The sequence below is a fragment of the uncultured Sulfitobacter sp. genome (assembly GCF_947502895.1).
Classification (GTDB): Bacteria; Pseudomonadota; Alphaproteobacteria; order Rhodobacterales; family Rhodobacteraceae; genus Sulfitobacter.
In genome coordinates this window covers 172,413-227,877 of sequence record NZ_CANNBM010000001.1, presented here as the reverse complement: position 1 = coordinate 227,877, position 55,465 = coordinate 172,413, and the positions used below count along the sequence as shown (strand labels likewise).

Annotated in this window: 58 protein-coding genes (2 of these 58 only partly in view); 33 read left to right on the top strand and 25 right to left on the bottom strand. The window is 57.1% G+C overall.

Going from position 1 to position 55,465, the window contains the following annotated elements:
• Together betA and Q0903_RS01075 are read left to right on the top strand one after the other, a co-directional pair.
• Nucleotides 1-155: the 3' portion of a choline dehydrogenase gene (gene betA / locus Q0903_RS01080; RefSeq protein ID WP_299412069.1), read on the top strand. 1,504 nt of this gene lie to the left of the window's left edge; only the last 155 of its 1,659 coding nucleotides appear in the window; the start codon falls outside the window, past its left edge; its stop codon occupies nt 153-155.
• 105 nt (nt 156-260) lie between these two features.
• A complete protein-coding gene (locus Q0903_RS01075) occupies nt 261-971 on the top strand; it encodes a thermonuclease family protein (protein ID WP_299412066.1) in 711 nt (236 codons plus the stop codon).
• Here the strand turns inward: Q0903_RS01075 and Q0903_RS01070 are convergent.
• Both Q0903_RS01070 and Q0903_RS01065 read right to left on the bottom strand, forming a co-directional pair.
• Entirely contained in the window at nt 968-2,368 is a 1,401-nt protein-coding gene (locus Q0903_RS01070; protein WP_299412063.1) for a helix-turn-helix transcriptional regulator, read from the bottom strand. The two genes, Q0903_RS01075 and Q0903_RS01070, sit on opposite strands and share 4 nt — an antisense overlap.
• 68 nt (nt 2,369-2,436) lie before the next feature.
• Entirely contained in the window at nt 2,437-3,669 is a 1,233-nt protein-coding gene (locus Q0903_RS01065) for a multidrug effflux MFS transporter (protein WP_299412061.1), read from the bottom strand.
• A gap of 207 nt (nt 3,670-3,876) precedes the next feature.
• Here Q0903_RS01065 and Q0903_RS01060 point away from each other — a divergent pair, with 207 nt between their 5' ends.
• From Q0903_RS01060 to Q0903_RS01030, 7 genes are all read left to right on the top strand, one after another.
• Nucleotides 3,877-5,409, top strand: a complete 1,533-nt coding sequence (locus tag Q0903_RS01060; protein ID WP_299412058.1) for an acyl-CoA carboxylase subunit beta — start codon at nt 3,877-3,879, stop codon at nt 5,407-5,409.
• A gap of 7 nt (nt 5,410-5,416) precedes the next feature.
• Nucleotides 5,417-5,812 (top strand): cupin domain-containing protein, encoded by a 396-nt coding sequence (locus Q0903_RS01055; protein WP_299024222.1) that lies wholly within the window; start codon nt 5,417-5,419, stop codon nt 5,810-5,812.
• On the top strand, nt 5,809-6,186 hold the full coding sequence (locus Q0903_RS01050; protein WP_299412055.1) for a DUF6497 family protein: 378 nt from the start codon (nt 5,809-5,811) through the stop codon (nt 6,184-6,186). The genes Q0903_RS01055 and Q0903_RS01050 overlap by 4 nt, the downstream gene beginning before the upstream one ends.
• A 214-nt stretch (nt 6,187-6,400) precedes the next feature.
• On the top strand, nt 6,401-6,547 hold the full coding sequence (locus Q0903_RS01045) for a hypothetical protein (RefSeq protein WP_299024218.1): 147 nt from the start codon (nt 6,401-6,403) through the stop codon (nt 6,545-6,547).
• Between the two features lie 84 nt (nt 6,548-6,631).
• Nucleotides 6,632-6,979, top strand: a complete 348-nt coding sequence (locus Q0903_RS01040; protein ID WP_299414444.1) for a hypothetical protein — start codon at nt 6,632-6,634, stop codon at nt 6,977-6,979.
• 304 nt (nt 6,980-7,283) lie between these two features.
• Nucleotides 7,284-7,490, top strand: a complete 207-nt coding sequence (locus Q0903_RS01035; protein WP_299024216.1) for a hypothetical protein — start codon at nt 7,284-7,286, stop codon at nt 7,488-7,490.
• A 116-nt stretch (nt 7,491-7,606) separates the two neighbouring features.
• The gene (locus tag Q0903_RS01030) at nt 7,607-9,652 is read left to right on the top strand and encodes an acetyl/propionyl/methylcrotonyl-CoA carboxylase subunit alpha (RefSeq protein ID WP_299412052.1); all 2,046 of its coding nucleotides are present in this window, start codon (nt 7,607-7,609) and stop codon (nt 9,650-9,652) included.
• Nucleotides 9,653-9,701: 49 nt separating this feature from the next.
• Here the strand turns inward: Q0903_RS01030 and Q0903_RS01025 are convergent, their stop codons facing one another.
• Nucleotides 9,702-10,154, bottom strand: coding sequence for a DUF4174 domain-containing protein (locus Q0903_RS01025; RefSeq protein ID WP_299412050.1), 453 nt, complete (start codon nt 10,152-10,154; stop codon nt 9,702-9,704).
• Between the two features lie 99 nt (nt 10,155-10,253).
• Here Q0903_RS01025 and Q0903_RS01020 point away from each other — a divergent pair, with 99 nt between their 5' ends.
• Genes Q0903_RS01020 through Q0903_RS00990 form a run of 7 tightly spaced genes read left to right on the top strand, consistent with a single transcriptional unit; the run spans nt 10,254 to nt 16,601 of the window.
• Nucleotides 10,254-11,291: a hypothetical protein gene (locus Q0903_RS01020; RefSeq protein WP_299412047.1), complete on the top strand. Its 1,038-nt coding sequence runs from the start codon at nt 10,254-10,256 to the stop codon at nt 11,289-11,291.
• On the top strand, nt 11,239-13,383 hold the full coding sequence (gene scpA / locus Q0903_RS01015; protein ID WP_299412043.1) for a methylmalonyl-CoA mutase: 2,145 nt from the start codon (nt 11,239-11,241) through the stop codon (nt 13,381-13,383). Before Q0903_RS01020 ends, scpA begins: the two co-directional genes overlap by 53 nt.
• A complete protein-coding gene (locus Q0903_RS01010) occupies nt 13,380-13,997 on the top strand; it encodes a VOC family protein (protein WP_299412040.1) in 618 nt (205 codons plus the stop codon). The genes scpA and Q0903_RS01010 overlap by 4 nt, the downstream gene beginning before the upstream one ends.
• Nucleotides 13,991-14,473 (top strand): GNAT family N-acetyltransferase, encoded by a 483-nt coding sequence (locus Q0903_RS01005; RefSeq protein WP_299412039.1) that lies wholly within the window; start codon nt 13,991-13,993, stop codon nt 14,471-14,473. The genes Q0903_RS01010 and Q0903_RS01005 overlap by 7 nt, the downstream gene beginning before the upstream one ends.
• A 31-nt stretch (nt 14,474-14,504) precedes the next feature.
• Nucleotides 14,505-15,185 carry a molecular chaperone DjiA gene (locus Q0903_RS01000; protein ID WP_299024202.1) on the top strand — a complete coding sequence of 227 codons (681 nt, stop codon included), beginning with the start codon at nt 14,505-14,507 and terminating at the stop codon, nt 15,183-15,185.
• Nucleotides 15,185-16,210, top strand: a complete 1,026-nt coding sequence (locus tag Q0903_RS00995) for an endonuclease/exonuclease/phosphatase family protein (protein ID WP_299412036.1) — start codon at nt 15,185-15,187, stop codon at nt 16,208-16,210. The genes Q0903_RS01000 and Q0903_RS00995 overlap by 1 nt, the downstream gene beginning before the upstream one ends.
• A 37-nt stretch (nt 16,211-16,247) precedes the next feature.
• Entirely contained in the window at nt 16,248-16,601 is a 354-nt protein-coding gene (locus Q0903_RS00990) for a hypothetical protein (protein ID WP_299412033.1), read from the top strand.
• On the opposite strand, the gene Q0903_RS00985 is transcribed toward Q0903_RS00990, so the two are convergent.
• The 4 genes from Q0903_RS00985 to Q0903_RS00970 all read right to left on the bottom strand — a co-directional run bounded on the left by Q0903_RS00985 (nt 16,598) and on the right by Q0903_RS00970 (nt 22,340).
• On the bottom strand, nt 16,598-18,172 hold the full coding sequence (locus Q0903_RS00985) for a Ppx/GppA family phosphatase (RefSeq protein ID WP_299412031.1): 1,575 nt from the start codon (nt 18,170-18,172) through the stop codon (nt 16,598-16,600). The genes Q0903_RS00990 and Q0903_RS00985 overlap by 4 nt on opposite strands.
• Before the next feature lie 168 nt (nt 18,173-18,340).
• Entirely contained in the window at nt 18,341-20,515 is a 2,175-nt protein-coding gene (locus Q0903_RS00980; protein WP_299412028.1) for an RNA degradosome polyphosphate kinase, read from the bottom strand.
• Between the two features lie 51 nt (nt 20,516-20,566).
• The gene (locus tag Q0903_RS00975; protein ID WP_299412026.1) at nt 20,567-21,250 is read right to left on the bottom strand and encodes a DnaA/Hda family protein; all 684 of its coding nucleotides are present in this window, start codon (nt 21,248-21,250) and stop codon (nt 20,567-20,569) included.
• Between the two features lies 1 nt (nt 21,251).
• Nucleotides 21,252-22,340: an AI-2E family transporter gene (locus tag Q0903_RS00970; protein WP_299412023.1), complete on the bottom strand. Its 1,089-nt coding sequence runs from the start codon at nt 22,338-22,340 to the stop codon at nt 21,252-21,254.
• Between the two features lie 178 nt (nt 22,341-22,518).
• Here Q0903_RS00970 and Q0903_RS00965 point away from each other — a divergent pair, with 178 nt between their 5' ends.
• The 9 genes from Q0903_RS00965 to Q0903_RS00925 all read left to right on the top strand — a co-directional run bounded on the left by Q0903_RS00965 (nt 22,519) and on the right by Q0903_RS00925 (nt 32,122).
• Complete coding sequence (locus Q0903_RS00965; RefSeq protein WP_299412021.1) at nt 22,519-23,316, top strand: LuxR family transcriptional regulator; 798 nt, start codon at nt 22,519-22,521, stop codon at nt 23,314-23,316.
• 263 nt (nt 23,317-23,579) lie between these two features.
• Nucleotides 23,580-24,824, top strand: coding sequence for a peptidase T (gene pepT, locus Q0903_RS00960; RefSeq protein WP_299412018.1), 1,245 nt, complete (start codon nt 23,580-23,582; stop codon nt 24,822-24,824).
• A 113-nt stretch (nt 24,825-24,937) separates the two neighbouring features.
• The gene (gene proS, locus Q0903_RS00955) at nt 24,938-26,290 is read left to right on the top strand and encodes a proline--tRNA ligase (protein WP_299024185.1); all 1,353 of its coding nucleotides are present in this window, start codon (nt 24,938-24,940) and stop codon (nt 26,288-26,290) included.
• 76 nt (nt 26,291-26,366) lie between these two features.
• Nucleotides 26,367-27,533 carry a PQQ-dependent sugar dehydrogenase gene (locus Q0903_RS00950; protein WP_299412014.1) on the top strand — a complete coding sequence of 389 codons (1,167 nt, stop codon included), beginning with the start codon at nt 26,367-26,369 and terminating at the stop codon, nt 27,531-27,533.
• A gap of 38 nt (nt 27,534-27,571) precedes the next feature.
• Complete coding sequence (locus Q0903_RS00945; protein ID WP_299412012.1) at nt 27,572-28,525, top strand: serine hydrolase domain-containing protein; 954 nt, start codon at nt 27,572-27,574, stop codon at nt 28,523-28,525.
• Nucleotides 28,522-29,019 carry a DUF2937 family protein gene (locus tag Q0903_RS00940; protein WP_299412009.1) on the top strand — a complete coding sequence of 166 codons (498 nt, stop codon included), beginning with the start codon at nt 28,522-28,524 and terminating at the stop codon, nt 29,017-29,019. The genes Q0903_RS00945 and Q0903_RS00940 overlap by 4 nt, the downstream gene beginning before the upstream one ends.
• Nucleotides 29,020-29,095: 76 nt before the next feature.
• Entirely contained in the window at nt 29,096-30,382 is a 1,287-nt protein-coding gene (locus Q0903_RS00935) for a lipoprotein-releasing ABC transporter permease subunit (protein ID WP_299412006.1), read from the top strand.
• On the top strand, nt 30,375-31,055 hold the full coding sequence (locus Q0903_RS00930; protein WP_299024175.1) for an ABC transporter ATP-binding protein: 681 nt from the start codon (nt 30,375-30,377) through the stop codon (nt 31,053-31,055). Before Q0903_RS00935 ends, Q0903_RS00930 begins: the two co-directional genes overlap by 8 nt.
• Nucleotides 31,056-31,141: 86 nt before the next feature.
• Entirely contained in the window at nt 31,142-32,122 is a 981-nt protein-coding gene (locus Q0903_RS00925; RefSeq protein ID WP_299024173.1) for an Ldh family oxidoreductase, read from the top strand.
• A gap of 56 nt (nt 32,123-32,178) precedes the next feature.
• On the opposite strand, the gene Q0903_RS00920 is transcribed toward Q0903_RS00925, so the two are convergent.
• Genes Q0903_RS00920 through parE form a run of 4 tightly spaced genes read right to left on the bottom strand, consistent with a single transcriptional unit; the run spans nt 32,179 to nt 36,270 of the window.
• Nucleotides 32,179-32,613: a DMT family transporter gene (locus tag Q0903_RS00920; RefSeq protein WP_299412002.1), complete on the bottom strand. Its 435-nt coding sequence runs from the start codon at nt 32,611-32,613 to the stop codon at nt 32,179-32,181.
• A gap of 8 nt (nt 32,614-32,621) precedes the next feature.
• Complete coding sequence (locus Q0903_RS00915; protein WP_299412000.1) at nt 32,622-33,308, bottom strand: hypothetical protein; 687 nt, start codon at nt 33,306-33,308, stop codon at nt 32,622-32,624.
• A 32-nt stretch (nt 33,309-33,340) separates the two neighbouring features.
• Nucleotides 33,341-34,294 (bottom strand): DUF3578 domain-containing protein, encoded by a 954-nt coding sequence (locus tag Q0903_RS00910; RefSeq protein WP_299411998.1) that lies wholly within the window; start codon nt 34,292-34,294, stop codon nt 33,341-33,343.
• 14 nt (nt 34,295-34,308) lie between these two features.
• Complete coding sequence (parE, locus tag Q0903_RS00905; protein ID WP_299411995.1) at nt 34,309-36,270, bottom strand: DNA topoisomerase IV subunit B; 1,962 nt, start codon at nt 36,268-36,270, stop codon at nt 34,309-34,311.
• A 185-nt stretch (nt 36,271-36,455) separates the two neighbouring features.
• Here parE and Q0903_RS00900 point away from each other — a divergent pair, with 185 nt between their 5' ends.
• Nucleotides 36,456-37,124 carry a dimethylsulfonioproprionate lyase family protein gene (locus Q0903_RS00900; RefSeq protein ID WP_299411992.1) on the top strand — a complete coding sequence of 223 codons (669 nt, stop codon included), beginning with the start codon at nt 36,456-36,458 and terminating at the stop codon, nt 37,122-37,124.
• A gap of 239 nt (nt 37,125-37,363) precedes the next feature.
• Here Q0903_RS00900 and Q0903_RS00895 read toward each other — a convergent pair whose 3' ends face one another.
• The 10 genes from Q0903_RS00895 to Q0903_RS00850 form a co-directional block, all read right to left on the bottom strand.
• Nucleotides 37,364-37,960: a class I SAM-dependent methyltransferase gene (locus Q0903_RS00895; protein WP_299411989.1), complete on the bottom strand. Its 597-nt coding sequence runs from the start codon at nt 37,958-37,960 to the stop codon at nt 37,364-37,366.
• 17 nt (nt 37,961-37,977) lie between these two features.
• Nucleotides 37,978-39,696: a sulfate permease gene (gene sulP, locus Q0903_RS00890; protein ID WP_299411987.1), complete on the bottom strand. Its 1,719-nt coding sequence runs from the start codon at nt 39,694-39,696 to the stop codon at nt 37,978-37,980.
• Between the two features lie 57 nt (nt 39,697-39,753).
• A complete protein-coding gene (locus tag Q0903_RS00885; protein ID WP_299411984.1) occupies nt 39,754-41,427 on the bottom strand; it encodes a bifunctional protein tyrosine phosphatase family protein/NAD(P)/FAD-dependent oxidoreductase in 1,674 nt (557 codons plus the stop codon).
• A gap of 14 nt (nt 41,428-41,441) precedes the next feature.
• Nucleotides 41,442-42,326, bottom strand: coding sequence for an MBL fold metallo-hydrolase (locus tag Q0903_RS00880; protein WP_299411981.1), 885 nt, complete (start codon nt 42,324-42,326; stop codon nt 41,442-41,444).
• Nucleotides 42,327-42,364: 38 nt separating this feature from the next.
• On the bottom strand, nt 42,365-42,943 hold the full coding sequence (locus Q0903_RS00875; RefSeq protein WP_299411978.1) for a hypothetical protein: 579 nt from the start codon (nt 42,941-42,943) through the stop codon (nt 42,365-42,367).
• On the bottom strand, nt 42,940-43,371 hold the full coding sequence (locus tag Q0903_RS00870; RefSeq protein ID WP_299411976.1) for a DUF6691 family protein: 432 nt from the start codon (nt 43,369-43,371) through the stop codon (nt 42,940-42,942). The genes Q0903_RS00875 and Q0903_RS00870 overlap by 4 nt, the downstream gene beginning before the upstream one ends.
• 3 nt (nt 43,372-43,374) lie before the next feature.
• The gene (locus Q0903_RS00865; RefSeq protein ID WP_299411973.1) at nt 43,375-43,809 is read right to left on the bottom strand and encodes a YeeE/YedE thiosulfate transporter family protein; all 435 of its coding nucleotides are present in this window, start codon (nt 43,807-43,809) and stop codon (nt 43,375-43,377) included.
• The gene (locus Q0903_RS00860) at nt 43,809-44,021 is read right to left on the bottom strand and encodes a DUF2892 domain-containing protein (RefSeq protein ID WP_299411971.1); all 213 of its coding nucleotides are present in this window, start codon (nt 44,019-44,021) and stop codon (nt 43,809-43,811) included. The genes Q0903_RS00865 and Q0903_RS00860 overlap by 1 nt, the downstream gene beginning before the upstream one ends.
• Nucleotides 44,022-44,107: 86 nt before the next feature.
• Nucleotides 44,108-44,779, bottom strand: a complete 672-nt coding sequence (locus tag Q0903_RS00855; RefSeq protein ID WP_299411968.1) for a Crp/Fnr family transcriptional regulator — start codon at nt 44,777-44,779, stop codon at nt 44,108-44,110.
• A complete protein-coding gene (locus Q0903_RS00850; protein ID WP_299024144.1) occupies nt 44,776-45,240 on the bottom strand; it encodes an Rrf2 family transcriptional regulator in 465 nt (154 codons plus the stop codon). Before Q0903_RS00850 ends, Q0903_RS00855 begins: the two co-directional genes overlap by 4 nt.
• 105 nt (nt 45,241-45,345) lie before the next feature.
• Between Q0903_RS00850 and Q0903_RS00845 the strand changes: the two genes are divergently transcribed.
• The 5 genes from Q0903_RS00845 to Q0903_RS00825 all read left to right on the top strand — a co-directional run bounded on the left by Q0903_RS00845 (nt 45,346) and on the right by Q0903_RS00825 (nt 49,430).
• Nucleotides 45,346-45,972, top strand: coding sequence for a peroxiredoxin (locus tag Q0903_RS00845; RefSeq protein WP_299024142.1), 627 nt, complete (start codon nt 45,346-45,348; stop codon nt 45,970-45,972).
• A gap of 27 nt (nt 45,973-45,999) precedes the next feature.
• Nucleotides 46,000-47,409 (top strand): cytochrome ubiquinol oxidase subunit I, encoded by a 1,410-nt coding sequence (locus Q0903_RS00840; RefSeq protein WP_299411964.1) that lies wholly within the window; start codon nt 46,000-46,002, stop codon nt 47,407-47,409.
• A 10-nt stretch (nt 47,410-47,419) separates the two neighbouring features.
• Nucleotides 47,420-48,421 (top strand): cytochrome d ubiquinol oxidase subunit II, encoded by a 1,002-nt coding sequence (gene cydB / locus Q0903_RS00835; protein ID WP_299411962.1) that lies wholly within the window; start codon nt 47,420-47,422, stop codon nt 48,419-48,421.
• A complete protein-coding gene (locus Q0903_RS00830; RefSeq protein ID WP_299024136.1) occupies nt 48,421-48,531 on the top strand; it encodes a DUF2474 family protein in 111 nt (36 codons plus the stop codon). Before cydB ends, Q0903_RS00830 begins: the two co-directional genes overlap by 1 nt.
• Nucleotides 48,532-48,821: 290 nt before the next feature.
• Entirely contained in the window at nt 48,822-49,430 is a 609-nt protein-coding gene (locus Q0903_RS00825) for a peroxidase-related enzyme (protein ID WP_299411959.1), read from the top strand.
• Nucleotides 49,431-49,709: 279 nt separating this feature from the next.
• Here the strand turns inward: Q0903_RS00825 and Q0903_RS00820 are convergent, their stop codons facing one another.
• Together Q0903_RS00820 and Q0903_RS00815 are read right to left on the bottom strand one after the other, a co-directional pair.
• Nucleotides 49,710-50,618 carry a DMT family transporter gene (locus tag Q0903_RS00820; RefSeq protein ID WP_299411956.1) on the bottom strand — a complete coding sequence of 303 codons (909 nt, stop codon included), beginning with the start codon at nt 50,616-50,618 and terminating at the stop codon, nt 49,710-49,712.
• A 510-nt stretch (nt 50,619-51,128) separates the two neighbouring features.
• Nucleotides 51,129-52,001 (bottom strand): alpha/beta hydrolase, encoded by an 873-nt coding sequence (locus Q0903_RS00815; protein ID WP_299411953.1) that lies wholly within the window; start codon nt 51,999-52,001, stop codon nt 51,129-51,131.
• A gap of 171 nt (nt 52,002-52,172) precedes the next feature.
• On the opposite strand from Q0903_RS00815, the gene Q0903_RS00810 reads away from it, so the two are divergent.
• A complete protein-coding gene (locus tag Q0903_RS00810) occupies nt 52,173-53,552 on the top strand; it encodes an MATE family efflux transporter (protein WP_299411950.1) in 1,380 nt (459 codons plus the stop codon).
• Here the strand turns inward: Q0903_RS00810 and Q0903_RS00805 are convergent.
• Together Q0903_RS00805 and Q0903_RS00800 are read right to left on the bottom strand one after the other, a co-directional pair.
• Nucleotides 53,549-53,950, bottom strand: a complete 402-nt coding sequence (locus Q0903_RS00805; RefSeq protein WP_299411948.1) for a hypothetical protein — start codon at nt 53,948-53,950, stop codon at nt 53,549-53,551. The genes Q0903_RS00810 and Q0903_RS00805 overlap by 4 nt on opposite strands.
• 59 nt (nt 53,951-54,009) lie before the next feature.
• Complete coding sequence (locus Q0903_RS00800) at nt 54,010-55,212, bottom strand: pyridoxal phosphate-dependent aminotransferase (protein ID WP_299024124.1); 1,203 nt, start codon at nt 55,210-55,212, stop codon at nt 54,010-54,012.
• A 92-nt stretch (nt 55,213-55,304) separates the two neighbouring features.
• Between Q0903_RS00800 and Q0903_RS00795 the strand changes: the two genes are divergently transcribed.
• Nucleotides 55,305-55,465, top strand: partial view of a helix-turn-helix domain-containing protein gene (locus Q0903_RS00795; RefSeq protein ID WP_299024122.1) — the 5' end (the start) only. It continues 256 nt past the right edge of the window; only the first 161 of its 417 coding nucleotides appear in the window; its start codon is at nt 55,305-55,307; its stop codon lies beyond the right edge, outside the window.

The window sequence follows — 55,465 nt, the reverse complement described above, 5'->3', positions numbered from 1 at the left end:
GTTCGGTTTTTCCGCGGATCACCAACGGCAACCTGAATGGTCCCTCGATTATGGTGGGTGAGAAGATGGCGGATCATGTGTTGGGTAAAGACCCAATGGCGGCATCAAATGATGTGCCTTGGGTGCATCCGGAATGGGAGACGCTACAGCGGTAAAGGTTAACGGCTGAGGGTCAAAATCGACCTGCGTTAACTTTTTGTTAACCTTTCGGATCTTCAGGGATATATTGCGGGGATGAAATCCTCGCACAAGCGGCTGTAATGGCTGCATCCCGATCATATTTCCGCCGCTGGCAAGGCGGGTTGGTCCTCTTTGTGGGCCTTGTCGCGCTGGGCCTGTCGGGCGGCGTCTTGCGCGCCAATCTGAGCGAAGATCAGATCAATGGGCCGATCCGCGTGATTGACGGGGACTCATTTGAAGTGGCAGGTACAAAGATACGGTTGCATGCCATCGATGCGCCCGAGAATGATCAGATGTGTGAGACAGAGCAGGGCACGCAATGGGCCTGTGGTGGGTGGATTACCAAAGTTGTGACCGACCGCTACAGCGGTCAGACCGCCAATTGCACAGCGATTGAGCTGGACAGATACGGCCGTACGGTTGCACGCTGTACCGCCTTGGGCGAGGATGTTGGCGCGTGGTTGGTTCGCGAAGGGCTGGCGTTTGCTTATGTGAAATACGGGCGTGACTATGCCGCGATTGAGCGCGCTGCCGCAAAGGTGGATCGCGGACTGCATGCCGTGCGCCTGCAATCGCCAGAGCAGCACCGCAGAACCCGTGGCAAGGGGCGTATTCCCCCCGATTACGAATGCAGGATCAAAGGGAATATCAGCACCAAGGGAGAGCGGATTTTCCATCAACCGGGTCAGCGGTTCTATGAAGGAACGGGCATTAACGAGGCGCGGGGCGAGCGGTGGTTTTGTTCGGCTGCGGCCGCTCGGGCGGCGGGCTGGCGTGCGTCCAAGCGTTAATCGACGCGGTAGGGCAGAATATCACGGCGGTCGGGGTCGACGACGAGGTTCCGTTCCAGTGGGGGAACCGCCCGCTGATGGCAATTTTTGCGCGCGCAGATCCGGCATGAAATCCCGATAGGTTCAAATGCGCTGTCGCGGCTCAGGTCGAGACCGTCGGCATAGACCAGTTGCGATGCATGGCGCACTTCGCAACCCAGTGCGATGGCAAAACGGCGGGTTGGTGCGCCAAAGCGGCCTGCTGATTTGGATATGTCGCGGGCAATCGAGATGTAGCGCACGCCGTCCGGTGTCTCGGCCAGTTGGCGCAGGAACTGGCCTGGTGTCTCGAACGCGCGGTGCACGTTCCAAAGCGGACAAGCTCCGCCGAAACGGGCAAACTGCAGCCGAGTGGCAGAGTGACGTTTGGTGATCGTTCCGGCCTGATCGACCCTTACAAAGAAAAATGGCAAGCCTTTGGCACCCGGACGCTGAAGGGTGGAAAGGCGGTGCGTGACCTGCTCGATCGACGCGCCAAAATGCTGGGCGAGAACTTCAAGATCGTGGCGGCAAGCCTGCGCGCGCGCCTGAAACGCGCCGTAGGGCAGCAGCGCCGCCCCTGCAAAATAGTTCGCAAGGCCGATTTTGGCGATATCGCGGGCCGCTTCGGAGCTGAAGCGGGCCAAATCCAGTGTGGCTTCGAGCAAGGAGTTTTGCTGGCGCAGCGCGACTTGCAACAACAGCTGGAATGTTTGTGTTTCGGGTTGGGCGCGCGACGAGATATGCAGGACAGCAGGATCGCTCTCTAGCAACCGAAGGGCGTCCATATCAGTAAATTCAACGTTGATGCCTGCATTGGCCAGCGCATCAATGGCAAGGCTACGTATCTGCTGGGGTGCGCTTGCACGGCTGGCGAAATGTTCAGCGGCGCGGTCAACTGCGTCGATATAGTTGTCGCAGTAGTGAAAGAAATCGCGGACCTCTTCCCAAGGGCTGGGGGTGGCGCGCGCATCTTCGCGGCCCAATGCTTCATCCAGTGATGCAAGCCGCTCCTGCGCCTGACGGTAGCTCTGATGCAGCGCAATGAAGGCACGGGCCAGAACGGGCGCATTAGACGCCGTGAGCCTTACGTCAGCTATGGGGGGTATATCACCGGCAAAGACCGGATCGGCGAGGATCTCTTGCATGTCACTCGCCAGCCGCTCGCTGTCGCCCGAGCTGAGTTCTGTCACGTCCATCCCGAATTCGGACGCCAGTGCAAGAACAACCGTTGTAGAGACAGGGCGGTTGTTGTTTTCCATTTGGTTCAGATAGGGCAGGGAAACACCTAATCTTGCCGCAAAGTCCTTTTGGGTATGGCCAATGCGCAACCGCTGCTCGCGCAGTTTTGCCCCTGCATAGAGTTTCTGGGTAGCCATTGAGAATGTCCTTTGCAAACTTCGCTAAGTGCAATGTTAACTTTGCAAAGCGTGGCTCACAAGGGCGCTTACGCGCGGCGGGCCAGCACCCGTTCGCGGCGCATGACCAGCAGAATTGCGAAAAGACCGAAGATTGCGGTGATAAGCATCATCCATAGCAGCGGGTATGCCCCTGTTTCGGGTGTCAGCAGCATCCCGATCCATGCACTAAGTCCGGCACCGCCGCCAATCATAATCGCCCCGCCAAGACCAGATGCCGTTCCCGCCAGATGGGGCCGTACCGAGAGCATCCCCGCGGTGGCATTCGGAATACACAGGCCATTACCTAGCCCAACCAATGTCATCATGCCGAAAAAGCTGAGCGGGCTGCCATAGCCTGCAAGGAAAATCGCAACCGAGATCGTCCCGCCCGTCACATTTGCGATACAGCCCCACAAGATCATTTGGTTCACGCCATAGCGCGTGGCATAGCGGCCCGTGATGAAATTGCCGAGGAAATAGCCCACTGCTGGTGCGCCAAAGAAAAATCCCAGCGTAGCAGGTGACATGCCGAAAACCTCCTGGCCCACGAATGGCGCGCCGCCGAGGTAGGCGAAAAACGCACCTGAACTGAAGCCTGATGCAGCGGCATATCCCCAAAAGCGTGGGCTGCGCAGCAGCTCGGGATATTCGCCAAATTGCGCAGTGAGCGATTTGTCAGACCGTCGTGCCGTTTCGCCCATGTCAGTAAGGGCGAGCAGCCAGACCAGACCGCTCATGACCAGCAGCGCCCAAAAAACCGCCTGCCAGCCGAACCATTCGTCCAGCACGCCGCCGAACGCGGGGCTGATCATCGGCACCACGGCCATGCCCATGGTAACATAACCGATCATAGAGGCCGCCTGATCCTGGCTGTACATATCGCGCACCGCCGCACGGCTGAGCACCATCGACGTAGCGATTGCGGCTTGCATCATGCGGAAGGTTAAAAACACCTCGACGGTGGGGGCAAATATGCAACCCACAGTGGCAATCATAAAAATGAACAAACCCCAAAGCGTGATAGGGCGGCGGCCGTATTTGTCTGACAGCGGGCCGATAAAAACCTGCAAAACGCCTGAAAACCCTAAATAAACTGCAACCGACAGCTGCATCACCGCATAATCGGCTTCAAAGTGGGCGGCCATGGCGGGCAGGCTGGGCAGGAACATGTTCATCGCGCAGGCGGACATGCCAGCCAGCAGGATCAGTGTCACGATATGGGGCGGCGATCTTCGGTCGCCCAACTGAACAGGACGCAGATCTTCTCGTATACCTTGCATTATGAAACAGGTAGTCTGCCCTGAAGCGCTTGTCCAGTTTTGTCAGCAAGGCTGTCCCATTCAGCGGCTTCGCAGGGGCGGATTAGCTAATTCGCAATTTGCAAATGACGTGCTGAAAATTATTTGCAAATTTGCTAAATCATCCTTTGTCTCGGCTCCCCACTCCGCTAGGTAGGTCGGCAAGCAATCCGATGGGAGGATCCGTCCATGAAAGATATCTTGCAACAGCTTGACGACCGACGCGATGATGCGCGTCTTGGTGGCGGGCAAAAACGTATTGATGCGCAGCACGGGCGCGGCAAACTCACCGCGCGTGAGCGTGTGCACTTGCTGCTCGATGAAGGCTCTTTTGAAGAGTTTGATATGTTCGTCACGCACCGTTGCACCGATTTCGGGATGGAAAATCAAAAACCGGCGGGTGACGGCGTTGTCACGGGCTGGGGTACGATTAACGGGCGTCTCGTCTATGTTTTTGCACAGGACTTTACCGTACTGGGTGGCTCCGTTTCAGCCACACACGCCAAGAAGATTTGCAAGATCATGGATATGGCTGTGCAAAACGGCGCGCCGATTATCGGCATCAACGATTCTGGCGGCGCACGTATTCAGGAAGGTGTCGACAGCCTTGCTGGTTACGGCGATGTGTTCCAGCGCAACATCGAGGCATCAGGTGTCGTGCCACAGATCAGTGTCATCATGGGGCCATGTGCCGGTGGTGCTGTGTACTCTCCTGCGATGACCGATTTCATCTTTATGGTCAAAGACAGCTCTTACATGTTTGTGACTGGCCCTGACGTGGTCAAGACGGTCACGAATGAACAGGTCACTGCCGAAGAATTGGGCGGTGCCACCACCCACACACGCAAATCCTCCGTCGCGGATGCAGCGTTCGAAAACGATGTGGAGGCGCTGGCCGAGGTCCGCCGTCTGGTCGATTTCCTGCCAGCTAACAACCGCGAAAAACCACCGGTGCGCCCGTTCTTTGACGAGCCGGACCGCATCGAGTCATCGCTTGATACTTTGGTGCCGGAAAACGCCAATACCCCTTACGACATGAAGGAACTGATCCTCAAGCTGGCGGATGAGGGCGATTTTTACGAGATTCAGGAAGAGTTTGCCAAGAACATCATCACCGGTTTTATCCGCATAGAAGGCCGGACCGTGGGCGTGGTTGCGAACCAGCCGATGGTTCTTGCGGGCGTTCTGGACATCGACAGCGCCCGCAAGGCTGCGCGTTTTGTCCGCTTTTGCGATGCGTTTGAAATTCCGATCCTTACCCTGGTTGACGTGCCGGGCTTTTTGCCAGGTGTGTCACAGGAATATGGCGGCGTAATCAAACACGGGGCCAAGCTGCTTTATGCATATGGCGAGGCGACTGTACCTATGGTCACCGTGATTACGCGCAAGGCCTACGGCGGTGCGTATGTTGTTATGGCGTCCAAGCACCTCAAGGCCGATTTTAACTATGCATGGCCCACGTCCGAAATTGCGGTCATGGGCGCGAAAGGTGCGACCGAGATCATTCACCGTGCCGATCTGAACGATCCCGAAAAGATCGCCCAGCATGCTGCCAACTATGAAGAGCGGTTTGCGAACCCCTTTGTTGCAGCCGAGCGGGGGTTCATCGACGAGGTAATCCAGCCGCGCAGCACCCGCAAACGCATCGCCCGCGCTTTTGCCAGCCTGCGGAATAAAAAGACCCACAAGCCGTGGAAGAAGCACGACAACATTCCCCTGTAGGTGCGGAATGAGCGTTTGGTCCACATCAGGGTTTACCATCAGCCACGCCGATAGCGGCGTGTTTGAAGGCGCTGGCCTGCGTCCGTTCTTCGAGTATCGCCAGCTTGGCGTCTCGGAGGCGACAGCTGGTAAATTCGGTGCGCATGTCATCCGCGCCGTACCAGGAATGGAAAGCCCCGGCACGTGGCACACCCATGATCTGGATTTCCAGATGGTCTATGTGACCCAAGGCTGGGTGGTGTTCGAGTATGAGGGGGAGGGTGAGCATGTTCTGCGCGCAGGCTCTTGCGTTCTCCAGCCTTCGGGCATCCGTCACCGCGAAGTGCGCCATTCCGACGATATGGAGCTGGTTGAAATCGTCTCGCCCGCTGCGTTCGATACCCAACCGGCCGAAGCGCCATGAGGCTGGCTACTTCCCTTGCACTGTTTGCGATGCCATTGGCCGCGGCTGAGGTCCCCTCGGGCCAAGACGTCACGTTGCACGAGGTATTGGTCGATGCGCAAGAGACGACTACCTATCTGCGCTTTCGGTTTTTGACACCACAGATTGCGGCGGGGGCCGCGCAGGTGCCCTACGAGGTCGCGGGGCAGGATATGGCGCATCTTTGCGAGGCACTGGCGCTGCCTTACATGGCGGAATATGCGCTGCAGGGGGACAAGATTGTGATCTCTTTTATGGATCGGATTACTGAATTTGGTCAGCCTGACCCTGATGCGGTGCAGTATTTCGAGTCGTTTCGTCCTGAAAACGGTATCTGTATGTGGGATGAATTTTGATGCATACACAATATCTTGCGGCTCACCCCTCATGTGAACAACTTTTTGCGGCTAATGCGTCACAGAATTTGTCCACAGATTTATCCACATATCCACATCGCCCGAGCTTGGGTAAGATGCCCATGGGCGGCACATCCGTGCTGCCTGCATCTATTGCGGGAAAAATGGCAGGTTTCACAAAACCGTCCCGTACAACAAGTGACAGGAGATACAGATGTCGAAGAGCATCAAACTTTTGGCAACATTCGGCCTTTTGGTCGCCGTTGCTGCCTGTGCGCGCGAGCAGCAGGTCGAAGAATTTGTCGTGGTTGATCCAGAGCCGATCAGCCAAGAGCCCGTTTACACAGGCAAGTACAAGTAATTCACATACAGGGTGGGCGTCCGCGCCCGCCCTGACCCAACCTAAGCCCTTAACCGCGGAGGGCGCTGCATGGCACTAGCCTATATGCTGAAACATCGCGGGTTCCCCGGCCGACTGCCCGGAACCGATTTCCAATTTACCCTACGCCGCGCCAACCCCAAAGGGGCTACGCCGTTGGCTGCGCGCGAACGCCGCTCGGACCGCCGTGCGCCGGACCGCCGTGCGGATGAGGCATTTTTCAAAGCTTTATGGGAAAATTTCGGCACAGAACCGTTCGAGCGGGGCAATCTGGATGCGGGGCGCCTGTCCTGGTTCTTTGGCCGTGAGGTGATCCCTGCGACCGATCCGTTTGACCCTGCCGACTATGAGGCGATGCTGGTTATTGATCTCCGCGCGGCCCGTGCTGCATTTCCTGACATTATAGGCGAGTGATCGGCATGATGTTGCGCAGCTTGCCCCAAATTCAGCGAACCTTGGCCGATATCGGCCTGTGTGCAAAGCGGTGCTTTGCGGCGGCGTCTTTCACTGCCACGGTAAACATGACGGTGCGCTGGGTTCATGAGCTTGCGCGTATCTCGTCTCAAAACCACACCCCTTCCTTTGACGGGCAGCAGGCAAGTCCCTCCGCCGCGCTGCCCGTCCTTTTTGAGCGCTGTGCGGTGCCTGCGATGAGACGGGACCACGCTTGTCCATGTCGCGTCTGTGCACCGGACCAAAATCAAAAAGGAAAACGGGCATGGGGCCATTCAAGATTATTCTCACAATCGCCGTTGTCGGCAGCATTGCCGCCTGTGGCGATACAATCCCCGAGCAAGCGGCCGTTGGCGCGGCTGTCGGGGCAGGGGCGGCTGTTGTCACCAGCGGCGCCGTCCTGCAATCGGCGGCCATCGGCGCGGGTGCCACAGTGCTCGCCTGTCAGAGCAAACTGGTCGACTGTAACTAATATTCGCTTCGGGTGCGTTGCACCCGCTGTTTCAATGCAATCCCCCGCTGGCCGCATCGCCAGCGGGGTGTTTTGCGTTCCACACCACTCTTTCACAATACAAAAGGGCCTAGCACATGTTTAACAAGATCCTGATCGCCAACAGGGGCGAGATTGCCTGCCGTGTCATCAAGACCGCGCGCAAAATGGGCATATCTACTGTTGCGATCTATTCTGACGCAGACAAGCAGGCGCTGCATGTGCAAATGGCAGATGAGGCGATCCACATTGGCCCGCCTCCAGCGAACCAGTCCTACATCGTGATCGACAAGGTGATGGAGGCGGTCAAAGCCTCTGGCGCGCAAGCGGTGCATCCGGGTTATGGCTTTTTGTCCGAGAACTCCAAATTCGCCGAGGCGCTAGATGCTGCCGGCGTGGCGTTTGTCGGCCCCCCTGTTGGTGCGATTGAAAAGATGGGGGATAAAATCACCTCCAAGAAGATCGCCAAAGAGGCGGGCGTTAGCACAGTGCCGGGCTATATGGGCCTGATCGCCGATGCGGATGAGGCGGTGAAGATTTCGAATGAGGTTGGCTATCCGGTCATGCTCAAAGCCTCTGCCGGCGGCGGCGGTAAGGGCATGCGTATCGCGTGGAACGATGAAGAAGCGCGCGAGGGTTTCCAAAGCTCCAAGAACGAGGCAGCCAATTCGTTTGGCGACGACCGTATTTTCATCGAGAAATTCGTGACCCAGCCGCGCCACATCGAAATTCAGGTGCTCTGTGATGCACATGGCAACGGAATTTACCTGAACGAGCGGGAATGTTCGATCCAGCGCCGTAACCAGAAAGTTGTCGAAGAAGCGCCCAGCCCGTTTCTGGACGAAGCCACGCGTAAAGCGATGGGTGAACAGTCAGTCGCACTGGCGCAGGCTGTGGGATACACCAGCGCAGGTACGGTCGAGTTCATTGTGGACGGCGACAAAAACTTTTACTTCCTTGAGATGAACACGCGCCTTCAGGTGGAACACCCTGTAACCGAGCTGATCACGGGTGTTGATCTGGTCGAGCAGATGATCCGTGTCGCCAATGGTGAGCCGCTGAGCATCAAGCAGGAAGATGTACAGATCAATGGTTGGGCCATCGAGAACCGTTTGTATGCAGAAGACCCTTATCGCGGCTTTCTACCTTCGATCGGCCGTCTGACGCGGTACCGTCCGCCATCCGAAATTGCGGCGGGTCCGCTGCTGGACAATGGCAAATGGCAGGATGATGCCCCCGCAGGCGAGACTGCTGTGCGCAATGATACCGGCGTCTATGAAGGCGGCGAGATCAGCATGTATTACGATCCGATGATTGCGAAACTGTGTACATGGGCCCCAACACGCGGCGAAGCGATTGAGCGGATGCGCGTGGCTTTGGACAGCTTCGAGGTTGAAGGCATTGGTCATAACCTGCCGTTCCTGAGTGCTGTTATGGATCACTCGATCTTTGTTGCGGGCGAGATGACGACAGCCTTTATTGAAGAGCAGTATCCCGATGGTTTTGAAGGGGTTGAGCTGCCCGAAAGCGAATTGCGCCGTATTGCAGCTGCGACAGCAGCAATGCACCGTGTGGCCGAAATTCGCCGTGCGCGTGTCTCAGGTCGGATGGATAATCACGAACGTAAAGTGGGTACGCATTGGAATGTGACCGTGCAAGACCACAGCTTTGATGTGACGATAGCGGCGGATCAGGCGGGTGCTTCGGTGACGTTTGAAGGCGGCGACACCCTGCGCGTGTCGGGCGATTGGACACCGGGTGATCACCTTGCGACCATGACCGTCTCTGACGCGCCGTTGATCCTGAAGGTCGGGAAAATCTCGGGCGGTTTCCGTATCCGTACCCGTGGTGCCGATCTGAAGGTGCATGTGCGCACGCCGCTACAGGCGGAAATGGCGCGCAAGATGCCTGTGAAGGTGCCACCAGACACGTCCAAGCTGCTGCTGTGCCCGATGCCGGGTCTGGTGGTGAAACTGGATGTGGCCGTGGGCGACGAAGTGCAGGAGGGTCAGGCCCTATGTACAATCGAGGCCATGAAAATGGAGAACATCCTGCGCGCCGAGCGTAAGGGTGTTGTGACACAGATCAACGCAGATGCTGGAGACAGCCTCGCCGTTGATGATGTCATCATGGAATTCGAGTGACCCTCACACCTGACATAACTTTTTCCGTGGGCGGTATCGCCCACGGTATCTACCCTTCGGGCGCTTCTTTCGCATCGCGGATTTCGCGCTGCCGCATCGGCATCTTGTCGATGCTGCGGGTGATTTCGCGCACGCTCCACGGGAAGGGCTTGCGCAGCTTTACCGCGCCGTCCTTTCCCACCAGTGTCAGCATGAACCCACGGGGCCGCATCCGCAACCTGATGTCGCTGCGCCCGTCGGGGTCGGTATCGACGATCACCACTACATCGCGCGTGCTGAGGCCCTCGGCACCTCGTGCAAGCAGTTCTATCTGTTCGATAAACGCAGGATCATCCTCGGAATCGGCAAAGACGATGACGGGGCGTTTTTTCCATTTAAATTCACTCAAATCCGTTTCACTGGCCTGCCTTACCATTACTGGAAGGTCGGGTGAAAACAGGGTTTGTGCCTGTCCGCTACTGGCGGAAACCGCAATAATAACAGCACCTAACAAAGATTTCATATGCTCTCCCTCTGCCTCATATATAGGGGGGATATCCGCGATTGCGAAGGTGGATCGCGCCATTTTTACCATTAAGTCCGCTGCAAGAGGTTTTGCCGCATGAATGCCGCAGTTTCTCTCACAGGGCTGCCGGCGGCGGCCTCTTTGCGAAAAGGCATTGCTCGGCTTATGGATATCATTCTGCACGTGGGGGCCCATCGGACAGGCTCTACCAGTTTTCAGCACTATGCACGGGGCAACCGCGCGCGCCTTGTGGATGACGGCACAGCTCTTTGGGAGCCGCATATGCTGCGCAATGGGTTGTTTGACGGATTGTTTGCGCCGCCGCGTATGCTCAACGGGCGCAACTTGCAACGCCGCGCGATGGGGCGGCTGCGGATGCATGTGGCCCAAGCCAGACGGGCAGGGGCCGAGCGGCTTCTTGTGACCGAGGAAAATATGATCGGCGCGCCGCGTGCGTGCCTGCGTGCCGCATCTCTTTACCCCGCGATGGGCGAGCGTATGGCCCGCCTTGATGCGGCGTTCGAGGGGGGTATCACACGTGTAGTGATGTCGATCCGCGCACAGGATTTGTGGTGGTCTTCCGTCTCCGCATACGGGGTAGGGCGCGGGCATGCCTTGCCCAATGCGGCCCGTATTGCGGCACTGGCCAGCAGCCCGCGCACGTGGCGTGATGTAATCACCGATCTGGCCTGTGCCTTGCCCAACGCACAGATAAAGATATTGCCGTTTGAACAGTTTGCAGGGCAGGTGGATAAGGTTATGGCCCAAGCCACCGGCCGTCCGGCCCCGCATTATCAGGCGGAATGCTGGCTCAACCGCTCACCCGATGTGGGTATGTTGCGCGACAGGCTGGCGGAAAACGGTATGTCGTCCGACGATCTGCCCGACCATTTGGCACAGGGCGAGGGGCGGTGGAACCCCTTCACGCCCGCGCAAGCGGCCAGTCTACGCGAAGACTATGCCGACGATTTGATGTGGCTCACCGCTGGTGCGGATGGGCTTGCGACACTGACAGAGGATCCCTCCCGCAAAAGAGCAGGCTTCAGCCTGCCAGCAGGAGCGTTAACAAAAGGACAGTCCCATGACCAACAAACCAACCCCCGCATCCAAGGACGATTGGCGCAAACTGGCTGAGGGTGAGCTGCGGGGCCGCCCGCTGGATGATCTGACATGGAAAACACTTGAGGGGATCGATGTCGCTCCCCTCTACACGGCCGAAGATCTGGATGGCGTGGACCATCTGGGCGGCATACCCGGCGAGGGGCCGTATACCCGCGGTGTCAAAGCGACGATGTATGCGGGCCGTCCGTGGACGATCCGCCAATATGCGGGTTTCTCCACAGCCGAGGAAAGCAACGCATTTTATCGCCGCGCATTGGCAGCGGGGCAGCAGGGTGTTTCGGTCGCCTTTGATCTGGCAACCCACCGCGGCTATGATAGCGATCACCCGCGCGTCGAGGGTGATGTGGGCAAAGCGGGCGTTGCGATCGACAGCGTCGAGGATATGAAAATCCTCTTTGATGGTATCCCGCTCGACAAAGTTTCCGTCTCGATGACGATGAATGGCGCGGTGATCCCGATCCTCGCCAACTTCATCGTCGCGGGGGAGGAGCAAGGGCACAGTCGCGCCGTGCTGTCTGGAACCATCCAGAACGACATCCTGAAAGAGTTCATGGTGCGCAACACCTATATCTACCCGCCTGAGCCTTCGATGAAGATCATCGCGGATATCATTGAATACACCGCCAACGAGATGCCGAAGTTTAACTCCATTTCGATCTCGGGCTATCACATGCAAGAAGCAGGTGCGAACCTTGTACAAGAGCTAGCCTTCACTCTCGCCGATGGCCGTGAATATGTGCGCACAGCGATTGCCGCCGGCATGGACGTGGATAAATTCGCGCCGCGTCTGAGCTTTTTCTTCTGTATCGGTATGAATTTTTTCATGGAGGCCGCAAAACTGCGTGCAGCACGTTTGTTGTGGAGCCGCATCATGGCCGAGTTTGAGCCGAAGAACCCGAAATCGAGTATGTTGCGCACCCATTGCCAGACCAGTGGCGTGAGCCTGCAAGAGCAAGACCCCTATAACAACGTGATCCGCACGGCCTATGAGGCGATGTCGGCGGTTCTGGGCGGCACCCAATCGCTGCACACCAACGCGCTGGACGAGGCGATTGCCCTGCCCACCGAAAACTCATCCCGCATCGCGCGTAACACCCAGCTGATCCTGCAAGAAGAGACGGGTGTGACGAATGTGGTCGATCCGCTCGCGGGGTCCTATTACGTTGAAAAGCTGACCCACGACATGGCAGAGGCTGCGTGGAAGCTGATTGAGGAAGTCGAGGAAATGGGCGGCATGACCAAGGCTGTGGCCAGCGGTATGCCCAAGCTGCGGATTGAAGAGGCCGCAGCGCAGCGTCAGGCGGGGATCGATCGTGGCACAGACGTGATCGTGGGGGTGAATAAGTATCGCCGCGACAAGGAAGATGCCATCGACATTATGGATGTGGACAACGTCGCCGTGCGCGACAGCCAGATCGCCCGCCTCAAGACCATTCGTGCCACACGTGACGAGGTGGCGTGCAACGCCGCACTGACCGAGATGTCGCGCCGCGCCCGTGAGGGCGGAAACCTGTTGGAAGCTGCCGTAGAGGCCGCCCGCGCCCGTGCCACCGTAGGAGAAATCAGCATGGCCATGGAAGAAGAGTTCGGACGTCACCGCGCAGAGGTAAAGACCCTCGCAGGGGTTTACGGTGCTGCTTATGAGGGCGACGAAGGCTTTGCCGCGATCCAGAAATCGGTTGAGGACTTTGCCGAAGATGAGGGCCGGCGCCCGCGGATGCTGGTTGTAAAGATGGGGCAAGACGGTCACGACCGTGGCGCAAAAGTGATTGCGACAGCCTTTGCTGATATTGGTTTTGATGTGGATGTTGGCCCGCTTTTCCAGACGCCTGCAGAGGCTGCGCAGGACGCGGTGGACAACGACGTGCATGTGATCGGCATCAGCTCTCAGGCGGCTGGCCACAAGACGCTGGCACCACAATTGGTCAAGGCGCTGAAAGAGGCGGGTGCCGAGGATATTCTGGTAATTTGCGGCGGTGTTATCCCACAGCAGGATTATCAGTTTCTCTATGATGCGGGGGTAAAGGCGATCTTTGGTCCTGGAACAAACATCCCCAACGCGGCGCAGGATATTCTGAAACTCATCCGTGCCGCGCGCGCATGATTACATTTGACCATATAGCGGTGGCGGGTGAAACGCTCGCCGCTGCGACTGCGCATGCGGAAGGTGCATTGGGCGTCCCGCTGCAGCAGGGGGGTGAACATGCAGTGTTTCATACCCACAATACGCTGCTGGGTTTGGAAGACGGGATGTACCTCGAGGCAATAGCGATCAATCCTGATGCGCCTGCGCCCACGCGTCCACGGTGGTTTGATTTGGATAATTTCAGCGGGGTGCCGCGCCTGACGAACTGGATTTGCCGCTGTGATGATCTGGATGCCACGCTGGCGGGGTTGCCTGACGGGTTCGGGCAACCTGTTGATTTACAACGCGGTGATTTGCGCTGGCGCATGGCGGTTCCGGCCAGCGGTGTGCTGCCCTACGACAATTGCGCGCCTGCACTTATCCAGTGGATCGGGGATGCTCATCCTGCGCCGCGTATGGCCCAAAAAGGCTGCCGCATCACAACCCTCACGGTGCAGCACCCCAAAGCCTCGGTACTTGGTGCTTTGCTGGCGCCTCTGCTGGTGGACAGGCGTGTCGAGTTCAAGCCTGGTGATGTCCCCCAGCTGACCGCGCATTTCACAACGCCGGAGGGCACTGCCGTTCTATGCTGATCCGCGCGGCGCAACGAGCTGACTTGCAAGTGATCAAAACGCTATGGAACGGGATGATCTCTGACACGGTGGCGACCTTTACCAGCACACTCAAGAGTGACGCAGACCTGTCCGCGCTTCTCGCTGCCCGCGCTGACCGCTTTCTTGTCGCCGAGGATGCCGGTGGGGTAAGGGGCTTTGTCACTTGGGGACCATTTCGCGCAGGTGATGGATATGTTCACACGGCCGAACATAGTAGTATCACCGATACCGCGCGGAAGGGTACGGGGCGCATGCTTATGACAGCATGTCTAGAGACTGCTGCGAGCCAGAACATTCGTACAATGATCGCAGGGATCGGGCATGAGAATGCCGCTGCTGTTGCGTTTCATACGCGATTGGGGTTTGCAATGGCGGGGCGTTTGCCACAGGTAGGGCGCAAGAACGGGCGCTGGCATGATTTGATTTTAATGCACCGGCCCACCGCCAAGCCCTGACAAACCCTACCTGCCGCGTTAGGATACACCCATGTCGATCTGGACCCGCATATCCGAAGCGTTGTCTGCCCTTGCCACGGGAGAGGGACTATCGGCTGTTTTTGATCGTCTGCGCGCAGCGCCTGAACGCTCGGTTGCCTTTACGATTGCGGTGATCGCGTTGGGGGCCAAGATGGCCAAAGCGGATGGACAAGTCACCCGCGACGAGGTGACGGCCTTTCGTGAGGTGTTCCAGATTGGCGATGATGATGCGCAGGGCGCCGCCCGCGTCTTTAACCTTGCCCGCACTGATGTGGCCGGGTTTGATGATTACGCACGGCGGATAAAAGGCATGTTCGGGGATGATACGCCGATTTTGGGCGATCTGATGGAAGGGTTGTTCCATATCGCCATGGCAGATGGCATTTATCATCCGAACGAAAACGCGTTTCTGGAAAAAGTGGCAGAGATTTTTGCATTGCCTGAGGGGCAGTTCGAAACCCTGCGCGCGCGGTTTGTACCCAACTCTTCGCCTTTGCCACACACAGTTTTGGGCATCGCACCGAATGCGACCAAGGAGGAGGCGCGTGCCGCATGGCGCAAGCTGGTGCGGGCCAATCACCCCGATGCGCTGATGGCTCGTGGCCTGCCTGAAGAAGCAGTTCGCATGGCAGAAAAGCGGATGATTGACATCAACCGGGCTTGGGAGACAATCTCGGGCAAGGCTGCCTGATGCGGATTGCCACCTATAATGTGGAGTGGTTTGCAGGGCTGTTCGATGATCGGGACCGTTTGCGCGATGATGACGGATGGTCGGGCCGCTGGAACGTGACGCGCGCGCAACAGATCGCCGCATTGGGCCATGTGTTTCGCGCGATGGATGCAGATGCCATTATGGTGATCGAGGCCCCTGATGCCGGTCGCAAACACAGCGCCGTCGTGGCGTTAGAGAACTTTGCTGCGCGATTTGATCTGCGCGCACGTGCCGCGGTGATGGGGTTCGTCAATGATACCCAACAGGAAATCGCTTTGCTGTTTGATCCTGATGTTATGATGGCCAGTCACGATCCCCAAGGGCAGGAAACCAGCGCAAAGGGCGCGCGGGGGGCGCCGCGATTTGACGGTATTTTACGAATAGATCTGGATATTGACGCCACTGAAGACAAAGTCGTTTTTTCCAAACCGCCCCTAGAGCTGGCAGTGCAGACGCGCAGCGGGTTTGCGTTTCGCATGATCGGCGCGCATTTGAAATCCAAGGCGCCGCATGGCGCGCGTGATGATGCCCACGCAATGCAGATTGCCATTGCCAACCGCCGCAAACAGTTGGCCCAAGCGGTCTGGTTGCGCGGGCGGATTGACACGCATGTGTCCTTGCAGACGCCATTGATGGTGCTGGGAGATCTGAACGATGGTCCTGGTCTGGATGCGTTCGAGGATTTGTTCGGGCGCTCCTCTGTCGAGATTATTCTGGGCAGCGAAGGCGATCATCCGCTGTATGATCCCCATGCAGCGCGGGCTTTGGGCCAGCGGTTAGGCGCAATGCCCACAACGTCACGGTTTTGGATTAGTCAGGAAAAACGCTTTTTGCAGGCCTTGTTGGACTACATCATGGTATGCCCGACGCTGCGCAACAAAAGCCCCGCTTGGCGTATCTGGCACCCGCTGGATGATCCTGCTTGTTGGGGTGATGCTGGCCTGCGCGAAGCACTCGTGACCGCCTCGGACCATTTTCCGGTTACATTGGATATTGACGTCTGAATTTGGCGAAACGGTGAACCGACCCTATATTAAAACCATGAAACAGATACTCGCCGCCCCGCTCGCCCTTGTTCTTCTTACGGTTCCTGTAAAGGCCGAGGAGCCGCCATCGCTCATGGAGCGTGGTGCGCAGTTGTTTTTCGAAGGGTTGATGCAGGAAATGGCACCTGCGCTGGAGGATTTGACGGCATTGATGGAGGAAGCTGGACCGGCGCTGCAGAGTTTTGTCGCCGAAATGGGGCCAAAGCTGCGCGAGGTGTTGGAGGAGGTCGAGGACTGGAGCGTATATGAAGCGCCTGAAGTCCTTGAGAACGGTGATATCATCATCCGCCGAAAACCTGATGCGCCTGATGTGTCGCCCGAAGAGACAATGCCGCAGATCGAGCTTTAACGCTTTGCGGATTTCACAACTGCTTGGGCGTTCAGAGAGGCGGCAAGCGATGTAAACCGCGCCTCTGCAACCTCGCCGAACAACGGCATCATATCGGCGCTGAGGTGCAGATGCAGCTCTTTCTTCTTGGGATACCAGCGCATCTCGCCCAGCTCGGCCACCTTATCCATCCACAACATCGCGCCAAATCGCATGGCCTTGCCCAGAATTTCAGCCTCTGCGCGGGTTTGTTCATCGACCATGTCAAACAGATCGGAAAACCGCGTGTTTTCGCGTTTGTTGGAATAGCGGTGCATGAGGGCGAGACCCATGAATATACGCTCGGAGTGTTTCAGCCCGCCCAAATTGGCGCGAGTTGCATTGTCAAAACAAACCTCGGCGCGATAGTCGGGGTGCGCGCGCCAGCTGACGTCATGCAGCAGACAGGCAGCCTTTATCAGGCGCTTGCGCGGGGCAGGGGCCGATTTGTAAAGCGGCAGAACGAAGTTATAAAGCATCCGGCCAAAGCCCGGGCTGCGCGCGTCTTTGTCTTCGGCAAAGCGGCAGGCCTCGATAAGAGGGTCGCGGTCGCGCAGGCGCTGGGGCATTTGCTCGTAGAGCATTCCTTCGCGGATGCCGTAGCTGGAAATGGCGATGTCTTTTGGTTTGAACGTCTTTACCAAGCGGCTGAGCACCTCGCAGGCGTAAGGTACGAGTGACGCACGGGCAGAGGACACGCCGGCCTCGGCGCGCAAGGTATCCATATCGGATTTGCGAATGAACTCGACCGTGTCGCGCACCGAGGCACGGGTCATGCGGTATTCGTGCAGAACATGCAGGGGATAGCCACGGCGGATCATGTCGATCCGCGCGATGGCCCGCCATGAGCCGCCCACGAGGAACAAGCGGTCCCTCTGGCTGCCCATTTTGTCGGCAAGGTTTTGCATTGTTTCCTTGATATGGGCGTTGCGCGCCTTGGCCCCGCCTTTGATGTCGCGCAATTTCAGCGGTCCGAGCGAGGAAGTCACGCGTTTGCCGACACGCCCGCCCGAAATTTCTGCCAGTTCCAGCGAGGAGCCGCCGATGTCGCAGACCAGACCATACGCACCGGGCCAGCCGAGAAGCACGCCTTGGGCAGACAGGCGGGCCTCTTCCTCGCCATCGATGACCCAAATTTTGATACCCGTCTCGGCGCGGACTTCTTCGCAGAACGCGCGCCCGTCAGTAGCATCGCGCACAGCAGCTGTGGCAACGGCTGTAAGTTCGGACAGGCCCATGCCTTCGGCGAGTTTCGAGAAACGGCGCATGGCAGAGAGCGCGCGCACGCGCCCTTGTGGCGACAGATGCCCTGTATCGGCCATGCCTGAACCCAACGCACACATAATTTTTTCGTTGTAGAAATACGCAGGGCTGCGCGCGGCCCCGTCAAACACCACCATACGGACAGAGTTCGAGCCTACATCGACCACACCGACCCGCCTGAGCGCCCGTGCGCCCGGATCCTGAAACAACGGCTTACCAAACAGGCCCAGATCGGCGACGCCGGTTTCGGGAACTTGGCTGGTGGTTTTTGCGGGGGAGAGATCAGGCATACGCGCTCCGTCAGGTGGGGCGGAAAGTTGCGGTAAACTGGCCCAAGCCGCTGCGCGCGTCAATCGTTAACGCGCCGTGACCGCGCAGAGAAGGACGGCTTTGCCGTCCTTCTCGACATGATTGGCGCGTGTGGCAGGCGTGAGCCACAGATCTTTGACCACGCTACTCTAGTCTTCGGTATGGGTGAGTTTTGGCACATCAGAAGCACCTGCCGATCCGCGCCCGGAGAGGGAAGGATTCTCCATGAAAAAACGGTGACAGCTGAAAGCGAATTGGCCTTCGGGCAGCGGCGGGCGGGTGAAGCTGCCATCGGGTGCCATAACCCAGCTTTGCGCTATATCGGCCATGTTTGCGGCCATGATCTGGCTGGTTATCTGCGCTTTGACTGTCGCGTTCTCAATCTCGATCAGGGTCTCCACTCGGCGGTTGAGATTGCGGCCCATCCAGTCGGCAGAGGACATGAACACGCGCGCCTTTTTATGGGGCAATCCATAGCCATTCCCAAAGCAAACGATGCGGCTATGTTCCAAAAAACGTCCAACTATGGATTTGACACGAATGTTTTCCGACAGACCTGTGATGCCGGGGCGCAGGGCACAGATGCCGCGGATAATCAGGCTAATCTGCACGCCCGCATTGGAGGCCGCATAGAGCGCGTCGATCACCTCATCGTCTACAAGGCTGTTCATCTTTGCCCAGATCACACCTGTTTTGCCCGCGCGGGCGTGATCGGCCTCGGCGGCGATCATCTCAAGCAATCGCGACTTTAACGTGGTGGGCGAAATAGCCAGATTGTCCAGATGCGCAGGCTGGGCATAACCTGACAGGTAGTTGAAAACTTTGGTGGCATCACGCCCCAATTTTTTGTCGCAGGTGAACAGGGACAAATCAGTGTAGATGCGGGCGGTAATGGGGTGATAGTTGCCCGTTCCATAGTGGGTATACGTGACCAGCTCGTCGCCTTCACGGCGTACCACAGTGCTGATTTTCGCGTGGGTTTTCAGATCGAGAAAGCCATAGACCACGTGAGCGCCTGCACGTTCCAGCCTGCGAGACTGGCGGATGTTGGCGGCCTCGTCAAATCGCGCCTTCAGTTCTACCAGCGCAGTAACAGATTTTCCGTCTTCCGCGGCCTCGCAGAGCGCTTCGACAATCGGGCTGTCACGCGACGTGCGGTAGAGGGTCTGTTTGATTGCCACCACTTTGGGATCGCGCGCGGCTTGCTGCAAGAACCGCACCACCATGTCAAAAGTTTCATAGGGGTGATGCAGCAACATGTCTTTGGTGCGAATGGAGCGAAACATATCGCCATCGTGATCGGTGACACGTTCCGGAATGCGCGGTGTAAATTGCGGCCAAAGCAGGTCGGGGCGATCATCTGTTACGAGCTCTGCCAGATCGTCGATGCCGATCATGCCGTCAATTTCGATGACATCTTGTGGTTTTGCGCCCAACTCGGCCATGATTGTGCCCAGCAGTTTGGGGGGCGCGCCGGCGGAATGGGTCATGCGCACAACTTCGCCGCGACGGCGACGTTTCAGCGCGACTTCAAATTCGCGCACGAGGTCTTCTGCCTCTTCCTCGACCTCAAGATCGCTGTCGCGCAGGACGCGAAATTCAAAATGTGCCTTAAGCCGATAGCCCGGAAACAGGTCGGGAACTTTGAGAACCAGCAAATCTTCGAGCGGCAGGAAGCGTTTGCATCCTTCCTCTGCGGGCAAGCGTACAAAGCGGTTGATCTGGGCAGGGATTGGCAGCAGGGCTTGCAACGGTTTTTTGTCGCGGGTGCGCTCGAGCTGAAGAGCCAAGGCAAAGCCGGTGTTGGGCAGAAACGGAAACGGATGGGCAGGGTCGATCGCAAGCGGCGACAGAACTGCAAATACCTGATTGAGAAACACGTTCTCTAGCGCGTCCCGATCATCTGCGCTGAGATCATCAGGCCCTTCGAGCATGATATTCTGGGCGTCCATCTCGATCAGCAAATTGGCTAGTACGCGTTGCTGGCTAAGCATCAGGGCGCGGGCCTGTTCGTTGATGAGAACCAGTTGTTCGGCAGGTGTGAGGCCGTCTGCGGCAGGTGTGGTATTGCCTGCCTGTGCCAACTCTCGCAGGCCCGCAACGCGCACGGTGTAGAATTCGTCAAGATTGTCGGCAGAAATAGAAAGAAAGCGCAACCGCTCCAGTAAGGGAACGCGCGGGTTTTCCGCTTCTTCCACCACGCGCCAGTTAAAGCCCAGCCAACTAAGCTCGCGGTTTTGGAAACGGCCAGTGCCTGTGATGTCAAGATCACCCAAGCTGACGGGTGCGTCAAAAGGGGCGGTAAGGAAGTCGGCATCGGACATGGGCGTGCTTATCCAGCTAAATGAAACGGTAATAGGGCGGGGATTGCCCCATTATCGCGCGGGGGGCGTATCATTGTCCAGCACAACCGCCGCAAGGGCGCGGGTGATTGGGCGCTTGCGGGCAAGACCTTCACGGTCAAGGGCCGCGACCACGCGGTTTGCAGCAGCAAAAGAGCGGTCCATGCGTTTGAGCAAGAAGGGGATCAGATCGGCGGGGGGGACCAGCTGGCGATCAGCCAGCAGTTTGACGAGCACTGCCGCAAGAAGTGCGTCATCTGGCGCATCAATGGAGGCTTCGAGCGCGCCCTGCAAGCGGCTAACGAGATCGGGCAGGGATAGGCCCCAATGTGCTACAGCGCCTGTACCTGTCAGCAGTAACGAGTGACCTTCGGCCAACACCATATTATGCAAATGGAACAACGCGGTCTGTGCGTCGGGGTTATTCTTGATAACATCTATGTCTTCTACTGCGATGTTGCCTTGGGCCAATGCGGGCACATCATCGCTGTGAAGTTCGCAGGCAGGGATAATTCGTGCCTGTGCGCTTTCGGCCCAAACATGGGTCAGGTGGGTTTTACCTGCCCCCTGAGGTCCGGTGAGCACCATTTTGGCGCTTGTCCAGTTGCGCCAATTCTCGATCATCGCAACGGCCATCGCATTGGAAGGCGCTACCAGAAAATCATCACGTCCGCGCGCGGTACGCACCGGCAGTTCGAACCCCAGCTGCATTGCCATCTCAGGTCTCGTCACTGTCCACATCAGGTATCTCTACCTGCTGAGTACCGCGGTACAGAAGGCTCATCTGGTATTGATCGACGCCAAAGCGCGCAATCACGCCAAGTGCGGCGGCCACTGGCACGGCGACAAGCATACCCACGAACCCGAACAAAGCACCAAATACAGACAGCGCAAGGATCAGCCAGACGGGGTGCAAGCCTACGGAATTGCCGACCAGCTTGGGGGTTAGAACATTGCCTTCGATGACCTGACCGACGGCGAATACACCCGCGACCATCCCGATGCTGACCCAGTCTCCCCAGAACTGGAACAAGGCCAGACCAATCGCCAGTGTTCCGCCAATCAGCGCGCCGAGATACGGAATAAACGTAACAATCCCCGCAACGAAACCAACAACCAGACCGAATTGCAAGCCAACCAGCATAAGCGCAATCGCGTAATATGTACCGAGGATCAAACAAACAGTCCCCATCCCCCTGATGAAGGACGCGAGCGTATTGTCGATCTCTTTGGCCAGATTACGAATGGTCGGGGCATGATCACGCGGCAGCAGGCTATCCACATGGGCAATCATACGGTCCCAATCCAGCAGCATATAGACGGCTACAACAGGCACGATCACAAACAGCATGATAATATTGATGATCCCCGCCGCGGAGCTTAGCGCCGTGTTCAAAAGCTCGCCGCCGCGTTCCTGCACGGCAGTGCCCAGCGATATCAGCGAATTGCGCAACGTCGATCCTTCCTCCAGCAGGGAAGGAAATCTGTCGGTCAGGAAAACAGTGAGACGTTTTGTCAAATCGGGGGCAGTCTCAAACAGGTTGATTGCCTGACTGACAAGCGTTGGAATGACCAAGAGCGCCATGACAACAAACACCATGAGTGCAATCACCGTGATCGCAGCAGTAGACATGGCGCGGCTGAGCCCCATTTCCTCCAAACGGTCAGCGACCGGATCAAGGAAATATGCCACGGCACTGCCTAATACAAACGGCAGCAGAACATCGCCCATGTACCACAAGACGATCAAGAATCCGACGCTTGCGATGCCCCAGTATTTCGCTTGTTCTTTGATCGGCAGTGCCATGTTGCTCTCCTTGCGGGTTGGATGACACATCGCCCATGGGCGGCTATGTTTCAAGAGGAGGGGCGCTTATTTGCGCGATCCGCAATGATCCTTGCTGCTGGTCACGGGGTGTCTTTGCTGGACACTTGCGTCCAATGACCACTACGCTGTGGCCCAGAACCGCTTGGGAGGGCTTGTTATGCAAGAAAATCTGCAATTTCCGGAACCGGATGTGCTGATGAAGCAGACGGCGCGAATCCTGAGGGGCAACTCTTACAGTGAGGTCTGGGCTTTGCTGTTGGAAGGGTTGGCATATTTCGGGATCACAGCAGTTCGCTACGGTCTTACCCGCTCGCGTTACGGAATGTCGCTGGGTGACTTGCAAGACATCTTGTTTCTATCGACCTTGGGCGAGCAGGACTTTACCGACTATATCGAGACAGGGCTTTATCGCCGCTCGCCGCATTACCGCTGGATGGCTGAAAACGACGGTGCGGTGTCTTGGGGTTGGTTTGTGCAAGAGGCCGCAGCAGGAAGGTTGAAAGAAGAAGAGCGTGCGTTTTTGAAAGATATGGAGCGTTCGGGCCAGCCTGCGGGTTACCTGCTCAGCTTTCCGTCGGACACCACACGGTTGAAGGGTGGGCTGGGCATGATGGGGCGGCGGGATTGGTCGCAAGCTGACATGGATGCGCTTTGGGTCCAGCATGGTGATTGCATCGAGACAATGTGCATTGCAGCGCACCTGAATATTGCGCGCATGCCTTTGCCCAGCAAACGCAACCCGCTGCGTCCGCGCCAGCGCGAAATGTTGGAGTGGATCGCGGATGGAAAATCAATGCAGGATGTTGCGGTTCTGACGGGCCTGTCCGTCGCTACGGTCGAAAAGCATCTGCGCGGGGCGCGTGATGTGTTGGATGTGGAGACAACAGCACAGGCAATTGCACGCGCGGCGATGTTGGGGCAGTTGTTTGTCGTATCAGAAGATGCGCCAGCCTAGGCAGCGTGTATCCAGACCCGCCAAACTAAATGGCGTCGCTCAGGATGCGCCAGCGGACAAGACGTGTTTTGCCACGCAATCAAGTCATTGCGCAAAAGGAAGCGTGACACGCGGATGACCTAAAATCTGTCGTAAAATGGTCGCGATCGGATGCCAAGCGTTCAGCGTCGGCAAAATGCCTCTTGGACACTGGACAGTTGCTTGACAGCGCCGCGTGGTGCGGCACCCTATTGCAAGACACATAAATGACCGGAGCATGCCTCATGCGCACCCTATTCGACGCCGAACTCGAAGATCGCCTGACGCGGTACGCCGCGATTGACACCCAATCAGATGAAAACAGTGGCAGCCAGCCATCAACGGCCTGCCAGCTGGATCTGAGCAATATGTTGAGCGACGAGCTGAAAGCGATGGGCGCGTCGGATGTCACGTTGACAGATTACGGAGTTGTGCTGGCAACCATTCCTGCAACGGTGGACGGTCCTGTCATGGGGCTTTGCGCCCATGTTGATACCGCGCCACAGTTCAATGCGACCGGCGTAAAGCCGCGTGTGATCAAAGGGTACAACGGCGGCGATATCACCTTTCCGGATGCGCCCGAGCGCAGGCTGGGGCCTGATATCTCGCCGCATCTTGCAGAATGTGTCGGCCATGACCTGATCACGGCTTCGGGCACGACCCTTTTGGGCGGTGATGACAAGGCAGGCGTTGCCATCATCATGACGGCGGCGCGGCATCTGCTGGCGCATCCTGAAATACCGCATGGTGAAATCCGTATTGCGTTTACGCCTGACGAAGAGATTGGTCGCGGGGTTGATCCGCGTCTGCCCGATGATATGGCCTGCGACTTTGCCTATACCTTCGATGGCTCCAAACCCGGCGAGGTCGAGCATGAGACATTTTCGGCGGATCGGGGGATTGTGACCGTCAAGGGAGTGTCGATCCATCCCGGGTGGGCAAAGGGCAAGCTGGTGAACGCGATGCATCTGGCTGCGCGGATCATCGACACGCTGCCGCAAAAGAACATGACGCCCGAGACCACCAGCGGCACGCAGGGGTTTATCCACGCGACGGATATATCGGGGGGTGCAGCAGAAGTGCGTATCGGTTTCATCTTGCGGGATTTCGAGCGTGAGGGGCTGGCCAAAAAGGGCGAAATCCTGCGTGCTGTCTGTGAGCTGGTGGCCCTCAGCGAGCCGCGCGCGCAGATCACCTGCGAGATCACGCCGCAATATCGCAACATGCGCTATTGGCTGGAAAAAGACATGACGCCCGTAAAGCTGGCCCATGCTGCGGTGCGCGATGTGGGGCTAAAGCCTGTATCAATACCGATCCGCGGCGGCACCGATGGCTCGCGTCTGACGGAAATGGGGTTGCCATGTCCGAACATCTTTACCGGAATGCAGGAGATTCACGGACCGCTGGAATGGATATCGGTACAGGATATGGGCAAGGCGACCGAAGTGGCCCTGCGTCTTGCGCAGCGCGCGGTGGCTGCTGTGGAGTGAGGGGCTAGCCCCTCAAACACCCCAGAGGATTTAAGGCCAAGAGACATGGGCATATTGTATCGTGGTATGGTTTGGACTAGGGACGGTGTAGCCGTTTTCAGGAGTTTACCCCCATGCGTTTGAGCCGATATTTTCTGCCTGTTTTGAAAGAGACACCTGCGGAGGCGCAAATTGTCAGCCACCGCTACATGCTGCGTGCCGGCATGATCAAGCAAAACGCCGCTGGCATATACTCGTGGTTGCCGATGGGTTTTAAGGTGCTGCGCAAGCTGGAAAACATCGTGCATGAAGAGCAGATGCGCGCGGGGCACGTGCCGATGCTGATGCCTACATTGCAACCTGCCGATTTGTGGCGCGAAAGCGGGCGCTATGACGACTACGGCGAGGAAATGCTGCGCATCAAGGACCGTCAGGGCCGCGATATGCTGTACGGTCCCACCAACGAGGAGATGATTACCGACATCTTCCGCTCCCATGTGGGTAGCTACAAAGACCTGCCCCTGACACTTTACCACATCCAGTGGAAGTTCCGCGACGAGATGCGCCCGCGTTTCGGCGTCATGCGCGGGCGCGAGTTTTTCATGAAAGACGGGTATAACTTTGACCTGACCAAAGAAGACGCGCTGCACGCCTATAACCGCCACCTCGTCAGCTATCTGCGCACCTATGAACGGATGGGTCTGCAAGCAATTCCGATGCGTGCGGACAGTGGCCCGATTGGTGGCGATGACACGCATGAATTTCTGGTGTTGGCCGAGACGGGCGAGTCAGAGGTTTTCTATGACAGCGCCGTGACTGATCTGCGGTTTGGCGACCGCGCGATTGACTATGACAGTCATGCCGAGTGCGCAGCCATCATGGAAGAGTTCACTACTAAATACGCCCGCACGGACGAAACGCATGACGCGGCCCTGTTCGAGCAAGTCCCAGAGGAGCGCCGCCGCGTTGCACGCGGTATCGAAGTGGGGCAGATTTTCTACTTTGGGACCAAATATTCGGAAGCAATGGGCGCCACCGTGCAAGGCCCTGACGGCAAGGTTGTGCCTGTGCACATGGGCAGCCACGGCATCGGGGTGAGCCGCCTGCTGGGTGCGATCATCGAGGCCAGCCATGATGACAAGGGCATCATCTGGCCCGAGGGTGTAACGCCCTTCCATTGTGGAATTGTAAACCTCAAGCAGGGCGACGAGGAAGCGGATGCGGCCTGTCAGGCGCTTTATGACAGCCTGACAGCGCTGGGTCTTGAGCCGCTTTATGACGATCGTAACGAGCGAGCGGGCGGTAAGTTTGCGACGATGGACCTGATTGGTCTGCCTTGGCGGATCACTGTGGGTCCGCGCGGGCTCAAGAATGGTGTGGTCGAGTTGACCTCGCGCCGCACGGGCGAGAGCGAGGAGCTGCCGCCCGAACAGGCCGTCGAGCGCATTGCGCAAATCTACCAAGGTCTGACCGTGCGCGGAATCTGACTGATATGATACGGTGCGGGGTGGACCTCGCATCGTTTTGCGCCATCCTTAGTCGTGCGTTGTTGGAGGATGTGCCATGAAGAGATACCTGATTTCAGTCGTAGGCTTTGCCCTGCTGGCAGCAGCGGCATGTGCGCAAGGCGTAGAGCAGGGGAACAAGAATGCGCCCCAGTTCACGCCAGCCTGGCCCATGCAGACCCGCGCACCTGCGCAAGACAGCGGTATTCAGTTGCAAGTCGAAGTGTTGGCTGACGGGCTTGATACGCCTTGGGGCATAGCAGTGCTGCCCGATGGTGGTTATCTGGTGACCGAGCGGTCGGGCGCGTTGCGTCTGGTACGTGATGGTCGTGCGGGGCCACCGATTGCGGGTGTGCCGCAGGTTCTCGCCCAACGTCAGGGTGGCCTGCTGGATGTTGCACTGGCCGAGGACTTCGCAAGCAGTCGCATAATTTTCCTGACATACGCAAAACCGATGGGCGGGCGGCAATCGGCGACTGCAGCGGCCCGCGCTGTGCTGAGTGCGGATGGCACAGAGCTTAGCGAAATGCGGGATGTGTTCGTTCAGAACCCGCCTTCGCCAAATGCGATGCATTTCGGCGCGCGTGTGGTGCCGCAAGGCCGCTATTTGTTCATCACCACGGGTGAGCATTTCTCCAACCGCGAGCGGCAGTTTGCGCAAGACGTGGACAAGACTTATGGCAAGGTCGTGCGGGTCACGCTTGAAGGTGAAGCGGCTGAGGAGAACCCGTTTGGCAATGAAGTCTGGTCGCTGGGACACCGGAATGTGCAGGGTGCTGCCATACGCCCCTCGGATGGCACACTTTGGACGCTAGAGCATGGACCCGCAGGAGGTGACGAGCTGAACCTGATCGAACGGGGAGCAAACTATGGCTGGCCGGTGGTGAGTTACGGTGTGAATTATAGCGGCGCACCCGTGGGCAGTGGCAAGGCGCGTGCTGATAGTTTTACCGAACCGCGCTACTATTGGGATCCTGTTATCGCGCCCGGCGGCTTTGCTTTTTACAGCGGCGATATGTTTGCCGACTGGCAGGGCGATGTGCTGGCTGCATCGCTAAATCCGGGAGGGCTGGTGCGGCTGGTGCTGGAAGGCGACCGTGTGGTGGGCGAAGAGCGATTTCTGGACGGGGAGATCCGCGTGCGCGATGTCGAGATTGACCGCGATGGCGCAATTCTGATCCTTGATAATTCAGACGGGCGTTTGCTGCGTTTGACGCCGAGGTAGCAGTTGCATCGGGTCTTGCACATGGTCAGGCTGCGGGTATGAAAAGCTTGCTCATCGCTGCCCTTTGGGCGCTCTTCGTCGGGGCCGCGACGGCACAGCCTGCGGATACGGCGGTTGGGCTACAGGCTGCATTCGATCGCTGGTCACAGGCACATCAGATACCCACTCCTGGATTGGTTGTGATGCATAAAGGTGCAGTTGTGAGTGCTTCGCGCAATGCGGATACACCCGTCGAGATGGCAAGCCTGAGCAAAGCGATTACAGCCGTTTGCGCGGCATCGCTGATCGACGAGGGCCTCTGGAACGCGCAAACCACCAGTGCAGAGGTGCTGGGTTTCGGGCATGACGGTATTACCGTTGCCGATCTGATTGGCCACCACTCTGGACTGATGCCGGACAGTACCCAAGGCCTGACAGCTATGTGGGTGACGTCGACTGTACCGCGCAAACGGATTGTGACCGAGACCGCGCTGAACCGCAGACGCGACGGGGCAGGGACATATCAATACAACAACGAAAACTATGCAGTTCTGGGTGAAATGATAGAGGTTGCTTTGGGCGTCTCTTACGAGCAGGCCTGCCAGCAGCGCGCGCTTGATCCTGCTGGGGTGCAGGGCGCACGCGCCTCGGATGTAATGGGCGGAATGCTGCCATGGGGCGGCTGGAAGATGAGCGCGCGAGAATATGCACGTTTTCACTATCATTGGTTCGGGCCACAGGGCGCATATGCAAAGGGTGCGCCCGCTGCCTTGCGCGTGGATGTAGGCGGCGGCGCGCAATACGGCCTTGGAATGTTCGAACGCCGCGTGGCGGTTCATCGTAACTTTTGGCATTTTGGCCTGTGGTGTTTGCCTTTCCGGCTGGATGCAGGCGCCTATGCGGTCATCTGGAAAGGGGAATGGAGCGCGGTCGCGGTCTATGATAAGTGCATTGACTGGGACGCGATGCGCGCCCTCGATACGGCATTGGTTGAGGTAGTGTACGACAGATGATTTTGCGCAGCATGGCATTGGCAGGTGGTCTGTTCGGGGCAGCAACAACTTCACAATTTCCTGAGTATTCGCAGCAATATTTGCAGCGATTGGGCGGAGCGGTGGATGCGCTGGGACAGGTTGTGGCAGATTTTGACGCCTCTGCCGCTGCTTCTGATCTGAGCCGCGAAGAAGCATTGGCGCAAATGCAAGGCACAGCATTTCTGGAACGACGCGGGGCTGATATGGCCCGCTCCATCACCCGCCATGCGCGGCTGCAGTCCGATCTGGCTGTGCTGCAGGGGCAGGGGCCGTTCATGCGGGCCTACCATGCCGCCCGTTTTACCGACCCAGAGATCGCACAGGCCGCTTGGCAGGCCTATAAGCCAGCGGTTCCCCTCAGTTTTGCAGGCCTGAGTTTTGCAGGCGTAGGATTTGTGCTGGGGGGCTTGGGTGTGGGGCTGATTGCAGGGTTGGTGCGTGCGCCATTCAGGCGGCGGCGGGAAACAGCATAAGATATGCGCAATGCCGCCTTGACCCTTTGTGCGCAAAGCCTCACCTTGCGCAAAACCTGCTGACGCAAGGACCGAAATGGCCGCCAGAACACCCCCCTTTGCCCCGTTTGAATGGATGATCGCTTGGCGCTATTTGCGTGCCCGCCGCGCCGAGGGCGGGGTGAGCACGATGACGTGGATCAGCCTGATCGGTATCACGCTGGCTGTCTTTGCGTTGATTGCGACACTCGCTGTGCGATCGGGCTTTCGGGCAGAGTTTGTGGACACAATTCTGGGCGCTAACGCCCATGTCACTGTCTATGAGATGGGTGTGGTCCAGCCCAATGGCGCGATTGATCGCAACATCCGCGATTACGACACGCTGGCCGCCGCCATTGGGGCCGTTGATGGTGTGACGCGCGTGGCGCCCATTGTGCGCGGTCAGGTTATGGCGACGTTTCAGGGCAATAATGCGGGGATGGAGGTCTACGGGATCACAGCCGAGAACCTGAACACCATCCCGCGTATTGCCAACCCGCAGACGGCGCAGGGCGACATTGCACAGTTCGGAGACGGGATTGCGATTGGCTCGGGTGTGGCGCGCAGTCTGGGGGCGCAAGTAGGTGATTTGATACGACTGATCTCGCCCGACGGGGTCAAGACCGCCTTTGGCACCAGCCCGCGTGTGAACGCCTATGAGGTGACGTATATCTTTACTGCCGGCCGGTATGACATCGACCGCACGCGGGCCTATCTTCCCTTGGCCGAGGCACAGAGCTACTTCAACTCCGAAGGGGCGGTGAACGAGCTTGAAGTTATGGTTGCCGACCCTGACAGCGTGGACAGGTTGGGGCCTGATATTCTTGCAGCTGCTGGGGATACGGCGCTGATCTGGACATGGCGCGAGGCATCGTCAGGCTTTCTCAGCGCGCTGGATATCGAGGATAATGTGATGTTTGTGATCTTGTCGATTCTGGTGTTGATCGCAGCGATGAACATCGTGTCTGGCCTGATTATGCTGGTAAAGAACAAAGGTCGCGACATTGGTATCCTGCGCACCATGGGTTTGTCAGAGGGATCAATTCTGCGGGTATTTTTTATCTGTGGGGCTTTCACGGGTATTATCGGCACGGCGCTGGGCGTGCTCTTCGGCTGCCTGTTTGCACTCTATGTGGATCAGATATTCGGTATGGTGAACTGGCTGTCGGGGGGCAATGCATGGGACCCGTCAATCAGGGGAATTTATTTCCTGCCCGCCAAGCTGGAATTCGGCGATGTCATGTCTGCTGTTGGCCTGTCGCTTGGCCTGTCATTTGTTGTGACCATTTTTCCGGCGCGCCGTGCGGCCCGTATGAACCCTGTCGAGGCACTGCGCTATGAATGATCCAGTGTTGCGCCTGTCGGGCATTGCCAAAGCATACAACCACGGCAAACCGAATGAGGTGACTGTGCTGCGTGGCATCGACCTTGAGGTCGCAAAAGGCGAAGTTGTTGCATTGGTGGCGCCCTCAGGTGCAGGCAAGTCAACGCTTTTGCATATCGCGGGGCTTCTGGATACGCCTGATGCGGGAACTGTCGCGATTGACGGTGTTGATATGACTGGAAAGCGGGATGCGCAGCGCACGGCTGTGCGCCGCAGTGCGGTTGGCTTTATTTATCAGTTCCACCATCTGCTGCCCGAATTCAGCGCAGTCGAAAACATCACCCTGCCACAGCTTGCCAATGGGGTTGGACAGGCGGCAGCACAAAAACGCGCAATGGGGTTGCTGGATCAGGTGGGCGTTGCCCCGCGCGCAGCACACCGACCCGCGGCCCTGTCGGGGGGAGAGCAGCAGCGCGTTGCCTTTTGCCGCGCGCTTGCAAATGCGCCCAAGCTTTTGTTGGCGGATGAGCCGACTGGTAATCTGGACCCTGATACTTCTGAAACGGTCTTTGCCGCCCTGATGGCACTGGTCCGTAGTACAGGCCTGTCCGCGTTGATCGCCACCCACAACCTTGAACTGGCCGCCCGCATGGATCGCCAGATCAGGCTTGATCAAGGCATGCTCGGCAGCTGACGCGCGAGGTCGCCAATAGGGATGGCTTGACGCGGAATGCTGCTCCTGCTCTGAGAGGGGCAGAAATTTTCAGCGGAGCCTGCCTGATGCCACAGATATCTCTCGACCTTATTGAACAAACCGTCCGGCGGGCGCTGACAGCACATGGGGCCGGTGAGTTTGCAGCAGCCGAAGTGGCCCGCGCAGTGCGCGCAGCCGAAAGCGTTGGCAATAAAATTTGCGGTCTTTACTACGTCGAGAGCTACTGCCAGCAGCTTCGGTCCGGGCGCGTCAACGGGTCAGTGACGCCGCAGGTCAGTACACCGCGCAGCGCCGCTGTAGTGGTGGACGCGGGATTTGGCTTTGCACAGCCGGCATTTTCTCACGGGTTGCCTGTTGCGTTGGATGCGGCGCGTCGGGCGGGGGTGGCGTCGCTTTCGGTGGCCCATGCGCATACATGCACGTCACTGGGGTATTTCACGCAAGCGATTGCAGCGGCGGGCATGATTGGCATCGGCTTTACCAATGCCTCGCCTATTGTGGCCGCACCGGGCGGCAAGACGCGCGCCATAGGAACCAACCCTATCGCCTTTTCAGTGCCTGACGGTCAGGGGGGCATTGCCATGCAATTCGACCAGTCCACCACCACTGTGGCACTTGGAAAAATAACGATGGCCAAAGCTGCGGGCCAATCCATCCCCGAAGGTTGGGCGCTGGACGCGGAGGGCAAGCCCACAACCGATCCTGACGCCGCGATCAAAGGCACGCTGGTTTCTATGGGCGGCTACAAAGGCTGGGGCTTTGGCCTTATGGCCGAAGTTCTTGCGGCAGCTCTTACAGGGTCGGTGCTATCGCGCGACGTCAAACCGCTCAAAGCACCAGAAGGCGCACCGCATGATCTGGGTCAGTATTATCTGCTGATTGACCCCACGGTGAGTTCCGATTTCGCAGATAAAGTGCAGGCATTAGCAGATCATATCGCCCAAGATGAGGGCGCGCGTATGCCGGGGCAAAACAAAATAGCGATGGACCCTGTCGAGGTTGGCGATGAGACGTGGGCGCTGATCGAAACTCTCGCCAACGCCTGAGCGGCGAGCGGTGTTTTCGAAAAAAATCGGCGGGAATTTTGAAAATCCCGCGCGCGTTACGCCTGTTGCGTCAACCATACACCGAGGGCCATTGTCCCGATGCCAGCCGCCCGCGTAAGCGAGACGGGTGACACTTGCGCGCCGAAAAGGCCAAAGTGATCTATCAGGGCCGCTGATAGAAGTTGCCCCAGCAGAACAAAGAACACAGCATTCCCGATGCCGAAATGCGGCGCGATGAAAGTGATGCTCAGCACATAAAACGCGATCAACCCACCCGCCAGAAACAGATGCTTGGGTGCGGTGCCCAACTGGGCGAAGCCTTGCGGACCAGTGATCGTTGCAACCACCAGCGAGGTCGCAAAGGCCACCACAAACAGCACCGTCGCTGCCGCCGCAGGGGAGCCTATGCGTCCGCCCAGCTGGGCGTTGAGGGCGGCCAGAACCGGAATGCCGATCCCTGCCAGCGTCATGATAAGAGCATATTGTGCCATTGGCCCTCTCACGTACAAATCCGCTTGAGGTCTACCCCGTCCCACGGCAGGCCCACGTCATATGCAGGGCTTTGGGGCAGAGGGGCGACGGGCATCACCTGACTGACCAGCGCATGCAGCCGCTTGGTCCGCGCCCCTTGCGGTTGCAGCGCCGTGCAACAGACCATCTCCTCCACGATCGAGCCTTGCTGCTCATACCCGAAATCGAGGAACTTGCGGTCCTTGAGATCAAACAGATAGGGATCATCACTCACCTGATGCTCTCTAGCTGCCTTGAGCGGTGAATACCCCGTCAGCTTGCGGTTTTGCCACTGCCAGACATGGGTCAACTCATGCGCGAGCAACATCGCCGCGACCAGCCCGATGCGGTCGGGGTAGTCGGGCAGGTAGTCATCGAGGTACCAGTCCTTGTCAAACAGCACACGGTTATACAGCGCCACCGCCGCAGGTTTGGAGGTTACAATCTTCTCTTCGGGCGGGCTGGGCGGAAAGATCAACTCCCGACACGTCGTCCGAGGCCGCGGCTTGCGTTTGAACGTGACAGCACGGGTGGGCGCCCCGTCATGCAGGCGGACTTTGCTCACGTCGAGCGCAGGGCCGTGGATGGTGGCGGCAAACGCCCGCTCCGCTTCCGTCAGCGGACGGGACGGGGCGCAGGAGGCGAGGAGGAGGACGAGGAGGAGGGCATAGCGCATATTTGTATTATTTTCTCGAAAATCTAATTCACCTAGCCGTGACTGAACTTTAATTTTTTCTTCAGTAGGTCAATATCGGACATGTCATTTTGTTTGTGTATCATTCGGTGACATGTTGGACAGAGAATTAAGAAATCATCGGGTATTTTGTACCTTCTGCTTTCGCCTTCGGCTAACGTATTAAGAGCCGCCGAATGGTGAACATCCAATGGGGTTCTATCCAACGGACCGTTGAACGAATAGTCACGCACGGGGTCTAAACCGCAGCCTTCGCAAATAGGTTTCCGGCGCTCTAGAACTTTCTTACGTACATTTGAAGCCCGTTCAATTCTGCTCGATAGCGTGCGACGGCGAGTTTCTTCAACGGTGGTTCCACCCACATTTTCAACCATCGCATCAAACGGCGTAGTACCGCCGCGATCAATCAGCACTTCATATGCGCTGAACATCTGTTCGAGATCTTGATTGAACTGTATTGGATTAATTTTTTGGGAATCGTAAGTTCTGCCGAACGAATGGCCAGCGGTATATCCGGCTGGCAATCGTTCAGTAGAGCCGAGATCAATCGGTTGTGTATCGAAGAGCTTTGCGAATTCCGGAATACGATTGCGAATATCGATTGCTCGGCGTTGCAGAACTTCAAGTCCTTTTCTATCACCAAACTCTTGATAAATCGCCGTTGTCCCTTGATTGAGGGATAGCGTCATGCTTCGATTTTGGGCATTAACTAAATAAACAATATAGAAGCCTGACGTTGCACTCGTTGTTATCAACGGATCGAAGAAGCCGAGCCACGGAACCGCAGCCCAATTGCCAGCGCCAACACTTGCCTTCACTTTCAGATCATAAGGAAGAAAGATAAGCCTCTTCTTTGCTTCCATAGCGATGTCATGACGAACGAAGTTTCCAAATTCACTACCAGCGAATTGCTTTGCTCGCTCATAAGCATATTGCTCCGCAAGTTTCGATAACATTTCATGAAGCAAAGTGCGCTACCCCCTCAAACATCCAACTCCTCCACAAACCGTGCGTTCTCTTGGATATACTGGAACCGCAATTCCGGCTTCTTCCCCATCAACCGCTCGACCAGATCGGAGGTTTCGCCCGCCACATCTTCCTGCACGGTCACGCGGATCAGCTTGCGGGTGGCGGGGTCCATCGTGGTCTCTTTGAGGTCCTTCGCGTCCATTTCGCCCAAGCCCTTAAAGCGTTGCAGGTCGATCTTGCCCTTCCCGCCGAGGCCTTTTTCCAGCAGTTCGTCCTTCTCCGCATCATCGGCGACATAGACACGTTTCGCCCCTTGGGTCAGGCGGTAGAGGGGCGGGCAGGCGAGGTATAGGTGGCCGTGGTCGATCATCGGGCGCATCTGGGTGTAGAAGAACGTCATCAGCAGCGCCGCGATATGCGCCCCGTCCACATCCGCGTCGGTCATAATGATGATCTTGTCATAGCGCAGATCGTCGAGGTTGAATTTCGTCCCCATGCCAACGCCCAAGGCCTCGCACAGATCATTGATCTCGGCGTTGGTGTTAAGCTTGCCAGAGGCTGCGCCCAGCACGTTGAGGATTTTGCCCTTAAGCGGCAACAGCGCCTGATTGACCCGATTACGCGCGCCCTTCCCAGAGCCACCCGCCGAGTCGCCCTCCACGATGAACAATTCCGTGCCTTCGCGGGTCTTGGACGTGCAATCCGTCAGCTTGCCGGGAAGGCGCAGCTTTTTGGTGGCGGATTTGCGGGCTGTCTCTTTCTCCTGACGGCGGCGCAGGCGTTCTTCGGCACGTAGGACGAGGAAATCAAGTATCGCACCTGCCGACTTCGTATCTGCGGCCAGCCAGTTGTCAAAGTGGTCGCGCACAGCCCCTTCGGTCATTTTATGGGCAATCTCGGAGGACAATCGGTCCTTGGTCTGGCCCACGAAAGCAGGCTCTGCAATGAAACACGACACCAGCGCACACCCGCCCGACATCAAGTCCTCGCGGGTGATCTGGCTGGCCTTTTTGTTGTTGGCAAGCTCGCCGTAGGCTTTGATGCCTTTGAGGATCGCAGCCCAGAAGCCTGCCACATGGGTGCCGCCTTCGGGGGTGGGGACGGTGTTACAGTAGGACTGGATGAAGCCATCGCGCGCAGGCGTCCAGTTGATGGCCCACTCGACCTTGCCTGCTTCGCCGAATTTCTCGCCGAAATCTACGGTGCCTGCGAATGCGGCCTCGGCGTAGGTGGTGGATTTGCCCAAGGTCTCTGTCAGGTAGTCAGACAGCCCACCAGGAAAATGGAAAGTAGCCTCTTGCGGTGTCTCTCCGTCGCTGATCGCAGATTTCCAGCGGATTTCAACGCCCGAGAACAGATACGCCTTGGACCGGATAGAGGCGAACAGGCGTGCGGGTTTGAACTTGAGCGCGCCAAAGATTTCCGCGTCAGGATGGAAGGTTACGGTGGTGCCGCGGCGGTTGGGGGCCGCGCCGATTTTCTCGACAGGGCCCAACGGAATGCCGCGTGAAAAGCGCTGCTCGTACAGCTCTTTGTTGCGTGCAACCTGCACGACCATGGAATCCGACAGCGCGTTGACAACCGAGGCACCAACACCGTGCAGGCCGCCAGATGTCTGGTAGGCCTTGCCCGAAAATTTGCCGCCTGCGTGCAGCGTACACAAGATTACCTCAAGTGCGGATTTGTCGGGAAATTTGGGGTGTGGATCAATCGGGATGCCGCGCCCGTTGTCGCGCACGGTAAAGGAGTAGTCCTCGTGCAACTCGACCTCGATCCGGTTGGCGTGTCCTGCCACCGCTTCGTCCATCGAGTTATCGAGGACTTCGGCCACCAGATGGTGCAAAGCACGCTCGTCCGTGCCACCGATATACATGCCAGGGCGTTTACGCACGGGCTCCAGTCCCTCAAGGACTTCGATAGATGAGGCATCGTAATCTGTAGGCTCGGGAGTGCTGCCGGAGAGGAGATCGGACATGGGATGCGCCTGCTGCTGTTGCTTTTGATTGGCCTCTATTTTGACAGGCCCGCGCGAGCGGGGCAATCGCTGTAAGGCGGTTATCCCCATCCTATTTTGCAGCTATGGCGGTTTATCGCAGTTTTCCTCTTTCCCAAGGCTCGATGCCGCGCTACCTCGCGGCGAAAGAGAGACGGAGCAACGCTATGGATACGCCCCCAGCCGACCAGACCCTGCGCGATCTGCCCAACTGGCGGTATCTGCTGCAAGAGTATGACGAGCTCTACCGCTATCTGCCTGCAGGCGGCAGTGACCGCATTCGCAGTCACCAGCGTAAAGTGCGCGAAGCGATCAGTCGCCTGCTCAAGAAAAATGCACCGATCCAGTTGCAACCGCGTGCGGAAAAGCCTGTTACAGCCCATCTGCGCCGTGCGCTGGACGAGGGGCGGCAGGGTGTGCTGGCTCCCGTTGTGCGCGCGCTCGATGCGCTTGATAGCCAACTCAGCTGGCAGTACGGCTATGAGAAAGTGCCAAAGGGGCTGGCCAACAGCTATGCCTACGCCGAGCTTGCGGGGCTGAACGGACCAGTGGTGAGTGATGAGATCATTCTGGGCGTGGTGCTTTTTGCGCCTGGTTGCACCTATCCCGCCCATGCGCACAAGGGGATTACGGAAAGCTATGTCTGTCTTTCGGGTGCCGTCTCGGAGAACCATCAGGGCGTTTATGTACCTGGCTCCATGATCTTTAACCCGCCCAACCATCTGCACCGCATCACCGTTGGCGACCGAGAACCTGCATTGCTGGCCTATGCATGGATTGGCGCGCCGCAGGACTTGCACGCGCAGAAGATGGTATTTTCGCGACCTCGTAAGTGAAGTGATGTCAGAAACAGGGAATGTCCGGTTTGCGCCCAACCTGTAAATTGAATCTTCATACTGCGTGCGCTTGCGGCACCGAAAATGCCGCAATCGCACAGAATTCAACACTAGAGCGTAGCGGGAAAGCTGGATATTCATCACGGCTGTAACGGCGGACCGAGCCTCAAGCGCAAAGCATAGGGGCAATCCCACCTTCTTTTCGGACGAACGGTTGAGGAAGGCAGGCAGTCGAGCTGCTAAACTGGTTTGCGCGCAATGAAATCAATCAATGCCGACATCCCAACATGTGCTGATCCAGAGCGTTGTTCGGCGTCATACTGCTCGCAAACCAGAACATCATAGCCGATAAAGTCGCCTTCAAAATCGGCGCTGGTATACATGTTCTGGGCGAGAGGTGGGCCGCCTGTGCCGAATTCCAATTGTTTTGGCGTGTATCCATGGATCATGATCAACCCACCGGGTCGGGTCGTATCGCGCATTCTGCTCCACAGTATGTCGCGTTCAGCGGTGCCGACGAACTGGAAAAAGAGACCTAGCGTGATGTCGAATGCGTTCTTGGGCCAGTCCCAATCAAACAGATCGGACTGAATGAAGCGAGGAGTGACGTTGTTTCCCCGTGCCAGCTTTTCGGCCTTTGCGACCGCAGAAGGTGCAAATTCTACGCCGGTCACGTTCAGACCCTTCTTAGCCAGATGTACGCCGTTACGGCCTTCACCTTCTGCGATTGACAAGACAGACTGGCCCGCCTGAAAAAAGGCGTCGTGCTTTAGCAAGAACGGGACAGGCTCTGTCCCGAAAAGATAGCCCTCTTGAGCAAATCGTTCTTCCCACATGGTGCAATCTCCTCTGACTAATTCGGTGCTTTGACTTTGAGAGAGCTTGCAGCTTCAAATTGAGAAAGAAAGACCTTCCCGGTCATTTCCGAGAGAAAATGCGCCCGCTTCAGTCGGTCCATGACTGGGCCTTTTACTTCTGAAAGATGCAACTGCACGTCCATTTCACGGAGGCGTTCGTTAATTGCCTCGAGGGATTCCAAGGCGCTTAAATCAATCTCGTTGATCGCGGAGCATTGCAAGATCACGTGGCGGATTGCTTTGTCTCCGGCGACCCGCGCCTGGATCTTATCCTCCAGAAACCGCGCATTGGCAAAGTACAGGCTTTCGTCAACGCGCAGGGTGAGGACATGCGCGTCGGTGATGACGTCATGGCGCAGAATGTTGCGGTAGTGTTCGGTTCCCGGCACTTGCCCGACTTCAGCGATATGCGGTTTCGAGGACTTGTATAGGTGCAGCAAGATTGACAGGCCAACGCCTGCAGAGACCCCCGCTTCGACACCAGTTGCGAGGGTGATGAGGATCGTCGCTAAAACAGCGGCGAAGTCCGTTTTGGAATAGCCCCAGCTACGTTTGAGAATCGAAAAATCTACAAGGCTAAGGACTGCTACGATGATCGTGGCAGCTAGGGTGGCTTTGGGCAGGAAGTAGATCAGCGGCGTCAGGGCCAGAGCTGCGATTGCTAGGCCTATAGCTGTGAACGCGCCCGCCGCTGGTGTTTCCGCACCCGCATCGAAGTTTACGACAGAACGGGAAAAACCGCCCGTGACAGGAAAGCCGCCAGTAAGAGATGCGCCAATGTTGGCCGCGCCGAGGCCGATAAGTTCTTGATCAGGATCGATGCGCTGGCGCTTCTTCGCGGCCAGCGTTTGTGCGACAGAGATCGACTCAACAAAGCCGATGATTGAAATGAGGAAGGCTGGCACAAGCAATTGTCCCAACAACTCTGGCGAAAGTGATGGCAGCGTGAGCGGTGGAAGGCTTTGCGGGACGTCTCCGACAATTTTGACGCCCTGTTCAGCAAGGTCGAAGCCCCAAACCGCTAGCGTCGTCGCAACAACAACGAAAACAGGCCCGGTCTTGACCAGCGCACCTGTAAGCCCTGCGCCCAACCCAAGGCGGGTCAGCAGCGGCTTTAGCCCTTTGCGGACCCAAAACAGGAAGCCTGTTGCGAGCACTCCGATCAGGGCAGTGATCCAATTAATCTCAAACAAATGGCTAACGAGCGAGATCACGAGGTCGAGCAAGTTGTGACCATGCGCGTTGATCCCGAGGATATGTTTAAGCTGACTGGCTGCGATGATGATGCCCGATGCCGTGATGAAACCCGCAATGACGGGGTGTGACAGAAAATTCGCGATGAAACCCAGCCGGAATAGCCCCATTGCCAGCAGCATGACGCCAGACAACCCCGCGAGTGACAGCGCTGCAATGGCGTAGCCCATCGTACCCTGTTCGACGATGTTGCTCAGCGCGGCGGCTGTCATCAGCGAGACGACCGCGACAGGACCGACCGCCAATGCACGACTGGTGCCAAACACAGTATAGAGCAGGATCGGAACGATTGACGCGTAAAGCCCTGCCTCTGCCGGAAGCCCAGCAAGCAAGGCATAAGCCAGCGATTGGGGGATCAGCATGATCGTCACGATCAAGGCGGCCATCAGATCGTTTGATAGGGCCGTGCGAGTATAGGTGCGACCCCAGCTCAGGATCGGCAGATATTGGGACAGGGTCATGGACGTCTCGGTAAATGTTGGCCGCCTTGCCCTGTTTTGGGCAAGGCGACGATGAGGTTATTCAGCTGCGATTTTTTCTGGCTTGGCCATCCATTCGCGACCTTTCAACATGCCTTTCCAGTAGATCGGCGGCAGCATCTTTTCCTTGAGGAACCATGCCGCACGCGTTGGTTTGGTGCCATCCACCAGATATTTCGGGAAACTGGGCAGCATGGCGCCGCCATATCCAAACTCGGCCAAGACAATCTTGCCGCGCTCAACCGTCAGCGGGCAGGACCCATAGCCGTTATACTGCGCGACGGGGGCTCCGCCGCGCATGTCAGCGACAATGTTCTCGGCCACGATTGGGGCCTGAATGCGCGCTGCCGCTGCCGTCTTGGCGTTGGGAGCATTCATTACATCACCCAAGGACCAGATATTCTCGTAAGTCTTGTGGCGCAGTGTGGCTTGATCCACATCGACCCAACCAGCAGCGTCTGCGAGCGCAGAGGCACGGATGAAATCTGGTGCTGTTTGTGGTGGGCAGACGTGCATCATGTCGAATGCCATCTCGACCCGCTCGACCTCTGTGTCTGGCTTGGCCACATCGAACCACGCCTTTTTCGCAGGCCCGTCCACAGCGACAAGGTTGTGGAAGAAGTTGAGCTTAGCATCGTATTTTTTGACATATTCCATCAGCGCAGGAACATAGTCCTTCACCCCGAACAGCACGCCGCCAGCATTGTTAAACTGGATATCAATGTTTTTAAGAACGCCTTTGCGGTGCCATGCATCACCAGACAGATACATCGCCTTCTGCGGTGCGCCAGCGCATTTGATCGGCATTGGCGGCTGCGTAAAGATCGCGCGGCCTTCTTTCATGCCCTTCACCAGCTCCCATGTATAAGGCGCCAGATCATAGCGATAGTTCGATGTCACACCGTTCTGGCCCAGTGTATCCACAAGGCCTTCGACCTTGTTCCAATCAAGCTTAAGCCCCGGGCAAACGATCATTCGGTTGTATTTCACAACACGACACCCATCGAGGATCACGGCATTATTCTCAGGCTCGAAGGCCGCAACGGCGGCCTTGATCCAATGCACACCCTGCGGGATCAAGGACCCCATCGTGCGGGATGTTTGCTGCGGCTCGAAAATGCCACCGCCGACCATCGTCCAGCCCGGTTGGTAGTAGTGGATGTCAGCAGGATCGATGATCGCGATTTCAAGGCCCGGCTTGCGCGATTTCAGGCTGGCCGCGGCGGCGATCCCGCCAGCACCGGCACCGACGATCACGATGTCATATTGCGCATCACCCGTATCGGTCGGTGTCTTGCCACCGTTCACAATCCGACGCACGACGCCACCCATGTCATAGCCCGCGGCCTTTGTCGCTGCCAAGATATCAGCGGCACTGCGCGTTTTCGCCTGAGACAGCGACCAAAGCGTGGCGGAGCGTGTGCCTGTGCGACAATAGGCGAGCACTGGCCCGGGCAAGTGGGCAACAGCCGCATCAAAGGCTGTCGCATCTTCATCGGATACTTTGCCAGACACGATAGGCTGATAGGCCGCCTCCATCCCAACTTTCTTTGCGGCCTTTTCAATCTCGGCAAAGGTGGGTTGATCAGCACCTTCGCCGTCAGGGCGATTGCAAATAATTGCGCGAAATCCAGCGTCTTTGATTGTCTGGAGGTCAGATACGGTGATCTGCGGGGTGACTGACAGGTTCGCGGTCAGTGTTTTGATATCCATTTATCCGTTTCTCCTTACAGACCGTTGATCGGCACTTTGAGCATTGGGTTGCCGTCGTCATCTGTTGGGATTTCACCTGCACGCATGTTCACCTGCAAAGACGGAATGATCAGCTTGGGCATCGCCAGCTGTGCGTCTCTTTCGGTGCGGAACTTGATGAAATCTTCGCGGGTTTTGTCACCGCCGACATGGATGTTGCTGGCTTTCTGTTCGGCCACTGTGGTTTCCCACTGGATCGCGCGGCCGTTCGGGCCGTAGTCGTGGCACATGAACAATCGTGTCTCATCCGGTAGCGACAGCACTTTCATGATGCTGTCATACAGCTCGCCCGCTGACCCACCGGGGAAATCGCATCGTGCGGATCCGCCATCAGGCATGAACAGCGTGTCACCTGCGAAGGCTGCATTGCCGATCACATGCACCATGCAGGCGGGCGTGTGGCCGGGCGTGTACATGGCGAAAGCCTGCATGTTCCCGATCTGGTAGGTGTCGCCGTCTTTGAATAGCGCATCAAATTGCGACCCGTCGCGTTGGAATTCCGTGCCTTCGTTAAAGAATTTTCCAAAGGTCTCCTGGACGACCATAATCTTTTCGCCGACACCGATTTTGCCGCCCAGCTTTTGCTGGATATAGGGCGCAGCGCTTAAGTGATCGGCATGGACATGGGTCTCGATGATCCATTCCAGCTTGCCGCCCATCTCATTGATGCGCGCAATCATTGCATCCGCATGATCATAGGTAATGCGGCCAGCGGCGTAATCGATATCCATAACGCTATCAATAATGGCGCAAGCATCGGATGTGGGGTCTTTGACAATATAGCTGATCGTGTTTGTTGCCTCGTCAAAGAAGGCTTCGACCTCGGGCTTAACGCTCATGTCTACGGGATAGTTTGTCATTTGATTTCCTCCAGTATTCGGGATGCGCGGGCTTCAGCTCAATGGCCCGTTCCGCGCTCCATCATCATGTCATGTACGGCGTCCATGCCGCGCTCGGTCATGGCTGTCACTTCGGCGGCATGTGTGTGTAGGGCTGCGACCACTTCCAAGTCATCCGAGGTCTGGACCACGACCAACCCGTCATCGATAATATCGATGCTCGACGTGATGGCGGCACCGCGCAGAAAGAAGATATCAAGCGTCGGGCTTTGGATGATAATCTTAGGATCATCCAACTGGTCGACGCGGTCAATCATGCCAACCGAATGGCTGATCAAGGCTTCCCTCACCGCCACGTCAGAGGATCGGGTGATGGTCTTGATCCCATTGGGCAGGTTTTCCACCTCACGGGTGATTGTCTCGAAGCCTCTGAATAATATCGCGATTTCAGCACTTTCTTGTGCTGTTGCGTTCTCTCCGCGCAGGCCCGGCATGTTGACTTCATCATGCATGTGACCCGCACCGTGGCGATGTCCGCCACCGTGCATGGTTTGCGCGAGCGTCAATGCTCCGGCGCTGGCGATGCCAAGAGCCAGAACAGCGATCACAGCGCGCTTGGGAGAGAACAGGTGTTTCATTGGGCCGCCTTGGCAGATGAGACGGACGACACGAGCCGCCGCACATAAAATCCTGCAACCACCGCAACAAGGAACAGGGCGACTTCCCAGCGGCCTGTGCCAAGCGCTGGAATAGCCGCACCAGGGCAGAACCCTGCGATGCCCCATCCGATGCCGAACAGCGCCGAGCCGCCGACCAGCTTCATGTCGATGTCAGTGCCTGTTGGCACTTGAAAACGCCCGCCAAACAGGGGCGCGTTCCGCTTCCACGCCAGACGGTACCCGAAGAAGGTAATAACAAGCGCGCCGCCCATAACGAAAGCAAGGCTGGGGTCCCACGTGCCAGCGAGGTCAAAGAAATTCAGAACCTTGGCAGGGTCCATCATGCCAGAAATCGCGATACCAGTCCCAAAGACGAGGCCTGTAACGAGTGCAAATATCAGTTTCATGTCTTAGCCTCCAAACACATGGCGGATCAGGAAAACGGTAATCGCGGCGGTCGCCATGAATGTTGGCACAGCGACCAGCGATCGGATTGAAAGTCGCGACAGCCCGCAGACCCCGTGGCCAGACGTACAGCCAGACCCGAGGCTCGCGCCCAGACCCACGATAACACCGCCAACGACAATCATCGCAGGGCTGACAGGGATGGTAAGCGCGGGCATTGAACCCGTGACGGCAAAGAGCAGCACGGGAGCGAGGATCATCCCGATCACAAGCGCCACCCGCCATGACAGCTCTTCGCGGTTTTCAAAGAAAACGAGACCGGACATAATGCCGGTCGCGCCAAAGATGCGGCCAAGACCAAGCATCAGCAGAACGGCTCCAAGGCCGATCAAGGCCCCGCCACCAAGCGATTGAAACGGTGTGAATGCAGTCTCGAACATCACAGCTTGCAGGTCCGAATGCCGAAGATGCGGTAGAGCGGGCAAAATTTCATGGCCGATGTCCCGAGCATCACAAGACCAGCAATAACCGAGATAACCGTCGCAGCTGTTCCATTGAAAATGGCCAGCCCGCTTACAAACGGTGCTGCCAGCAAAACGATACCCAGAAGGGCGCGGAATATGCGGTCAAAAGTTCCTAGATTCGTTGTCATGTCGCTGTCTCCAATAAAAGCTATAAATTGAATAGCTCTTTTATCGACACCGTTCAGTGACAATGTCACCAAACATCCGAATTTTTCTATGCGTTATGATTTGCGAGCGTTTGAAGCTGTTGTCGGTCTTTAAGAGTAACGCTGCCGCGCGCCTGCTCGATCCAGCCACGCCGTTGGAATTCCTGCAATTGGCGAGAGATCACTTCGCGCGCTGTGCCAAGTTCAACAGATAGCTTTTGATGAGTGGTCGAGACACTGTCGGCTCCGCTGGAAAGCTTGATCAGTTTGTCTGCCAGCCGCACATCGACCCGTTGAAAGGCGACCTCGTCAATCATCAAGAACAGATCAGTGAGGCGCTTGGAAAAGGCGGCAAACACGAAATCACGAAACGGCTTAGATCCCGCAACCAGATCGTCAAAAACCTCCCGTGGCACAGCAGCTGCTTTCACGACGGATTCAGCGATGCCTTCCGCTGAATAATCGTCATATGCCAGAAGGCAGGCCGTGGTTAGCACGCAGCTTTGCCCGGCCTCGATCCGGTAAAGTACGATTTGATGTCCCGTTTCGGAAACTTGCTGCACACGCACAGTACCATCTAGCAGGAACAGCATGTTCTCTGGTGACTTGCCGGGGCCGAACACCATTGTGTTCTTGGGAACGCGCACGATTGTACTGCGCTTCGTCAGAAGTTGTTTGGTTGGCAGGTCTAGTCGTGAGAGGCCTGGAAACCGTTCGACCCAGTCGGAGTCCTCGGTCATGTTACAACCTTTTCAGCTCTTGGAATTTCAAGCGGGGCGATACGGTCCATCAGCTGGCCGCGATTGGCGGCGATATCTGCGATTGTCAGATCATCCAAAACGGCCATGAAGGCGGCTGTCGCCTCCTGCATTTTACGCGACAGGATGCAGATGCCCATCAACGGACAAGTGTTTTTCTCTGGGTTGAAGCATTCGACAACGTCGAGCGGTCCTTCCGTGATCCGAACTACTTCCCCTACGATGATCTTTTCGGGAGGGCGGGCGAGCCGAAAGCCGCCGTTACGGCCCCGAACCGTCTCCAGATATCCGGCTTTGCCCAATTCGTGCACGATCTTCATAATGTGGGGCCGCGAGAGATTATGAATTTGCGCCACGTCATCAATGCGCACGAGGTCAGGCGACTTGAGCGCTGCGAGTTGCAACGAGCGCATCGCATAGTTGGTGTAGCTGGTCAATTTCATAGGTGCATCCTGTTGCCGCAGTAAAAGATACATTCAAACTATTGCTTTTGTAAAGAGGCTGCGCTAAATCGCCAAAAGAACTATTCTAAATATAGGAAATAAAAAATGACCCTGAGAATCGGTGATACCGCCCCCGACTTTGCCGCACAGACAACAACAGGCCCGATCAACTTCCATGACTGGATCGGCGACGATTGGGCGTTCTTTTTCAGCCACCCGGCGGATTTCACCCCCGTTTGCACAACCGAAATGGGCCGCACATCGCAACTGTCGGAACAGTTCACAAGGCGTGGCGTGAAACCCATCGGCCTGTCCACCGACACGGTCGAAGAGCACGTCAAATGGATCGATGATGTGAACGACACCCAAAACACAGACTTGCAGTTCCCGATTGTTGCGGATGCAGATCTGACCATCGCCAAGCAGTACGACATGATCCATCCAAGCGAGAGCGAAACAGCCGCTGTGCGTTCGGTCTTTATCATTGATCCGCACAAAAAAATCCGTCTGACAATGACTTATCCGATGAGTGTCGGACGCAATTTTGATGAAATCCTGCGTGTGATTGATGCGCTACAAACTGGGGACAAGCACAAAGTCGCGACGCCCGCTGATTGGGTGCCAGGGCAAGAGGTTATCATACCGCCGTCGGTTTCTGACGCAGATGCCAAGGTCGCCTTCCCGCAAGGTTTCGAGACGCTTCGCCCTTACCTGCGCAAAGTCAAAATCTAACTCCTGCCAACCCGATGGAGCAAGCACATGTTTGATGGTTTCACAGCAGAGACACTGGCCCGGATGCAGTTCGCATTCACCGTGTCGTTCCACATTATCTTTCCTGCATTCTCCATCGGGCTGGCAAGCTATCTTGCCGTCCTGAACGGGCTTTGGCTGCGCACGCATGACGAAACTTACCTGACGCTGTTCACATACTGGAAAAAGATCTTTGCCGTCGCCTTCGGCATGGGGGTCGTGTCGGGCATCGTCATGTCTTACCAGTTCGGCACCAACTGGTCGGTGTTCTCTGACAAAACGGGTCCGGTACTAGGGCCGCTTATGGCTTACGAAGTCCTGTCAGCCTTCTTTCTAGAGGCAGGGTTCCTTGGCATCATGTTGTTTGGCCGCGAACGCGTCGGCGACAAGCTGCATATGTTTGCAACTGCTATGGTGGCGTTTGGCACATTGATGTCGGCCACATGGATCCTGTCGGTGAACTCATGGATGCAGACCCCTGCGGGGTACAGCATTAATGAGTTGGGGCAATTCGTTCCCGAGGACTGGTGGCAGATCGTCTTTAACCCGTCCTTCCCGTATCGCCTCACGCATATGGTGCTGGCCGCGTACCTTACAACCGCCTTGGTCGTTGGTGGCGTTGGCGGCCTACACCTGCTGCGCAACCAACAGGACGCGCCCGCGCGGCGGATGTTCTCGATGGCGATGTGGATGCTGATCGTCGTGGCTCCGTTGCAAATTTTTGCGGGCGACATGCACGGGATCAACACGCTGGAACATCAGCCAGCCAAGGTGATGGCCATGGAAGGGCACTATGACAGTCATCCTCACGGCGCGCCCTTGATCCTGTTCGGCATTCCAAACGCGGAAGAAAAGCGGATCGACTACGCAATTGAAATCCCGAACCTTTCCAGCATGATCCTCAAGCACCATTGGGACGCCCCGCTGGACGGTTTGGACACCATCCCTGATGACGAAGAACCACCTGTCGCTATCGTGTTCTGGAGTTTCCGCGTCATGGTTGGCCTTGGCTTTGCGATGCTGGGGCTTGGCGCTTGGGCTGCTTGGCGGCGCTATCGCGGGCAGCTCTATGATACGCCGTTGCTGCACCGTGCCGCTATTGTGATGGGGCCGATGGGGTTCGTCGCAGTCCTTGCAGGTTGGGTCACCACCGAAGTCGGACGCCAGCCGTTCACTGTTTACGGCGTGTTGCGGACCTCTGACAGTCTGGCACCGGTCGCAGCCCCCGCAGTAGCCGCATCGCTGATCGCTTTCATCGTCGTCTACTTTTTCGTCTTCGGCGCCGGCACCGTCTATCTGCTTCGTATGATGAATAAAGCACCGGCGACCCCGAAACTGGGCCTGCGCGACGGTCCGATCCGCACCTCAGGCATCACCCCGATTGCCCAAACCAACCCGGACGCCATTCCTGGCGAATAGGAGCAAATCAATGTTTGAACTTTCCTTTATCTGGGCAGGCATCATCGCCTTTGCCGTCCTGACCTACGTGATCCTCGACGGATTCGACCTGGGCGTCGGTATCCTGTTCCCGCTTGCTGATGGCGAGCGAGAGAAAGCGACCATGATGAATTCAATCGCGCCCATCTGGGACGGGAATGAGACATGGCTCGTTCTGGGGGGCGGTGGCTTGTTCGCGGTTTTCCCGCTTGCCTACGCCGTCATCATGCCCGCGCTCTACATGCCGATCATCCTGATGCTGCTTGCGCTGATCTTTCGTGGCGTTGCCTTCGAATACCGCTGGCGCACCGAGCATGGAAAACACATCTGGGATGCCGCGTTCTTTGGCGGATCAATCGTCGCAGCTTTCATGCAAGGCATCGCATTGGGTGCATTGGTGCAGGGCGTCGAAGTTGCGGACCGCGCCTATGCAGGTGGCTGGTGGGACTGGCTGAGCGTATTTTCAATTCTGACAGGCTTCGCAGTCGTGGTGGGCTACGCCCTTTTGGGCGCGACATGGATAATCCTCAAAACCGAAAACTCTCTGCAACGCCGCATGCAAAACTATGCGTGGTATCTGGGCGCTGGCACGTTGGTCTTCATCGGTGCGGTGAGCATCCTGACGCCCTTCCAAGACCCCGAATATTTTCAACGCTGGCTAAACCTGCCCGGCAGTATCTTTAGCGTGATCATGCCTGGCGCTGTTCTTGCGGCCGCTTGGGCGCTTTTTACCGGCCTGAACGCTGGCAAGGATGCGCAGCCTTTTCTGGCGGCGCTAAGCATATTTGTTCTGTGTTTCATTGGTATCGGGATCAGCTTTTACCCCAATATCATTCCCCCGAGCCTCACTATTGCCGAGGCCGCAGCTCCAGATGAAAGCCTGCGTTTTGCGCTCGTCGGTACAGTCGTTCTGGTGCCGATGATCCTTGCCTACACTGCATACGCCTATTGGGTATTTCGGGGCAAAATCGATCCCGAAGAGGGGTATCACTGATGACTTATGCAACTTTGCGAAAACTTGGATGGTTCATCGCGATCTGGGTTGCAAGCGTTGCAGCACTTGGCGTTGTTGCATACGCAATCCGTTTGGCAATCCATACCTAATATCCTCAATGCAAACAAATTGCTGTTGGACCCGCACGAACGAAAGAGCAATTTGGATTTGGAATCCAATCCCAGATTTCAATATCTGCTTTGGTTAAATGCGCTTCATCGCGGCAGCAAACGTGCCGCGAAAGCGTGGGGATGCTGCGTCAGCAGACGGCGCGTGAGCAAAAGACCGGAAAGTCCGCAAAGCCGTCTTCTAAACCTATCGCCAGTCTATAATGTACTGTTCTTCTGATGCCTATTTGCGCAACAATTGGTTAAATGTGCACAGTATTGAAAGTACCCTCATGACTTGGATCAAAACCATCCCTTTCGACGCCGCGACCGGCAAGCTCAAAGCGCTCTATGCCCGTGTCACAGGCCCTGACAACAACGTCGATAACATCATGATGGCACATTCCTTGCGCCCGCATACGATGGAGGCGCATATGGCGGTGTACAAGTATGTGCTGCACCATTCGGGAAATACCATTCCGAAGTGGTTTCTGGAGGCGATTGGCGTCTGGGTTTCGCAGCTTAACGGGTGTGACTATTGTGTGGAGCATCACTTCGCCGGGATGAAGCGATTGCTCGGGGATGATGCACGCTCTGACGCATTCCGAGCGGCGATAGAGAGTGGGGATGTTTCTGCCATGCCGTTTGAGGCGCGGCACCACGCGGCAATGCGCTATGCACAGCGGTTGGCGCAGACACCAGCGGACATGGTTCAGATGGATGTAGAGGCATTGCGTATGGCTGGATGGGAGGACGGTGAAATACTTGAGATCAATCAGGTGACATCATATTTCTGTTATGCCAATCGGACTGTTCTGGGCCTTGGCTGCTCTACCGAAGGCGACATCATCGGTCTGAGCCCCAATAACAATGCCGACCCAGAAGACTGGAATCATAGCTAAAGCCAAGAACGCTGGAACGGAGTGCGGTTCCTCCTTGCTTTGAAAATAACGAAGAAGAAAGTGTGCATCGTATAATGCATCGGTCCGCTTTCCCGCTTGCAGGCCCAGCCAATTCCTGACGTTTAGGTTTGCCTCCCCCGCGTTTGGGTAAGGGTTAGTTATGGAACGCCCTTGGCACCATGCGGGGGGGGGCATCAGCTGCTGGCTTCCGCAGCAGGTAATATGATCTGTCTAATTGGTTCGTTCTGAAAATTGCGGTGGGTTTGTCTCACAATCGGGTCAGCGGCGACTGTGGTGCGTATCTGCAGATTGCAGTGAAGCTTGTGATGCGAATACGGCCACCATGATGATTGCGCCGCCAGTAATTGTCGTATTGGCGGGCCATTCTGCCAAGATCAAAACAGCCCAGATTGGTGCCAATGGCGTTTCAAGTGCGCTGACCAAAGCAGCTTGCGCTGAAGGGATCCAGCGCGCGCCTTCGGCCAGCAGGACCGATGCAACGGCAAACACCACACCGAAGACAAGCAAGACGCCGATTTCCGCGACTGCTACCTGCGATGGATCAGACAGCGCGAGCGCGAAGGGTAGTAGAATAACAGACGAGAATGCAGCGGGCAGCTTGGTTGGGGTTTTGGGTCGGGCCCTATAAATGACCATGGCGGCAGACATCATCAAGGTCATCCACAAAGCAAGCATGTCCCCCGCGACATTGCCATCTGCATGTGCGCTCAGCACTGTCACCGCGACACCGATAAATGCAAACCCACTACAGATGACGACCTTTGTTGATGGCGCTTCTTTGATGAACAGCCATGCCAGTATGGCACTAAAGAAAGGTGCTGTGGCCCAGATCAATGCTACGTTTGCGACGCTTGTCAGTTTGAATGCAGGTATAAAGGCGGCTGTCCCCGATGCCATCAGTGCAGTGGCCAACAGTGCGGATGTGCCAAAACGATGCCACTCGTCTTTCATTCCTGCGCGGGCGTATAAAAACATCAACGTGAATACCGTCCCGCTAAGGCCACGCCAAAAGATGACATCCCATGCGTTCGCGTCTACTGATTTTGTAAAGATGCCTGCTGTGCTGAACGCCAATGCAGACAGGCATAACAGAATGACACCATGTTTGCCTTTTCTGACTGTGCTGTAACCTGCGGTGTCTGGCTCGGAGTTGGTATGTTGTTTCATCAGGCTTTCTCGGTGCGCTGGTCTACTGAACTAGCACATCACTGCTGACCACGTGATGTCAGCAGTGATGTGCGTGGTCGCGGTCTAAACCGAAGCACGCCGTATCCAGCCGGTCCAATTGCATGTGCGGAATCAAACCCGCGAGCCAACGCAGGATGCTCACCGTAAAATAGGGTATTGTTAAGCACGCGAGTGAAGACACAACCAATTGGCAAAGCTGCTAAATTCCAGTCACCTGCTGAAATGTCGGGGCTGGGATGTCACGCGTATCGCCTTTGACCGAACTGCATGAATAACTATTTCTATTTGCCCCGTTAGGCAAAGAGATACGCAAATTTGAGCCAAGGGGGATTGGCAAAGGTGTCAGACAGCGCCCATCGTGGGTTGAAAGCTGTGCACCTTGGCTTGGGTGCGCAATACAATGGCCATTAATTGCACGGGATACAGCGGTAAACCAAATTTGCCTCGGCAGCACTGTGCGCCTGCCTTTTCTGATCGCGGTCTCGGTTTTTATCCCAGCCAGTCCAGAACAGCATCAGCAACTTCCCTCGGCTTTTGGTGGTGCAGCCAGTGGTCCACCCCTTCAATCTCTACACGGGTGAGGTCGGGGGCATAGTCCTCAAGCCCTTGTGTTGTTTCAGGCAGCAAAGCGGTATCTGCAGTGCCCCAGACCAGCAGATGCGGACAACGGACTTGCAGGCGTGCAGGGTCAAAGCTCAGCCCTTCAATCGCTTCGCCCGAAGTGCCGATTTTCAGAGGGGATGCACGATACCAGTTGACCATGCCACGCAGTCCCGCTGCGTCACGCCAAGCGGCTTTGTAGCCTGCCAGTGTCTCGCCCTTCAGCCAGTCCATGTCCATATGAGCTGAAAACAGCCCCATAAGTCTGGCAAAATCATCGGCGGCCAGAATGTCCTCTGATCCTTCTCGTCGCAGAAAGTGAATATACTGCGAGGCGTCCGTCTGTGGGCCACCTTTTGCCAATTCGCGCTGGAAGGGGGCGGGGTGTACGCCATTCATTATAATAAGCTTTGATACCAGATCGGGCCGCCCGATGGTCAGCGCATAAGCGACAGAGGCCCCCCAATCATGGCCTAGAACGATCACAGGCTCGTCCCCGATCAACGTGAACAGATCAGAAACAAGCAGAGCCGTTTTGTAGAGAGCAGGGTCGGCAGGCCGCCAGCTTTGGCCATAGCCGCGCTGGTCGGGTGCGATACAGTGATAGCGCGTGGCCAACAACGGGGCCAGATCATTCCATGCTCCAGAGTATTCGGGAAACCCGTGTAGCATCAATATCTTGGGCGCTGCCTTGTTGCCCCAGTGGCGCAGAAAAAACGTCTCCCCGTTCAGTTCGACTGTCTCGGTCCAATGATCTGCCATGTCGGTCCTCTTGCGTATCTGCTGTCCCTTCAAGCCTACGGTGGATCTGCCACGCTGTACAATCGGGCAGATCGAGCGATGACGTAACATCACGATGCCAAGCGTGTCGCGGGACATTTGCCGCTTTTCGACAGCCACGGTTCGGCCTAGACAGAGGTTATGCATCAAACCATGTCCACCCCCGCCCACGTTCGTGCAATTGCGATTCTTGGCCTTCCGTTGATCGGCGGGCATTTGGCGCAGATGGCGATTGGCGTGACCGATACGGTGATGCTGGGCTGGTACGGGGTAGAAGCGCTGGCTGCTGTCACGCTGGCCTCGACCTACTTCTTTGTGCTGTTTATTTTTGGCTCCGGGTATGCGTGGGCCGTGATGCCCATTGTCGCGACGGCACAGGCGGAAGGCGACGAGGTAACGGTCAGGCGCAGCACACGTATGGGTCTTTGGCTCAGCTTCGGGTTTGCTCTGCTTGCTTTGCCTTTGATGCTTTTTGCGGGGCCGATATTGCGGCTGATGGGGCAGGGTGAGGATGTGGTCGTGCGCTCGGCTGAGTATCTGGCCATCGCGGGTTGGGGCATTTTGCCTGCATTGTTTGTCATGGTTCTCAAAAGCTATCTTGCCGCACTGGAGCGGACCCAGATCGTGCTGTGGATCACGGTGCTGGCGGCTGTGGTAAATGCGGTTGTCAATTACGCGCTGATATTCGGAAACTGGGGGGCCCCGGAAATGGGCGTGCGCGGTGCGGCGATTGCATCGCTGTGTACGCAGATCGTGTCGCTGGTCGGGGTGGTAATCTATGTGCGCATCGCACTGTCCGAGCACGACCTGTTCCGCCGCCTCTGGGCTGCGGATTGGGACATGTTGCGAAAAGTATTCTCATTAGGTTGGCCGATTTCGATCACCGCGCTGAGCGAAGTGGGGCTGTTTGCGGCCTCTGCTTTGATGATGGGCTGGCTGGGGACAATACCGCTGGCCGCACACGGGATCGGGCTACAGTTGGTGTCGATCACCTTTATGGTGCATCTAGGGCTGAGCAATGCGGCCACAGTGCGGGCGGGCAATGCATATGGCCGTTCGGATGCCGATCATCTGGCGCGGGGGGCGCGGATTGTGACAGTCATGTCGCTGGTGTTCTCTGTGCTGACTGTTTCTTGTTTCTTTTTGTTTCCAGAGTTCTTTATCAGCATTTTCATCCTTGATGATGATCCGGCCCGCGCGCAAATCTTGCAAATCGGGGTTGGTATTCTGTTTATGGCGGGGCTTTTCCAACTGGTGGATGGCACGCAGGCCATTGCGTTGGGTGTTCTGCGCGGGGTGCAGGATACGCGGCGACCCATGGTATATGCCGCGATCAGCTATTGGGGCATTGGGGTACCGATATCATATTTGTTGGGCTTTACCTTTGGACTGGAAGGTGTGGGCGTTTGGGCAGGACTTGGTATCGGCTTGGGCGTGGCCGCAGTGTTGCTGAATGTCCGTTTTTGGCGCACGGTCTTGCCGAACGTACGCGCAGGGCGCAGCGCATCAACGGGGCAAACCCCTGTCGCTTAGTCTTGCGTTAGCCGCGCTGCTTTTTTGCGCACCAGCGTGCTGCGCAGGTCATGCATCGCCAGCAGCAGCGGGTCCGTCACGGCCTCTAACTGTTCATCCGTTGCGCGGCTTTGGACCCAATGGGTTGTGGTGTTAAGATAGTCGACCGCACGTAAGATGTCGTCAATCTCACGGTGGGCGAGGGTACGCGCGCGTTCGTTCATCCAGTCCTTGATTGCGGTGATATCTGTTTCGGACAGATTGCGGTCGCCATGCGCCTTGATCTCGCCATTGCGCATGTTGAGAACGGCGATCTGGTCCATCTCGATGCGCCGCTGGCGGTTTTCGGTATCAAGTCTAAAGACAAACGCGCCGTTTTCGCGCACGCGAAAATAGTATTCGGGCAGCTTGTCGGCCATGGGTCGGGTCCTTCGTTTTGTCTGTGGAAAGGGCAGCGCACGATGCGCCGCCCTGATGCTCAGCTCAGGCTAGCGCAAAAATCGGTGATCCGTTTGCAGGCTTCTACCAGATTTTCGTCTGACGTCGCATAGCTGACGCGGAAGTTGGGGCTGAGGCCAAAGGCAGCACCAAAGACCACCGCCACACCTGTTTCCTCCAGCAATGCCGTCGCAAAGATTTCGTCATTTTCAATGACAGTGCCTGCTTTGGATGTCTTGCCAATACAGCCGGCAATCGACGGATACACATAGAATGCACCATCAGGTACGGGGCAGCGAATACCCTCGGCTGCATTCAGCATTTCCACCACCAGATTGCGGCGGCGGACAAACATCTCGTTGTTGGGAACAATGTAGTCTTGTGTCCCGTTCAGCGCCTCGACTGCGGCCCATTGGCTGATCGTGCAGGGGTTGGAGGTGGATTGCGACTGGACCTTGCGCATTGCACCAATCAGTTTTTCCGGCCCGGCAGCATAGCCGATGCGCCAACCCGTCATGGAATAAGCCTTCGAGACACCATTCACTGTCAACGTGCGGTCATAAAGGCGTGGCTCCACCTGCGCTGGGGTACAGAACTTGAAATCATCATAGACCAGATGCTCATACATATCATCGGTCATCACCCAGACATGCGGGTGGCGCATCAGCACGTCTGTCAGCTGCTTGAGTTCGTCCCAAGTGTAACCCGCACCAGTCGGGTTGGACGGCGAGTTGAAAATCAACCACTTTGTCTTGTCTGTAATCGCCGCTTCCAGCTGATCAGCCGTCAGTTTGAAACCGGTCTGCAAAGAGGCCTCGGCGATAACAGGGGTGCCGCCAGCCAACAGAACCATATCCGGATAGCTGACCCAATACGGGGCAGGGATCACGACCTCGTCGCCTTCATTGAGAGTGGCCATGAGCGCATTGTAAAGCACCTGTTTGCCACCGCTCGAAACGCTTACTTGGGAGGGCGTATAGTCCAGCCCGTTGTCACGCTTGAACTTTGCGCAAATCGCCTGCTTCAACTCGGCGATACCATCCACGGCCGTGTATTTTGTTTTGCCCGCAGCGATTGCGGCGACGGCCGCGTCTTTGATGTTCTGCGGTGTGTCAAAATCAGGTTCGCCTGCGCCGAGGCCGATTATATCGCGGCCCGCTGCTTTGAGTTCTTGCGCCTTCGTCGTCACCGCGATGGTGGGCGATGGTTTGACGCGGGCAAGTGTACGGGAGAGCAGTTCCATTTCGGCCTCATTACGTTATACAGCGGTCATGTCAGTCATAGGGGGTGGCCCCCCGCGTATGCAAGCGTCTTTGGCGCGATAGGAGAAGACTAATGACCCATTCAGACGATTCCGAAACACCGACCGATTGGTATAGCCCCGATGTGGCTACTTTCGGGGATCGTGTCGCGGCTGCCCGTGATGCAGCGGGGATGACGCAAGCCGTGCTTGCGCGGCGTCTGGGGGTACGGGTGACGACACTGCGCGCGTGGGA

What these genes read in the sequence shown, in the direction of transcription:
- Q0903_RS00815 (WP_299411953.1), bottom strand. Translation starts at nt 52,001, where the DNA reads ATGGCAGATCATTGGACCGAGACAGTCGAACTGAACGGGGAGACGTTT.
- Q0903_RS00980 (WP_299412028.1), bottom strand. Translation starts at nt 20,515, where the DNA reads ATGTCCGATGCCGACTTCCTTACCGCCCCTTTTGACGCACCCGTCAGC.
- Q0903_RS00935 (WP_299412006.1), top strand. Translation starts at nt 29,096, where the DNA reads ATGGCCGCCAGAACACCCCCCTTTGCCCCGTTTGAATGGATGATCGCT.
- Q0903_RS01000 (WP_299024202.1), top strand. Translation starts at nt 14,505, where the DNA reads ATGTCGATCTGGACCCGCATATCCGAAGCGTTGTCTGCCCTTGCCACG.
- Q0903_RS00855 (WP_299411968.1), bottom strand. Translation starts at nt 44,779, where the DNA reads ATGACCGAGGACTCCGACTGGGTCGAACGGTTTCCAGGCCTCTCACGA.
- sulP (WP_299411987.1), bottom strand. Translation starts at nt 39,696, where the DNA reads ATGACCCTGTCCCAATATCTGCCGATCCTGAGCTGGGGTCGCACCTAT.
- Q0903_RS00870 (WP_299411976.1), bottom strand. Translation starts at nt 43,371, where the DNA reads ATGAAACTGATATTTGCACTCGTTACAGGCCTCGTCTTTGGGACTGGT.
- Q0903_RS00915 (WP_299412000.1), bottom strand. Translation starts at nt 33,308, where the DNA reads ATGCGCTATGCCCTCCTCCTCGTCCTCCTCCTCGCCTCCTGCGCCCCG.
- Q0903_RS01045 (WP_299024218.1), top strand. Translation starts at nt 6,401, where the DNA reads ATGTCGAAGAGCATCAAACTTTTGGCAACATTCGGCCTTTTGGTCGCC.
- Q0903_RS00930 (WP_299024175.1), top strand. Translation starts at nt 30,375, where the DNA reads ATGAATGATCCAGTGTTGCGCCTGTCGGGCATTGCCAAAGCATACAAC.
- Q0903_RS00940 (WP_299412009.1), top strand. Translation starts at nt 28,522, where the DNA reads ATGATTTTGCGCAGCATGGCATTGGCAGGTGGTCTGTTCGGGGCAGCA.
- Q0903_RS00810 (WP_299411950.1), top strand. Translation starts at nt 52,173, where the DNA reads ATGTCCACCCCCGCCCACGTTCGTGCAATTGCGATTCTTGGCCTTCCG.
- scpA (WP_299412043.1), top strand. Translation starts at nt 11,239, where the DNA reads ATGACCAACAAACCAACCCCCGCATCCAAGGACGATTGGCGCAAACTG.
- Q0903_RS00800 (WP_299024124.1), bottom strand. Translation starts at nt 55,212, where the DNA reads ATGGAACTGCTCTCCCGTACACTTGCCCGCGTCAAACCATCGCCCACC.
- Q0903_RS00875 (WP_299411978.1), bottom strand. Translation starts at nt 42,943, where the DNA reads ATGAAACACCTGTTCTCTCCCAAGCGCGCTGTGATCGCTGTTCTGGCT.
- Q0903_RS01060 (WP_299412058.1), top strand. Translation starts at nt 3,877, where the DNA reads ATGAAAGATATCTTGCAACAGCTTGACGACCGACGCGATGATGCGCGT.
- cydB (WP_299411962.1), top strand. Translation starts at nt 47,420, where the DNA reads ATGTTTGAACTTTCCTTTATCTGGGCAGGCATCATCGCCTTTGCCGTC.
- Q0903_RS01075 (WP_299412066.1), top strand. Translation starts at nt 261, where the DNA reads ATGGCTGCATCCCGATCATATTTCCGCCGCTGGCAAGGCGGGTTGGTC.
- Q0903_RS01040 (WP_299414444.1), top strand. Translation starts at nt 6,632, where the DNA reads ATGCTGAAACATCGCGGGTTCCCCGGCCGACTGCCCGGAACCGATTTC.
- Q0903_RS00820 (WP_299411956.1), bottom strand. Translation starts at nt 50,618, where the DNA reads ATGAAACAACATACCAACTCCGAGCCAGACACCGCAGGTTACAGCACA.
- Q0903_RS00895 (WP_299411989.1), bottom strand. Translation starts at nt 37,960, where the DNA reads ATGTGGGAAGAACGATTTGCTCAAGAGGGCTATCTTTTCGGGACAGAG.
- Q0903_RS00830 (WP_299024136.1), top strand. Translation starts at nt 48,421, where the DNA reads ATGACTTATGCAACTTTGCGAAAACTTGGATGGTTCATCGCGATCTGG.
- Q0903_RS00950 (WP_299412014.1), top strand. Translation starts at nt 26,367, where the DNA reads ATGAAGAGATACCTGATTTCAGTCGTAGGCTTTGCCCTGCTGGCAGCA.
- Q0903_RS01025 (WP_299412050.1), bottom strand. Translation starts at nt 10,154, where the DNA reads ATGAAATCTTTGTTAGGTGCTGTTATTATTGCGGTTTCCGCCAGTAGC.
- Q0903_RS00975 (WP_299412026.1), bottom strand. Translation starts at nt 21,250, where the DNA reads ATGGCAATGCAGCTGGGGTTCGAACTGCCGGTGCGTACCGCGCGCGGA.
- Q0903_RS00925 (WP_299024173.1), top strand. Translation starts at nt 31,142, where the DNA reads ATGCCACAGATATCTCTCGACCTTATTGAACAAACCGTCCGGCGGGCG.
- Q0903_RS00865 (WP_299411973.1), bottom strand. Translation starts at nt 43,809, where the DNA reads ATGTTCGAGACTGCATTCACACCGTTTCAATCGCTTGGTGGCGGGGCC.
- parE (WP_299411995.1), bottom strand. Translation starts at nt 36,270, where the DNA reads ATGTCCGATCTCCTCTCCGGCAGCACTCCCGAGCCTACAGATTACGAT.
- Q0903_RS00860 (WP_299411971.1), bottom strand. Translation starts at nt 44,021, where the DNA reads ATGACAACGAATCTAGGAACTTTTGACCGCATATTCCGCGCCCTTCTG.
- Q0903_RS00880 (WP_299411981.1), bottom strand. Translation starts at nt 42,326, where the DNA reads ATGACAAACTATCCCGTAGACATGAGCGTTAAGCCCGAGGTCGAAGCC.
- Q0903_RS01030 (WP_299412052.1), top strand. Translation starts at nt 7,607, where the DNA reads ATGTTTAACAAGATCCTGATCGCCAACAGGGGCGAGATTGCCTGCCGT.
- Q0903_RS00825 (WP_299411959.1), top strand. Translation starts at nt 48,822, where the DNA reads ATGACTTGGATCAAAACCATCCCTTTCGACGCCGCGACCGGCAAGCTC.
- Q0903_RS00845 (WP_299024142.1), top strand. Translation starts at nt 45,346, where the DNA reads ATGACCCTGAGAATCGGTGATACCGCCCCCGACTTTGCCGCACAGACA.
- Q0903_RS01055 (WP_299024222.1), top strand. Translation starts at nt 5,417, where the DNA reads ATGAGCGTTTGGTCCACATCAGGGTTTACCATCAGCCACGCCGATAGC.
- pepT (WP_299412018.1), top strand. Translation starts at nt 23,580, where the DNA reads ATGCGCACCCTATTCGACGCCGAACTCGAAGATCGCCTGACGCGGTAC.
- Q0903_RS00965 (WP_299412021.1), top strand. Translation starts at nt 22,519, where the DNA reads ATGCAAGAAAATCTGCAATTTCCGGAACCGGATGTGCTGATGAAGCAG.
- Q0903_RS00850 (WP_299024144.1), bottom strand. Translation starts at nt 45,240, where the DNA reads ATGAAATTGACCAGCTACACCAACTATGCGATGCGCTCGTTGCAACTC.
- Q0903_RS00805 (WP_299411948.1), bottom strand. Translation starts at nt 53,950, where the DNA reads ATGGCCGACAAGCTGCCCGAATACTATTTTCGCGTGCGCGAAAACGGC.
- Q0903_RS01065 (WP_299412061.1), bottom strand. Translation starts at nt 3,669, where the DNA reads ATGCAAGGTATACGAGAAGATCTGCGTCCTGTTCAGTTGGGCGACCGA.
- Q0903_RS01050 (WP_299412055.1), top strand. Translation starts at nt 5,809, where the DNA reads ATGAGGCTGGCTACTTCCCTTGCACTGTTTGCGATGCCATTGGCCGCG.
- Q0903_RS01020 (WP_299412047.1), top strand. Translation starts at nt 10,254, where the DNA reads ATGAATGCCGCAGTTTCTCTCACAGGGCTGCCGGCGGCGGCCTCTTTG.
- Q0903_RS01035 (WP_299024216.1), top strand. Translation starts at nt 7,284, where the DNA reads ATGGGGCCATTCAAGATTATTCTCACAATCGCCGTTGTCGGCAGCATT.
- Q0903_RS00840 (WP_299411964.1), top strand. Translation starts at nt 46,000, where the DNA reads ATGTTTGATGGTTTCACAGCAGAGACACTGGCCCGGATGCAGTTCGCA.
- Q0903_RS00995 (WP_299412036.1), top strand. Translation starts at nt 15,185, where the DNA reads ATGCGGATTGCCACCTATAATGTGGAGTGGTTTGCAGGGCTGTTCGAT.
- Q0903_RS01005 (WP_299412039.1), top strand. Translation starts at nt 13,991, where the DNA reads ATGCTGATCCGCGCGGCGCAACGAGCTGACTTGCAAGTGATCAAAACG.
- Q0903_RS00970 (WP_299412023.1), bottom strand. Translation starts at nt 22,340, where the DNA reads ATGGCACTGCCGATCAAAGAACAAGCGAAATACTGGGGCATCGCAAGC.
- Q0903_RS00990 (WP_299412033.1), top strand. Translation starts at nt 16,248, where the DNA reads ATGAAACAGATACTCGCCGCCCCGCTCGCCCTTGTTCTTCTTACGGTT.
- Q0903_RS00945 (WP_299412012.1), top strand. Translation starts at nt 27,572, where the DNA reads ATGAAAAGCTTGCTCATCGCTGCCCTTTGGGCGCTCTTCGTCGGGGCC.
- Q0903_RS00985 (WP_299412031.1), bottom strand. Translation starts at nt 18,172, where the DNA reads ATGCCTGATCTCTCCCCCGCAAAAACCACCAGCCAAGTTCCCGAAACC.
- Q0903_RS00920 (WP_299412002.1), bottom strand. Translation starts at nt 32,613, where the DNA reads ATGGCACAATATGCTCTTATCATGACGCTGGCAGGGATCGGCATTCCG.
- proS (WP_299024185.1), top strand. Translation starts at nt 24,938, where the DNA reads ATGCGTTTGAGCCGATATTTTCTGCCTGTTTTGAAAGAGACACCTGCG.
- Q0903_RS01010 (WP_299412040.1), top strand. Translation starts at nt 13,380, where the DNA reads ATGATTACATTTGACCATATAGCGGTGGCGGGTGAAACGCTCGCCGCT.
- Q0903_RS01070 (WP_299412063.1), bottom strand. Translation starts at nt 2,368, where the DNA reads ATGGCTACCCAGAAACTCTATGCAGGGGCAAAACTGCGCGAGCAGCGG.
- Q0903_RS00885 (WP_299411984.1), bottom strand. Translation starts at nt 41,427, where the DNA reads ATGGATATCAAAACACTGACCGCGAACCTGTCAGTCACCCCGCAGATC.
- Q0903_RS00900 (WP_299411992.1), top strand. Translation starts at nt 36,456, where the DNA reads ATGGATACGCCCCCAGCCGACCAGACCCTGCGCGATCTGCCCAACTGG.